Annotated in this window: 50 protein-coding genes and 1 other RNA gene (1 of these 51 running past the window's edge); 11 read left to right on the top strand and 40 right to left on the bottom strand. The window is 52.6% G+C overall.

Annotated elements, in window-relative coordinates; genetic code table 11:
• Positions 1-99, bottom strand: partial view of a helix-turn-helix transcriptional regulator gene (locus DAQ1742_RS03925; protein ID WP_145916154.1) — the beginning only. Its footprint begins 579 nt before the window's first position; the window shows 99 of its 678 coding nt (coding positions 1-99); the start codon lies at positions 97-99; its stop codon lies beyond the left edge, outside the window.
• 276 nt (positions 100-375) lie between these two features.
• Between DAQ1742_RS03925 and DAQ1742_RS03920 the strand changes: the two genes are divergently transcribed.
• Positions 376-702 (top strand): helix-turn-helix domain-containing protein, encoded by a 327-nt coding sequence (locus DAQ1742_RS03920; RefSeq protein ID WP_071604057.1) that lies wholly within the window; start codon positions 376-378, stop codon positions 700-702.
• 49 nt (positions 703-751) lie between these two features.
• Here DAQ1742_RS03920 and DAQ1742_RS03915 read toward each other — a convergent pair whose 3' ends face one another.
• The 7 genes from DAQ1742_RS03915 to DAQ1742_RS03885 form a co-directional block, all read right to left on the bottom strand.
• Positions 752-2026 (bottom strand): glycosyltransferase, encoded by a 1275-nt coding sequence (locus tag DAQ1742_RS03915; protein ID WP_180706234.1) that lies wholly within the window; start codon positions 2024-2026, stop codon positions 752-754.
• Between the two features lie 432 nt (positions 2027-2458).
• Complete coding sequence (locus tag DAQ1742_RS03910; RefSeq protein ID WP_035340042.1) at positions 2459-3049, bottom strand: RpoE-regulated lipoprotein; 591 nt, start codon at positions 3047-3049, stop codon at positions 2459-2461.
• A gap of 189 nt (positions 3050-3238) precedes the next feature.
• Positions 3239-4900, bottom strand: coding sequence for an ABC transporter ATP-binding protein/permease (locus DAQ1742_RS03905; protein ID WP_035340040.1), 1662 nt, complete (start codon positions 4898-4900; stop codon positions 3239-3241).
• A complete protein-coding gene (locus DAQ1742_RS03900; RefSeq protein ID WP_035340038.1) occupies positions 4897-7677 on the bottom strand; it encodes a M16 family metallopeptidase in 2781 nt (926 codons plus the stop codon). The genes DAQ1742_RS03905 and DAQ1742_RS03900 overlap by 4 nt, the downstream gene beginning before the upstream one ends.
• 101 nt (positions 7678-7778) lie before the next feature.
• The gene (locus DAQ1742_RS03895; protein WP_035340035.1) at positions 7779-10340 is read right to left on the bottom strand and encodes a TonB-dependent receptor plug domain-containing protein; all 2562 of its coding nucleotides are present in this window, start codon (positions 10338-10340) and stop codon (positions 7779-7781) included.
• Positions 10341-10379: 39 nt separating this feature from the next.
• The gene (locus DAQ1742_RS03890) at positions 10380-11225 is read right to left on the bottom strand and encodes a TonB family protein (RefSeq protein WP_035340033.1); all 846 of its coding nucleotides are present in this window, start codon (positions 11223-11225) and stop codon (positions 10380-10382) included.
• A 312-nt stretch (positions 11226-11537) separates the two neighbouring features.
• Positions 11538-11963, bottom strand: coding sequence for a GNAT family acetyltransferase (locus DAQ1742_RS03885; protein WP_035340031.1), 426 nt, complete (start codon positions 11961-11963; stop codon positions 11538-11540).
• Between the two features lie 199 nt (positions 11964-12162).
• Here DAQ1742_RS03885 and hemF point away from each other — a divergent pair, with 199 nt between their 5' ends.
• Both hemF and DAQ1742_RS03875 read left to right on the top strand, forming a co-directional pair.
• Positions 12163-13095, top strand: a complete 933-nt coding sequence (gene hemF, locus DAQ1742_RS03880; protein WP_035340029.1) for an oxygen-dependent coproporphyrinogen oxidase — start codon at positions 12163-12165, stop codon at positions 13093-13095.
• On the top strand, positions 13095-13544 hold the full coding sequence (locus DAQ1742_RS03875) for a YaiI/YqxD family protein (protein WP_035340027.1): 450 nt from the start codon (positions 13095-13097) through the stop codon (positions 13542-13544). The genes hemF and DAQ1742_RS03875 overlap by 1 nt, the downstream gene beginning before the upstream one ends.
• A 54-nt stretch (positions 13545-13598) precedes the next feature.
• Here DAQ1742_RS03875 and maeB read toward each other — a convergent pair whose 3' ends face one another.
• The 4 genes from maeB to grpE form a co-directional block, all read right to left on the bottom strand.
• On the bottom strand, positions 13599-15878 hold the full coding sequence (maeB, locus tag DAQ1742_RS03870) for an NADP-dependent oxaloacetate-decarboxylating malate dehydrogenase (protein ID WP_067486596.1): 2280 nt from the start codon (positions 15876-15878) through the stop codon (positions 13599-13601).
• A gap of 421 nt (positions 15879-16299) precedes the next feature.
• Positions 16300-16884: a GDP-mannose pyrophosphatase NudK gene (gene nudK, locus DAQ1742_RS03865; RefSeq protein WP_035340023.1), complete on the bottom strand. Its 585-nt coding sequence runs from the start codon at positions 16882-16884 to the stop codon at positions 16300-16302.
• A gap of 169 nt (positions 16885-17053) precedes the next feature.
• On the bottom strand, positions 17054-18292 hold the full coding sequence (locus tag DAQ1742_RS03860) for an Nramp family divalent metal transporter (RefSeq protein WP_035340021.1): 1239 nt from the start codon (positions 18290-18292) through the stop codon (positions 17054-17056).
• 424 nt (positions 18293-18716) lie between these two features.
• Positions 18717-19304, bottom strand: a complete 588-nt coding sequence (gene grpE, locus DAQ1742_RS03855; RefSeq protein WP_035340019.1) for a nucleotide exchange factor GrpE — start codon at positions 19302-19304, stop codon at positions 18717-18719.
• Positions 19305-19457: 153 nt separating this feature from the next.
• Here grpE and nadK point away from each other — a divergent pair, with 153 nt between their 5' ends.
• From nadK to bamE, 3 genes are all read left to right on the top strand, one after another.
• Positions 19458-20336, top strand: coding sequence for an NAD(+) kinase (gene nadK / locus DAQ1742_RS03850; protein ID WP_035340017.1), 879 nt, complete (start codon positions 19458-19460; stop codon positions 20334-20336).
• A gap of 83 nt (positions 20337-20419) precedes the next feature.
• Positions 20420-22081: a DNA repair protein RecN gene (gene recN, locus DAQ1742_RS03845; RefSeq protein WP_035340015.1), complete on the top strand. Its 1662-nt coding sequence runs from the start codon at positions 20420-20422 to the stop codon at positions 22079-22081.
• 111 nt (positions 22082-22192) lie between these two features.
• A complete protein-coding gene (gene bamE / locus DAQ1742_RS03840; protein ID WP_035340013.1) occupies positions 22193-22537 on the top strand; it encodes an outer membrane protein assembly factor BamE in 345 nt (114 codons plus the stop codon).
• 54 nt (positions 22538-22591) lie between these two features.
• On the opposite strand, the gene DAQ1742_RS03835 is transcribed toward bamE, so the two are convergent.
• Both DAQ1742_RS03835 and DAQ1742_RS03830 read right to left on the bottom strand, forming a co-directional pair.
• Positions 22592-22885 carry an RnfH family protein gene (locus tag DAQ1742_RS03835; protein WP_035340010.1) on the bottom strand — a complete coding sequence of 98 codons (294 nt, stop codon included), beginning with the start codon at positions 22883-22885 and terminating at the stop codon, positions 22592-22594.
• On the bottom strand, positions 22878-23312 hold the full coding sequence (locus DAQ1742_RS03830) for a type II toxin-antitoxin system RatA family toxin (RefSeq protein WP_035340009.1): 435 nt from the start codon (positions 23310-23312) through the stop codon (positions 22878-22880). Before DAQ1742_RS03830 ends, DAQ1742_RS03835 begins: the two co-directional genes overlap by 8 nt.
• A 155-nt stretch (positions 23313-23467) precedes the next feature.
• On the opposite strand from DAQ1742_RS03830, the gene smpB reads away from it, so the two are divergent.
• The 3 genes from smpB (at position 23468) to DAQ1742_RS03815 (ending at position 25819) form a co-directional block, all read left to right on the top strand.
• Positions 23468-23950 (top strand): SsrA-binding protein SmpB, encoded by a 483-nt coding sequence (gene smpB, locus DAQ1742_RS03825; protein WP_035340007.1) that lies wholly within the window; start codon positions 23468-23470, stop codon positions 23948-23950.
• 50 nt (positions 23951-24000) lie between these two features.
• Positions 24001-24364, top strand: a transfer-messenger RNA (tmRNA) gene (ssrA, locus tag DAQ1742_RS03820).
• Positions 24365-24568: 204 nt separating this feature from the next.
• Positions 24569-25819, top strand: coding sequence for an integrase (locus tag DAQ1742_RS03815; protein ID WP_180706233.1), 1251 nt, complete (start codon positions 24569-24571; stop codon positions 25817-25819).
• Here DAQ1742_RS03815 and DAQ1742_RS03810 read toward each other — a convergent pair.
• The 17 genes from DAQ1742_RS03810 to DAQ1742_RS03730 form a co-directional block, all read right to left on the bottom strand.
• Positions 25816-26660, bottom strand: a protein-coding gene (locus DAQ1742_RS03810) for an IS5 family transposase (protein WP_180706232.1) whose coding sequence is annotated in 2 segments (ribosomal slippage) — positions 25816-26315 and positions 26315-26660 — 846 coding nt in all. Because the reading frame shifts where the segments join, the coding sequence is not laid out codon by codon here. The genes DAQ1742_RS03815 and DAQ1742_RS03810 overlap by 4 nt on opposite strands.
• Positions 26661-26901: 241 nt before the next feature.
• Positions 26902-27339: a GNAT family N-acetyltransferase gene (locus DAQ1742_RS03805; protein WP_035340003.1), complete on the bottom strand. Its 438-nt coding sequence runs from the start codon at positions 27337-27339 to the stop codon at positions 26902-26904.
• Between the two features lie 145 nt (positions 27340-27484).
• The gene (locus DAQ1742_RS03800) at positions 27485-28741 is read right to left on the bottom strand and encodes an ATP-grasp domain-containing protein (RefSeq protein WP_051124007.1); all 1257 of its coding nucleotides are present in this window, start codon (positions 28739-28741) and stop codon (positions 27485-27487) included.
• A gap of 62 nt (positions 28742-28803) precedes the next feature.
• Positions 28804-30051, bottom strand: a complete 1248-nt coding sequence (locus DAQ1742_RS03795) for an ATP-grasp domain-containing protein (RefSeq protein WP_035345742.1) — start codon at positions 30049-30051, stop codon at positions 28804-28806.
• Between the two features lie 59 nt (positions 30052-30110).
• Complete coding sequence (locus tag DAQ1742_RS03790; protein ID WP_035340001.1) at positions 30111-30905, bottom strand: type 1 periplasmic-binding domain-containing protein; 795 nt, start codon at positions 30903-30905, stop codon at positions 30111-30113.
• 42 nt (positions 30906-30947) lie between these two features.
• Positions 30948-32465, bottom strand: a complete 1518-nt coding sequence (locus DAQ1742_RS03785; RefSeq protein ID WP_035339999.1) for an FAD-binding oxidoreductase — start codon at positions 32463-32465, stop codon at positions 30948-30950.
• Positions 32466-32504: 39 nt separating this feature from the next.
• A complete protein-coding gene (locus tag DAQ1742_RS03780) occupies positions 32505-33692 on the bottom strand; it encodes an MFS transporter (RefSeq protein ID WP_035339997.1) in 1188 nt (395 codons plus the stop codon).
• Positions 33689-34270 (bottom strand): cupin domain-containing protein, encoded by a 582-nt coding sequence (locus tag DAQ1742_RS03775; protein WP_051124006.1) that lies wholly within the window; start codon positions 34268-34270, stop codon positions 33689-33691. Before DAQ1742_RS03775 ends, DAQ1742_RS03780 begins: the two co-directional genes overlap by 4 nt.
• Before the next feature lie 37 nt (positions 34271-34307).
• Positions 34308-36146: an asparagine synthase (glutamine-hydrolyzing) gene (asnB, locus tag DAQ1742_RS03770; protein ID WP_035339996.1), complete on the bottom strand. Its 1839-nt coding sequence runs from the start codon at positions 36144-36146 to the stop codon at positions 34308-34310.
• A gap of 56 nt (positions 36147-36202) precedes the next feature.
• The gene (locus DAQ1742_RS03765; protein WP_035339993.1) at positions 36203-36928 is read right to left on the bottom strand and encodes an SDR family oxidoreductase; all 726 of its coding nucleotides are present in this window, start codon (positions 36926-36928) and stop codon (positions 36203-36205) included.
• Between the two features lie 47 nt (positions 36929-36975).
• Positions 36976-38955, bottom strand: coding sequence for a class I tRNA ligase family protein (locus DAQ1742_RS03760; protein WP_035339991.1), 1980 nt, complete (start codon positions 38953-38955; stop codon positions 36976-36978).
• A complete protein-coding gene (locus DAQ1742_RS03755; protein ID WP_035339989.1) occupies positions 38952-39623 on the bottom strand; it encodes an HAD family hydrolase in 672 nt (223 codons plus the stop codon). The genes DAQ1742_RS03760 and DAQ1742_RS03755 overlap by 4 nt, the downstream gene beginning before the upstream one ends.
• Entirely contained in the window at positions 39613-40617 is a 1005-nt protein-coding gene (locus DAQ1742_RS03750; protein WP_035339987.1) for a beta/alpha barrel domain-containing protein, read from the bottom strand. The genes DAQ1742_RS03755 and DAQ1742_RS03750 overlap by 11 nt, the downstream gene beginning before the upstream one ends.
• Before the next feature lie 81 nt (positions 40618-40698).
• On the bottom strand, positions 40699-41070 hold the full coding sequence (locus DAQ1742_RS03745; protein WP_035339986.1) for an L-rhamnose mutarotase: 372 nt from the start codon (positions 41068-41070) through the stop codon (positions 40699-40701).
• 11 nt (positions 41071-41081) lie between these two features.
• On the bottom strand, positions 41082-41990 hold the full coding sequence (locus tag DAQ1742_RS03740; RefSeq protein ID WP_035339985.1) for a dihydrodipicolinate synthase family protein: 909 nt from the start codon (positions 41988-41990) through the stop codon (positions 41082-41084).
• 2 nt (positions 41991-41992) lie between these two features.
• Positions 41993-43054 (bottom strand): NAD(P)/FAD-dependent oxidoreductase, encoded by a 1062-nt coding sequence (locus tag DAQ1742_RS03735; RefSeq protein ID WP_035339984.1) that lies wholly within the window; start codon positions 43052-43054, stop codon positions 41993-41995.
• Positions 43044-44372: a lysine N(6)-hydroxylase/L-ornithine N(5)-oxygenase family protein gene (locus DAQ1742_RS03730; RefSeq protein ID WP_035339983.1), complete on the bottom strand. Its 1329-nt coding sequence runs from the start codon at positions 44370-44372 to the stop codon at positions 43044-43046. Before DAQ1742_RS03730 ends, DAQ1742_RS03735 begins: the two co-directional genes overlap by 11 nt.
• 554 nt (positions 44373-44926) lie before the next feature.
• Here DAQ1742_RS03730 and DAQ1742_RS03725 point away from each other — a divergent pair.
• Positions 44927-45076 (top strand): hypothetical protein, encoded by a 150-nt coding sequence (locus tag DAQ1742_RS03725; RefSeq protein ID WP_180706231.1) that lies wholly within the window; start codon positions 44927-44929, stop codon positions 45074-45076.
• 496 nt (positions 45077-45572) lie between these two features.
• On the opposite strand, the gene DAQ1742_RS03720 is transcribed toward DAQ1742_RS03725, so the two are convergent.
• Entirely contained in the window at positions 45573-46505 is a 933-nt protein-coding gene (locus DAQ1742_RS03720; RefSeq protein WP_035339981.1) for a nucleoside recognition domain-containing protein, read from the bottom strand.
• 292 nt (positions 46506-46797) lie between these two features.
• On the opposite strand from DAQ1742_RS03720, the gene mltB reads away from it, so the two are divergent.
• A complete protein-coding gene (gene mltB / locus DAQ1742_RS03715) occupies positions 46798-47949 on the top strand; it encodes a lytic murein transglycosylase B (RefSeq protein ID WP_035339980.1) in 1152 nt (383 codons plus the stop codon).
• 64 nt (positions 47950-48013) lie between these two features.
• Here mltB and iolB read toward each other — a convergent pair whose 3' ends face one another.
• The 8 genes from iolB to iolG all read right to left on the bottom strand — a co-directional run bounded on the left by iolB (position 48014) and on the right by iolG (position 57616).
• The gene (iolB, locus tag DAQ1742_RS03710; RefSeq protein WP_035339979.1) at positions 48014-48841 is read right to left on the bottom strand and encodes a 5-deoxy-glucuronate isomerase; all 828 of its coding nucleotides are present in this window, start codon (positions 48839-48841) and stop codon (positions 48014-48016) included.
• Between the two features lie 24 nt (positions 48842-48865).
• Positions 48866-49756: a myo-inosose-2 dehydratase gene (gene iolE / locus DAQ1742_RS03705; protein WP_035339977.1), complete on the bottom strand. Its 891-nt coding sequence runs from the start codon at positions 49754-49756 to the stop codon at positions 48866-48868.
• A 30-nt stretch (positions 49757-49786) separates the two neighbouring features.
• Complete coding sequence (locus DAQ1742_RS03700; protein ID WP_035339975.1) at positions 49787-51694, bottom strand: bifunctional 5-dehydro-2-deoxygluconokinase/5-dehydro-2-deoxyphosphogluconate aldolase; 1908 nt, start codon at positions 51692-51694, stop codon at positions 49787-49789.
• A 54-nt stretch (positions 51695-51748) separates the two neighbouring features.
• Positions 51749-52882 (bottom strand): Gfo/Idh/MocA family protein, encoded by a 1134-nt coding sequence (locus DAQ1742_RS03695; RefSeq protein ID WP_035339973.1) that lies wholly within the window; start codon positions 52880-52882, stop codon positions 51749-51751.
• A 17-nt stretch (positions 52883-52899) separates the two neighbouring features.
• Entirely contained in the window at positions 52900-53940 is a 1041-nt protein-coding gene (locus tag DAQ1742_RS03690) for an ABC transporter permease (RefSeq protein WP_125258349.1), read from the bottom strand.
• A gap of 13 nt (positions 53941-53953) precedes the next feature.
• Positions 53954-55501, bottom strand: coding sequence for a sugar ABC transporter ATP-binding protein (locus DAQ1742_RS03685; RefSeq protein ID WP_035339971.1), 1548 nt, complete (start codon positions 55499-55501; stop codon positions 53954-53956).
• Positions 55502-55583: 82 nt separating this feature from the next.
• Complete coding sequence (locus DAQ1742_RS03680; RefSeq protein ID WP_371327842.1) at positions 55584-56504, bottom strand: substrate-binding domain-containing protein; 921 nt, start codon at positions 56502-56504, stop codon at positions 55584-55586.
• Positions 56505-56629: 125 nt separating this feature from the next.
• A complete protein-coding gene (iolG, locus tag DAQ1742_RS03675; RefSeq protein ID WP_035339968.1) occupies positions 56630-57616 on the bottom strand; it encodes an inositol 2-dehydrogenase in 987 nt (328 codons plus the stop codon).
• Positions 57617-57671 lie beyond the last annotated feature (55 nt).

Raw genomic sequence — 57671 nt, 5'->3', positions numbered from 1 at the left:
ATAAACATGACGGGAATTGAGGTCTTTAATTCCCCACGGTTCATTTAACCCATTCAGAAAGGGAATAAACGAACGAAGATAAGTCTGCGAATCAGTCATGGCAAACGATACCCTGTGCATAAAGTATTTGGTGCAAGAAAAAACAAATCAAAATAATTATCAAGATAATTAATTCAAGTCGTAATTTAACACTTTAAATAAATCATAAAAAAACAGTCAACATAAAACACTACTGCTCACTCACTTCAAAAACATCATATCGCCAAAATCATCAAATGAAATTTAATTCAAGAGTATTTTTTACCTATAAAAGTGTGTAATAGTAAAAGCCTGTCACAAAAAATAGCAACCAGCCATAGCTACCGAGGATAGAATATGCGATCAAGGAGAACGGATTGGCATACTGCCGATATTATTGCTGCATTAAGGAAGAAAGGAACCTCGCTCTCTGCGGTATCACGACAAGCAGGTCTAAGCTCTACCACGCTGGCAAACGCCCTCTATCGCCCCTGGCCAAAAGGGGAATGGCTAATCGCCCATGCTCTGGGGGTAAAACCTGAAGAAATATGGCCAAGCCGTTATTACGATCCGCAAACCAATACACTCCTTGATCGCAAAAAGTTGATGCGCGGTACGCTTTATAAATCACAGGCTTTATCGTCAGATGAGTCACAATATCAACCCGATAGCTACCTGACGTAGCCGCCACCGTTATCACGGCGACGGCTTGCGCATACATCAGCCAATCACGTTAACCCAATGCCGCCACCTCTTGAGCAATGGCGGCCAGTGCATCATGGCGAGCGCAATCTTCCTGTATCCAGCGAGCCCGGTGAGTGTAGATAGGATGAGCGAGGATACGTTGCACAGCCTGTGCAATTTGCGACTCACTCGGGGTACTGGTCGCCAGATTAAGCCCACAGCCCGCCAACACAACCCGGGCCGCCGTCTCTGATTTATCTTCCCCGGTGCCTGCCACAATCAACGGTACCCCGTGAGATAACGCCGCATTTAGCGAACCGTATCCGCCATTGGTTATCAGTAACGCAGCCTGAGGAAGCCAATGCTCCAGGGAAACAAAACGGCATACCCGGGCATTTTCCGGCACGGAATCGGCCAGCGACGCAACCGACCGCCCCCCCGTTGTGGCGAGTACCCGCACCGGGAAATGGGCCAGCGCGCGTAGCGTTGGGCCTATCAATTGTTGTAAATCGACATTCGCCAGCGTGCCCTGTGACACGATAACCAGTGGCCGCGTATCTTGCCCAGGCCACATGGTGTTATCAGTCTCCACATCACTGACATTCAGTGGCAATGGGCCGACAAAACGCACGCTGGGTGGCAAATCATCACGCGGATACTCCAGCTCTGTCGTTGAGAGCTGCAAGAAACGATCGCACCCTCCGATTAGCGCATCGGTATGCGGTTTATCTAACGGCTGTTGTCCTGACGCCACCATCGCCTTATCAAACGCAGCCTTCACCCCATCAATCAGCTCTCGGGTTGGTGCATCAATCAGTTGTTCGCGGGTTAGCTCTGGCGGCAATAACGCTGGCGGAATGCGCGGGCCATAAAAAATGGCATCTCGGGTAGAAAAGGATAACGGCGTCACCCCAATACCAATAACCGGCGGGCGTGAACGTCGCGCCAGCAAGGGTAAAATGCCATAAAAACAGTTGCCGACCATCACCACATCAATCGCATTCTGGGCCAGAATCTGCTGTAGCTGTCTATCGAGCACCGGGATAGGGCCGGAAAAAAAACCACGCAGCGCCAGCGCCATCTGGGCGTGTCCCGGCGGCAGTATGGCGCGCTCGGGAAAATGACGCTCCAGAAAACGGTAATCAAAGTCTATCTCGGGTTCAAACGCCACGAACCCTAACCCGGCTGCCAGCGCCTGCTCACGGAACAGTACACCGCTAAACAGCGTCACCTGATGACCTTGCGTTACCAAATGACGCGCAATCGTTAACATGGGATAAACGTGCCCCGGTGTTGCCACCGAAGCGATTAAAACATGAGACATCTCAGCTCCTTATGAATGACTCCCGGTGAACGCTCTCAGCATTGCGCTCACCCACTTCCTGTAAACCTGCACAGTACACCCCAAAGAGCTGATGAAAACATCAGCCCCTGACACCAACATCCCAACAGCATGTTAATAAATGGTAAAAAATGGCGGTGAACCGCTATAGTAACGCCAGTTGCTCTCAGATGCAGCAGTCTGGAGAGACAGGGGATTATTCGAGATAATTAATCATTAAAGACGGGAAAGCAGCGACAATACCGGGATTTTCGACACAAACAGCGCGGTTAACTAAAGATTTTTTTGATAGTTCAGCCAGAAATTTTCTTCAAATACCTTCAACATATTTATCTGGAATATTGACTATCTGCCTGGCCCCCACAACAGTCACGCCGGGAGTCACTCCCGGCTGACGGCACCAAGAGCAGCCCCTTATTCCCGAGCCTGCGCATGCCAGATAATTTTGCTCACTTTCCAATGTGTGAGAATGTCGTCCGACGGCATCAGCCCTTCCGGGCCGTTCCAGTCACCGGAAAACAGGTAGCTGACATGTTTACCCTGTGGCGCGACACACTCTACCGCACGCGCATCGGCACCCTGTCCTGGCTGGCACACGCCAAACGCTTTGCTGTACAGCCCGCTGAACTCATCACCCAGTTTCACTCCCCATTCGCTGGCAATCGCAGGGTCTGTCACCACAACCTGGCTGACCTGGCCTTTTGGCGCGCCGGTCATTTCCAGCCTGACCTGCTCGTCTTTCAGCGCCTGATAAACCGACACCAGCTTGCCGTTGCGGCTTTCCATCCCACCACGCAGGCGGTAGTCGCCATTGAGCGCGTTATCCAGCGCTGACTCCAGCATCGGCGTTGACGCATTCAGCTCACCCACACCGGCCTCGGTAACGCTCAAGCGATGCCCAAACCAGTTAAAGGGCGACAGACTTGACCAGGAAAAGCTGGAAAGCGTACTGCACCCAGCCAATAAGAAAGGGAAAAACAGCAATAATGGACGCACTTTTGTCACACTCGACTCCTCAACAGAAAACGGCAGCGCATCACGACTCTTGCCATGACACTGGCTTATTGGAGTCTGTGACACACAGAAAGTGCCGTAGAAATTTACGCCGGTCTCGCACCGCACGCTGTTCAGGGTGCCAAGGTTAACATTGATTGGGCTGGCCGGTGAAAACTTCCCCGGCCAGCCCTGGTGAGATTAGCGGAATGCGGCGAGATCGATGTGGTCGTGAAACAAATCCGCCAGTTCCTGCTGGTGAGTAACGGCAATCACCGTGCACGCAGGCAGCGCCTGACGAATAACCTCCAGCACCTGGCGGGCGGCCTGTTGGTCAAGCTGGCTGGTGGCTTCATCGAGGTACAGATGATCCGGTCGATTGACCAGCGCCCGCGCCAGCGCCAACCGCTGGCGTTCACCGCCGGAAAAGACGCGATCCCAGTTCATTTGCTGCTGCAAGCTCTCGCCCCACTCGCCAAGACCAACCTGTTCCAGCGCCTGACGTAATACCGCCTCGTCTTCTCGCGGCGCACTCGGGTAACACACCACTTCGGCTAATGTTCCCTGCCCCAGATAGCTGTGCTGCGGCAACAGTAAGTGGCTGCCGCGGCCGGTCTGCCAGGCTCCGTCGTAATACGGCCATAACCCCGCCAGAGTGCGCAGCAGGGTCGATTTGCCAAGCCCGCTCTGCCCGCACAGGCGGCTCCAGCTGGCAGGTGCACAGCTAAATGTCACATTACGCAATAGGGGCTGGCCCTGCGGCGTGGAGAAACTTAAGCGTTCTACCTGTAACTGCTTCCCTTGCACCACAGGCAGTGAGGCGTCCTGATGCGCGGCAATTTCCTGGCGAAATTGATCCAGACGCGTCAGGCTGGCTGACAACTCCACCAGTGAGTAATAGACGCGGATAAACCAGCTCAGCGCGCTGTGTACCTGGCCGAATGCGCTGCGAATTTGCATTAAGCCCCCCAGGGTGACGGTCTTGCTGAGAAAGGCAGGTAATGCCGCAAAGACCGGTACAATCAGGCTGATACGGGTATAACCGACGGTAAACAGGCCAAGGTTGCGCTCTGCGCCCATCAGCGCGCGCCAGTTACGCACTATCGATAAAAAATGGCCGCGCAGTTGCTGGCGCTCCTGACGTTCACCGCCATAGAGCGCTATCTGTTCCGCATGATCGTGCTTGCGCAACAATGCCGCACGAAAATCCGCCTCGGCCTGCTGTTTGTGGTAGTTGATGCCGTGTAAACGTTTACCCACCCATTGGGTGATCAGGCTGCCAAACAGGGTGTAGATAAGTGCCACCCAGACCAGATAGCCGCTTACCGAGATGCTGTACCCCCACAGCGAGAACTGCTGCACGCCGGAAAGATCCCACAAGATGAGCAGGAATGAGAACAACTGGGCAAAGGTGATAAGAAACGATACCGACAAGCGCACCGTCTGGGTGACAAACAAATCGACATCCTGCGCGATACGCTGATCCGGGTTATCAACCTGATTACTCAGTGACAGGCGGTAGAACGCACGCTTTGCCAGCCAGCTGTCGATAAGCTGCGCGGTCATCTGCTCACGCCAGCGAATAATCAGCAGTTTGGTCAGCCACTCCTGATACACGAACACGCCGATATAAATAAGAATATACAGGCAGTATTCCTTGATGAGCCGATAAAGCAGCGCGCTGTCAAAAGCGCCTAGCGCATCATAGAAGCTTTTGCTCCAGTCGTTGATACGGACGTTGAGATAGACAATGCTGCCGCCCATCGCCACGATAGCCGCCAGCAACAGCCAGTTTTGCCCGTAGCGCCAGTTCAGCCAGAACGGGCGGCACAGAGAGAGAAACGCGCGCGCGAAGGCTTTCACGATTTTTTCTCCTGCGGCAGCGTCACCAGCACCGCCTGATTATCCGGGTGCCATAATCTCGCGGCCGCCTCACGAATCGCCTCAACGGTAATCGACGGTGCCAGGCTATCAAGCTCGGTGAGATAACGAGGGTCATGATAGTGGCGGTAACTGAGGATGAGCCGTGACATCAGCGCGGTATTATCTTGCTGACGGGCCCGCTCGCTTTGAATGAACTGGCGGCGCTCTTGCTCGACGTCCTGCGGCGTGATGCGTGCCGCCGCCGTTTCCAGCACCTGTTGCGCGTTGCGCCTTAACTCCTGCGCCCGCTGTGGCGAGGTGGTAAAACGCAGCCCGGTTTCGATACGTTCATTTTTGTCATTTAACCGGCTTTCCAGCTTCAGGTTATAAATACCCTGTGCCTCATCACGCAAGCTGGCTTTGAGATAGCGCGCCGCCAGCCGGGCGGCGATATTCACCTGCACCGCTTGCTGCGGCGTCCAGCGCTGCGGGGTGAAGCTCCACAGATAAACATCCGCTCTGGGTTCCAGATTCATCGCCAGCACACGCTCGCGCTTACCCGGTAATGCCAGATAGGGTGTGCTGGCTTCACTCGCCTGACGCGGCAAAGAAGCCAGATAGCGTGTCACCAGCGGGCGCAGTTGCTCAGCCGGAATATCCGCCACCAGGTAATAGGTTACCGGTGCGGCGACAGTTTGCCGCCACTGATGTAACAGCGGTTCACGGCTCACTGCATCAAGCGCTGCCCGCGTCGGAAACGGGATGCCGGTTTTGCCAAACTGCAATTCGGCGATTGCCCGCTCGCGCTCGGTACTCACGCTCTGCTCGCGCGTGACCTGCTGGCGTTTGAGCGTCGCCAGGCTCTCGCGCAGGGCACCTTCTTCAATATCGCCCTGTCGATTCATCGCGTAATAGAGATGAAATAGCGACGCCAAATGGCTGATGCTGGCGCTGCCGCTCCAGCGCAACTCATCCGGCTGATAGTCAAGGCTGAGTGAAACCTGCTGCGCTTTTTTCCAGTCGGCCAGATCGTGGCCTTTCCAGTCCGCAGGCCCATTCTGGCTGACAAGCTGCCCGGCAAGCTGGGCCAGCCACGGGTCGCGGCCGGGTGCCATAAAACCGCTGGGCGATAACACCGTCAGCATCGCTGATTTTCCCGGCTGGGCCGGGCGCAACCACACCAGCCGGTCGCCATTGGCCAGTTGCCACTCTGCTACTTTTTGTGCCGGGAACGATCGTTCTTGTGTAATCGAGCCCTGCTCCTGTGCCTCAGGTAACGAAGGCACCGCCCGCTCGACCGGTGGCTGTAAGGGCGAAAGTTTCGAGTGCGCGACCTGCTGATAACGTTTTTCAACCTCATCCCCGGAAGGCAGCGTAAATGGCTGGCCACCCGGAATGCTGAATTGCACCAGTTGATCCGGCGAGGACAACCAGCGTTGCAGGCAGGCCTGAATATCCGCATCGCTGATGCCTTGCAGCAGGGTCAACACCTGCTGGCCAAGCTGCTGCTTGCCGATATAAGGCCGCTCCTGCTGCCAGGCGATGACCAACTGCTGAACCCAGTCAGAGAATTCACGCTGCTCGGGCGTTGCCACCATTTTTTCAGCCGACTGGCGTAACGTCGCTTTGACGGCGGCAATGTCGGCGGCCAGCAATGGGTAGCGCTGTAGCCGGGCCATTTCTTGCAGCAGCACATCCAGCCCTTGCAGATGGCTCTCCGGCAATACCGACGCAAACAGCCCCAGTGCAACCGTGGTGCGGCCGATGTCTGACTTACGCACCACCAGGCTGCTGACGGCACCGGAGGTCGGCAACGGCTGGCGCTGCACCTGACGGCTCAGCGCATCCAGCGTTATCTGGTTAATCAACCGCTGGCGCACACCGGCCTCTCCCGCCGCTTTGCCAACCGAATCATCAAAGCGCAACACGAATGACACCTGACTGACGCTGCTCTGGCTGTCTTGCAGGCGCACCAGATGGCGCTGCGGGCGCAACTGTGGCTCGGCGTCAGCGCGGACAGGCAACGCCACATCCGGCAGGTTGCCCATTGTCTGGGTAATCGCCTGTTTAACCTCCTCAACCGAGAGATCGCCAATCACCATCAGGCGCATATTACGCGGCTGATACCAGCGGGCATAAAAACCGCGCAGCACCGTTACCGGTGTTGATTGAATGGCGGCTTCAGAGCCGATAACCGGGCGGCTGGGGTAAAGCGAATCATGGCGGATCGCCGCCACGCGCTGCTGATTCATCCGTTCGGCCACGCCGAGTTTGCCGCGCCACTCCTCAAGAATAACCTGACGCTCACGCTGCCAGTCTTCCGGCTCAAAGCGTGCCTGAGCGGCGATTTGAGCCAGTGTATTGAGTGACAGCGCAAGCGAAGGTTTGCCATCCGGCGGGCTTAACATATAGACGGTGCGTTCATAGTTGGTCATGGCGTTATAGTGCTGACCGCGCACCCAGCCGCGCTGCCCCAGCATCTGCGCCAGCCCTTGCGGGTAATCACGCGTGGCGCGAAACACCATATGCTCGACCATATGCGCCACGCCGGACTCGTTATCCTGTTCATCAAGCGAACCGCTCTCGACGCTGAGACGGATATCCAGCCGTTGCTGCTGGCCTGCCAGCGGCACAATGGTATAGCGCAGGCCGTTCGCCAGTTGCCCTTCGGTTATCTGCGGCAACGGGCTGGTGACAGGCTGTGGCTGGGCTGCGGCCAGTGTACTTAACAGGCAAGCGCTCACCGCGCTTATCCAGCGCAAAATCATGTTTCTCATTCATCACTCATTATGGATTACATAAAACAGATGGCATCTCGCCAAAATGACGCGACGGGCGCAAAGCTCTCGCCCTGCGCCCTGTTATTCATTGCCACTGATTACCAGTTGTAGGCCACACCCAGCCAGAACTGGCGACCCAGTTTGTAGGTCACGGTATCCCCGGTGGTTTCCTGCGAGGTGGCTATCACGTTGTCAAACACGTTGATGACATCCACCGTCAGATCCAGCGACTGATTTTTGAACGTCGGCACCGAGTAGTTAAAACGCCAGTCATAGGAGACGTAATCGTGGTATTTGCGGTCGGTGTACTGCGTCGCCGCGCCGGTGTAATCGCCACAGCCGCTGATGCTGGCAGAGCAGGTGATACTACGGGTGCGATAACCGGTATACCCGGAGGTATAGGCCAGATGGTGATCCCAATTCAGGCGCAGGGCCGGGAAATAGGTATTCAGATTCAGCGCCACTTCCCATGGGGTGTTGTAATCCAGCGCATCCATATCACGGCGGTCGGTCAGCTGGCCTTTAAAAATGACTTTGCTGTCATCCTGATTGCTCTGGTCATAGTAAATCTGCGAGCTGCTTTTGTTATCGACTTTACTGGCGCTGAGTTTCCAGCCGATATCGGCATATTTGAGCTTATAAGGGCTGACAGGCTCCACTTCCAGCGAGAAGGTATTGCCTTGCGTGCGGGCATCGTTAGTCAGGTAGTAATAGCGCTGGCCGTCGGCGTCGGTTCGGTTGCTGCGGCCAAACTGCTCGCGCCCTTGCCGGTTCACCCATTTCAGCGTCCAAACCGTGTCATACACACGCTGTGACAGGCCGAGCGAGAGCTCATCGCTGTACGGGGTTTTCAGGTCAGAAATATCATAGTCATTGGAACCATAACCGGTCGCGCTACTACTCCAGGCTCCGCTGGCGCTGGTGCGCGATTGTACCACCGACTCACTGATGCCTGAACGCAGTTTGTAGGCCAGCATGTTCTGGGCGTAATAGCGGTTCACGCCGCCAAACAGCCGCGTTGAACGGTCGCCAAACACATCATAAGAGGCCGCCAGACGCGGGGCGATATTCAGGTTTTTCAGGTAATCGTCATATTGCAGACGCACGCCCGGCGTCACTTCAAGCCGCTTGTAGCTCACACTGTCTTGCAAATACATGGCGTAGTTGAGGTAATCACCCTGCACCTGACGGGCCGGATAGAGGTTACGGCTGCGGTAATACTGCTCGCCGCCAATACAGAAATCATCCCCGCTGCGGCAGGCCACGCCTTTGCTGATAGTGGGCGTACCTCGGTTGGAATAGACGTCATTAAAGCGGCGATAGCGCGCCTGATAGGAATCCACCTGCCAGCCCATATCAAGCTGATGACTGGTGCCCCACAGCGCCAGCGGGTTAAGCTCGTAATCCTGTTTTAGGGTGACGGTCTGTTTTTCTGTCGCATACTTGCCGTAGCCACCGATCCCGGCGAGCTGGGCGTTAGCCCCCGCCACACCGCTGCCCCAGTCAATGACATTAGAGATAAAGCGAGAGGAAAGGTTGTAGCGATACCAGGACTGATAACTGTCGGACTCATGCTCAATGCGGTTTTCCTCAAACTGGTATCCGGCAAGGCTGGTGACTTTCCCCCAGTCCGTGTTGTGTTCCCACTCAATATTGCCGCGATATCCGCCGCCGGTATTGGTAAAGCCGCCGTTTTTGATGTCTTTCTTGTAAAAACGGGACTCATGCGGCGCATACATCCCCGTCAGGCGAAGAATATCGCCATTATCCGCCAGATAGGTGCCTTTCAGTAAATAGGTTTCCGCCTGACGCGTCTGGCTGACCGTATCGCCCATCACCGTGTTATAAAAGGGAATGGTTGATTGCTGGCGATTATAGGCAAAAATAAACCCGGCTTTATCGCTTAACGGCTGGTTGATACTGACGGAATAAAAATTCTTGGTAAATTTCGGCTGATAATAAAGCTGGCTGGCAGAAAAGAAGTCCGATGAAATATCATCATCAATATGATAGCTCGCCCAGCTATCGCGGGTAGTACGATAAGCTATTCGCCCTGATGCACGATCCAACTTCGGGTCTTTTAATTTTGCATCAACCACGCCACCGGTAAAATCACCGTATTTAGCGGAAATATTACTGTCGAACACCTGTAATTGTTCGATCAGTTCTGAGTTAATCCAGAATGATTGTGCGCCACCTGCTGGTAAATCTGTCGGGCTATAACCATCGGGCGTATTACTCAGCTCACCGTTATTCGCCCCAGGGTTAATGACGTTATTATTCGATAACCCATCAATCATGTAGTTATTCTGGTAAAACTTTTCACCATGAAATGACACATTTTCCGGTTGTAATTCACCCGGCGTTTGACTGCTGTCAGATGAGTTTGAAAAACGTACATTGGGATTATTACGCAATAATTCCGTCACGCTGCCATTACGAGTGGGCGTGCGTTTAATTTGCTCACTGGTAATAATTTGCGTACCCATTGTCTGGCTGGTCGGTGTTGAACGCACCAGAATAGTATCTTCACTTGCAGGGTTATTTTCCGCTGCCAGCGGCTTACCATTATCACCCTTTTGTATTTTAGCTTGCTGTTCAGCAGCCAGCGCCGTTGACGATACGCCAAGTATCATCATCAAATAAAGATGCTTATTCATATAGTGAATTTCCTGTAACCCCTGGTGGTATTAAAAAAATTAACGTTGCAACTCAATATGCCCGTTTAACTGAAAAATAACGGATACCGTTTGGTTAGCTGCGGCAGTACCCGACTGATAACGCCAGCGCGCCATATCTTTGATGACGTCGTGGCTAAACATCCCGGCGGGATCTTCTGATAACACCCGAATCGCGGTCACCGTACCGCTGTCGGTAATATCAAACTGTAATCTGACGCGCCCCTCCACCCCCATCGCACGCGCCCGGGTTGGGTAATTCACCCGACGCTGTAACGCCTTAACCACCTGACTCTGACCGTCACCCGCGCCCTGTTCAGCTCGCCCCTCGGCGTGATTACCTTGTGGCGCGGATGGCGCATTGCCTGAAACCGGTGCACTTGCCTGAATACCGCTGGCAGGCTGAGCCGTGGCGTATCCCCGGTCTCGATTGAGCATCCCGGGCGAAGGTGTGCTAACAGCGACAGGCGGTTTACGCTCATCCGGCGGCTGTTTTACTTTACGTACCACCGCTGTTGACTCTTCACGCCGGTTCACAGGCGAGTCTTTTTGCGGGCGACGAGGAGCGGGTTTGCTCACCTCCAGCGTGACAACCGCCTGTGAATTAACCGGTAACGTGGCCTGACTGGACGATGCAGCCAAAACCGGTGGCACAGGCTCCTCCACCGCCGTATCGCTCGAGGAAGTGGCGGCCTGCCACTGCATTGCCGAAGATGACAGCAAGGCGACCTGTAACCCGGTCACACTTTCCCCGCTCCGCCCGGCGGATGATGTCAGCATTTCCCGCTGGGTATACCCCCAGAGCAGGACATAAACCACCGAGAGGTGGATAGCCAGCGATAGCAGCAAAGAATGGGTGACTCTCAACCTAACACCTTGTTTTTTCTTATCGGTATACCAATCACACACCGGGATGGCAGCATCGCTACAGGTCTTTCGGGGTAAGCCAAAAAGACAATGATTATCGAGATCAAAACGATACTCATTATCAACAAAATATTACAAATGACCAGAAAAATTCTGACCATTCTGATAGAAAACTGACGCAAGCAAAAAGATGAAAAAACAAGCAATCGGCGGCGCTGGCAAGCCAAACACCGCACAACGAGAGAACACTGAGGGTTACACAGACAGGAACTCATGGGGGACGGCATAACGCCCTCCCGAGGCAAAACGCGGTTAATACTCCTGATCTTCAATCAGGCGCTTACCCAGGGTAATACTATCTACCTGATCGTAGTTCATTTTTTCATACATACCGATCACCGCCGTATTACTCTGGCGCACCATCAGGTGAATTTTCGGGCAACCGCGGGCAATCAGTTTTTTCTCAAGGCGGCTTATCAAGGCATTGGCAATACCCCGGCCCCGGTAATCCGGGTGCACACCCAGATAGTAAGCCGAGCCACGATGCCCGTCGTAACCGCCCATCACCGAGCCCACCACTGCACCTCCGACCTCTGCCACCAAAAACAGATCCGGGTCATGATTAAGCTTACGCTCAATGTCCATTTCCGGGTCATTCCAGGGGCGCAGCAGATCGCAGCGATCCCAAAGGGTTATTACTTCTTCAAAGTCATCTTGCCGGAATACGCGAATTTCCATAGTGGCTGGCCGTATTGAGTCAATCGTTTCACCTGATTATGCTGTGATCCATCCCAGACGCAACCCTTAGATGACGGCACTGACCACACCAGTCACCAGACAGGGTGACACCAACATTTTCTCGCCATGCCACGTAGCCGATTTCGTTATACTCCCCAAACGGAACCGACCGCCTTTTACTCACACGATAAGGGACATTATGAGCGCACCTGACATCACGGCCATCAAACACTTTCTGCTCGCCTTGCAGGATACCCTGTGCCAGCAACTGGAACAGGCTGACGGTGTTGCCACATTTATTGAAGACGCCTGGCAACACACCTCCGGCAGCGGCGGCGGGCGCAGCCGCGTGTTGCGTCAGGGCCAGGTGTTCGAACAAGCGGGCGTCAACTTCTCTCACGTTTGCGGTGCCTCGCTGCCGCCTTCTGCCAGCGCTCATCGCCCGGAGCTTGCCGGACGCAGCTTTCAGGCGATGGGCGTATCGCTGGTTATCCATCCGCTGAACCCTTACATCCCGACCAGCCATGCCAACGTGCGTTTTTTTATCGCCGAGAAACCGGGTGAAGCGCCCGTCTGGTGGTTCGGCGGCGGCTTTGACCTCACGCCCTACTACGGCTTTCAAGAGGATGTCCGGCACTGGCACCAGACTGCTTTTGATTTATGCCAGCCTTTCGGCGATGAGGTGTACCCACGTTACAAAAAATGGTGTGACGATTACTTCTTCCTTAAACACCGCAACGAAGCGCGCGGCGTTGGCGGCCTGTTTTTTGATGACCTGAACACACCGGGTTTTGAGCGCAGCTTCGCGTTTATGCGCGCCGTCGGCGAAGGCTTCTTATCCGCCTATCTGCCTATCGTTATGCGCCGCAAAGACACGCCGTGGGGCGAGCGCGAGCGCGACTTCCAGCTTTATCGCCGTGGGCGCTATGTGGAGTTCAATCTGGTGTGGGACAGAGGCACCCTGTTTGGCCTGCAAAGCGGCGGGCGCACTGAGTCCATTTTGATGTCGATGCCGCCACTGGCGCGCTGGGAATATCAATATCAGCCCGAGCCCGATAGCCCCGAAGCGGCGTTGTACCGGGATTTTCTGCCGGTTCGAGACTGGCTTGGCCTCAATGAGGAGATGCGCTAATGGCTGCTATCTGGGTCGATGCCGATGCCTGCCCGAATGTCATCAAAGAAGTGTTGTTTCGCGCTGCCGAGCGCAGTGCAACCCACCTGACGCTGGTTGCCAACCAGCCTCTGCGCACCCCGCCCTCGCCCTATATTCATAGCCTGCGGGTCGCGGCCGGGTTTGACGTGGCCGATAACGAAATTGTGCGCCGCGCCGAACCGGGCGATCTGGTTATCACTGCCGATATTCCGCTGGCTGCCGAAGTGCTGGCGAAACACGCCGTGGCGCTCAACCCTCGCGGCGAGCGCTACAGCCCGGAGACGATCCGCGAGCGGCTGACGATGCGTGATTTTATGGATACCCTGCGCGCCAGCGGCGTACAAACCGGCGGGCCCGCCACCCTAAACCAGCGTGACCGCCAACAGTTCGCCAACGAGTTGGACAAGTGGCTACGCCAGCAGGCATAAAAAAACCGGCAGGAGAACCTGCCGGTTTGAATGTTACCTGCCGCTAATCATCTATCACAGCGGCGCGGTCTGTGCCTCAACGACCGCCAGCGCCACCATATTCACGATGCGACGTACCGAGGCGATCGGCGTCAGAATATGTACCGGTTTCGCCACACCCATCAGCACCGGGCCGACGGTCACACCTTCCGAGGATGACACACGCAGCAGGTTATAGCTGATGCGCGCGGCTTCCATGTTCGGCATGATAAGGATATTCGCCGCCCCTTTGAGCGGGCTGTCTGGCATCTGCTCACGACGAATAGCCTCGACCAGCGCCGCATCGCCGTGCATCTCGCCGTCGATTTGCAGATCCGGGGCCATCTTGTTCACCAGCTCCAGCGTGGCGCGCATTTTCTTCCCCGTCGGCGAATCGGAGGTGCCAAAGCTTGAATGCGACAACAGCGCCACTTTCGGCTCAATACCAAAACGGCGCACGGTGCTGGCCGCCATCAGGGCAATTTCCGCCAACTGCTCAGGCGTTGGGTCTGGGTTGACATAGGTATCGGCGATAAAGGTGTTACCGCTCGGCAACAACAGGGCATTCATCGCACCGGCAACATGTACGCCGTCACGATAGCCAAACACCTTTTCGACCACGCCGAAATGCTCTTCGTAATTGCCCACCGTACCGCAGATCATCGCATCGGCTTCACCACGGTGAACCATGATAGAGCCAATCAGCGTCGGGTTGGCTCGCATCTCGCGCTGGGCCTGCTCCTGTGAGACGCCACGGCGCTTCATCATCTCGAAGTATTCTGTCCAGTAGGCTTTAAAGCGCGGGTCGGACTCATTGTTGACGACTTCGAAATCCTTGCCGATGGTTATCTGCAAGCCCAGCTTCTGAATCCGTTTTTCGATAACCCCTGGGCGGCCAATCAGCACCGGGAACGCCAGCCCCAGCGACACCAGCTCTTGAGTGGCGTGCAGTACGCGCGGGTCTTCCCCTTCGGCCAATACCACACGTTTGGGCTGGGTACGCGCCTGGGCGAAAATCGGCTTCATGAACAGGTTGGTTTTGTAGACAAACTGCGTCAGTTTCTCGATGTACTCATCAAAATTCGCAATCGGGCGGGTGGCGACACCGGAGTCCATCGCCGCTCTGGCAACCGCCGGGGCAATCTTGATGATAAGGCGCGGATCAAACGGTTTCGGGATCAGGTATTCCGGGCCAAACGAGAGTTCCTGATCGCCATAGGCCGAGGCAACCACTTCGCTCTGCTCGGCCAGTGCCAGCTCGGCAATCGCATGCACACAGGCAAGCTTCATCTCTTCGTTGATGGTGGTCGCACCGACATCCAGCGCACCACGGAAGATGAACGGGAAGCACAGCACGTTGTTGACCTGATTCGGGTAGTCAGAACGGCCGGTACAGACAATCGCATCCGGGCGCACCGCTTTGACCAGCGGCGGCAGGATCTCCGGTTCCGGGTTCGCCAGCGCCATGATAAGCGGGCGCGGGGCCATGGTTTTAACCATGTCCTGCGTCAGCACACCAGGGCCTGAACAACCAAGGAAAATATCCGCATTCGGGATCACATCCGCCAGCGAACGGCTGCCGTTATCGTCAATGGCGTAAGCGGCCTTGGTTTGCGCCATGTTGGCTTCACGGCCTTTATAAATCACACCGCGGGAATCACACACCGTGATGTTTTCACGCTTAAGGCCCAGCGCCACCAGCAAATTCAGGCAGGCGATGGAAGCCGCCCCCGCCCCTGACACCACCAGACGCACATCGGCAATCTGTTTTTCCACCACGCGCAGGCCGTTTAACACCGCGGCGGTACAAATGATGGCAGTGCCATGCTGGTCGTCATGGAATACCGGAATTTTCATGCGCTCGCGCAGTTTCTGCTCAATGTAGAAACACTCCGGCGCTTTGATGTCTTCCAGGTTAATACCGCCAAATGTCGGCTCCAGCGCCGCAATCACGTCAATCAGTTTATCTGGATCTTGCTCATCGACTTCAATGTCAAACACATCCACACCGGAGAACTTCTTAAACAGAACGCCTTTACCTTCCATCACCGGTTTACCGGCCAGCGCGCCGATGTTGCCCAATCCCAGCACCGCCGTACCGTTGGAGATAACCGCCACCAGATTGCCTCGGGCGGTGTATTTGTACGCCGCGAGCGGATCTTCAGCGATTTCGAGACAGGGAGCCGCCACACCCGGAGAGTAGGCCAGCGCCAGATCGCGCTGGGTTGCCAGCGGCTTGGTAGGGGAAACCTGTATTTTCCCCGGCACCGGATATTGATGGAAATCCAGAGCGCTTTGCTTGAGTTGTTCGTCCATAGTTCATTACCTTGTCTTATTGCTTTCAGTAGGGTGGTAAGCCACCCAGTTTAGCGTGTCTGCGTTTTGCCAAACCATGAAGCATTACAAAATCTACGCCGGAATACTGCTTAATATAATTAATTAACAAGGCGGAAAATTCGCCAGCACATCGAGGGAATGAAACAAAGGATAGTGTTTAATATCAATCAACTAGAACTTGTCTGATGCTTATCCGCCCGCTATAACCATCAGCACAGGCTCACCGGGCATCCATCTGCCAGGGTCATCTCAGATACGGAAATAAAAAAGCGGGCCGTCAGAACCCACCGCCAAAGGCATGTGGGCAATCGTGGTAAGGCATCCGCCCGGCGGATGGCACAATCCGTGTTGATAAGGTCAACCGGATATCTGGCACGGAACCCGTGCCGAATGACCCGCATTAGCGCGTCGTGGTAAACCAGCCACTGATAAAAGCATGCTGCAATAACATGATGGTTTTACCATCGCGAATACGGCCATCTTTTATCATCGCCATCGCCTCGCTAAACGGTAATTCCAGCACCTCAATGTCTTCGTCATCCACCCCACCACCGTGGAAACGTTTTTGCGCATCGTCATATTCCGCGGCAAAGAAATGCACCAGTTCAGTCACGCCACCGGGTGACATATACGCTTCAAACAACTTCTCGACCTCACCTATCTCGTAGCCGGTTTCTTCTATTGCCTCATTACGAATGCACTGCTCCGGCGATAAATCATCCAGCAACCCGGCGCACGCTTCCAGCAGCATGCCAGTGTCATTGCCATTAAGGTAAGTCGGCATACGGAACTGGCGCGTCAGCACCACCGTCGCTTTTGCCCGGTTATACAGCAAGATGGTGGCTCCGTTACCACGATCATACACTTCGCGTACCTGCCGCACCGTTCCGCCATTTTTACGCTTTAAATCAAAAACATACTTATGAAGAACAAACCAGTGATCGGACAACAGTTTTTTTTCAAGCACAGTAATAGGTGCAGACATAGGGGTATCCCGGTAACAAAACTCAGCTTCAGATAATAGTCCCACCCCGGTGGGAATGCACTTTTCATCCAATGAAAAATCACAGCGCAAGAAACAATGCTCTGTACACGATAAAGACAAACGCCTTCGCATTTACAGCGAAGGCGTCATACAGATAAACCGCTCAGTATTACTTGCCCAGCAAGGTATCAACCACCAGATACAGATTCAGCGCGACAACCAGACAGACAATGACTTTACCGCTATTTTGCACCAGGCGGCTATTCACCAGATTCCCCATCAGCTCACGGTTGCCGGTAAACGCCAGCAAAGGGATCAGCGCCAGTGCGATACCAAAACTCAGCAATACCTGACTCAGTACCAGTACCCGGGTCGGGTCCATGCCAGAAAGAATAACAATAAAGGAAGGCAGCATAGTCACCACCCGACGTAACCATAACGGAATATGAAAACGCACAAACCCCTGCATCACCACCTGGCCTGCCAGCGTGCCGACTACCGTAGAAGACAGCCCTGCCACCACCAGACTTAAGCCAAAAATGGTGGCAGCCGCCTGCCCTAACAATGGTTTCAACGTCAAATAGGCTTGATCCAGCTCGGCAACCGAGGTGTTACCGCTGAAATGAAAAGCTGCCGCGGCCGTCGCCATCATGGCAAGGTTAACAAAACCGGCAATGGTCATCGCAACGGCTACGTCAACCTTGGTCGCAGAATAGCGTTCGGCGCGGGTCACGTTGCTTTGCTGTTGGGTCAGCGAAGAGTGCAGGTAAATGACATGTGGCATGATGGTCGCACCCAAAACACCGGCGGCCAGAAGCACTGCATCAGAATTCGGCAAGCTTGGCACCAGCATACCGGTTGTCAGCGCAGCCAATTCGGGGCGAGAGAAAATCAGCTCAACAATATAGGCCGCAGCAACAAATAACAGTAACCCGCCAATCACCATTTCCAGAGGCTTCTGGCCACGCTGTTGCAACATCAGGATCAGAAATGTAGCAATCCCCGTCAGGATCGCACCTTCAAGTAACGATACCCCCAGCAGCAGCTTAAAGCCTATCGCCGCACCGACAAACTCAGCCAGGTCGGTTGCCATCGCGATGATTTCAGCCTGCACCCAATAGGCAAAGACCGCCGGTTTAGGAAAGCGATCGCGAATATGCTCAGCCAGATTTTTTCCGGTGGCGATACCCAGTTTCGCTGATAACAGTTGAATCAGCATCGCCATCAGATTGGCCCACACCACGACCCACAGCAGTTGGTAGCCATACGCAGCCCCTGACTGGATATTGGTGGCGAAGTTACCCGGATCGATATAACCGATCGCCGCGATAAAGGCCGGCCCCATCAGGGAAAGCTTGAGCTTTCTTGACGTACGGCTGACTGATTCCACTACACGACTCCCCGGCATATGAGTAACCCTTCTAATGCTACTGTTGTTTTACTACTCTCGCAAAGTTGATAATGATTATCAAGTGCATTTAGAACGGAAGAGATGATTGCTCTGATAGGTAATGATAATGAGGCATCTGTGTCACGAACGATACCCGTTTTGATACGTAAACATTAACAAAATATAAACAAAAAAACGACCAATATGTGATTAGTTTAAAAAAACCTATCCACCGGCGCGTTAATCTCAATCCACCGTCATCGGCAGCCATGGAAAATCCATATAGCATTTTGATTTCATTAAAAAAAACAACAAGAATACTGATGTGTCATCAGCCAGAAACAGATAGGGGGACGAGGCAATAAAGAATGAGCCAGAGAAGGCTTCGGAAGAACTCCGGGGTCGTCACAAACGGGCAGCCCCGGAGAAAAGGGCGACGCGATTACTCTTTAGGTTTAGAAACCGCCACCATCGCCGGGCGCAGCAACCGGCCATTAAGGGTATAGCCTTTTTGCATCACCATCATGACATGATTCGGCTCATGCTCGGCAGATGGCAGCATCGTCATCGCCTGGTGAATCTCCGGGTTGAAGGGCACATTAACTTCAGCGACAACCTCAATGCTAAATTTTTGCACCGCAGACAGCATCGCTTTCAGCGTCAGTTCCACCCCTTCAATCATCGCCGACAATGCCTCGTTAGACTTATCAGCCATCTCAAGCGCACGCTCCAGATTGTCGATAACAGGCAGCATTTCACCGGCGAATTTCTCCAGCGCAAATTTATGTGCTTTTTCTACATCCAGTTCCGCACGGCGGCGCACGTTTTCCATCTCGGCACGAACACGTAATACACTTTCACGCTCACGCTGCTGCGTCTCGCTCAATTGCGCTTCCAGTTCGGCAATACGTTCATCACGCGGGTCAGCCACGTCGGTCGTCTCTGGCTGCGCATCCGCTTGCTGACCTTCCGCCGTGTCCTTTTTATCCAAGACTTGCTCGTCAGGCGACTTCTGTTCTTTACTACTCATGAAATTCTCCGCGTTTTTCGCATTCATCTCGCTAGTTCGCTTATTATGGGGATCAAAACCGGGGTTTCAAGGGAACCACTCATATATTGTTAGCCAACACCGTGGCCTAAAAATGTGAGTCTCCGGTGCTCTTATTGAGGACAACGCACCCAAATGAACAGATCGTTTAATTGCATCGGTATTGTCGGCCATCCACGGCACCCAAACGCACTGAGTACCCATGAAATGCTGTATCATTGGCTGCGCGAGCTAGGGTATCACGTCATAATAGAGCAACAGATTGCCCGCGAATTGCGCCTTGATGATGCCGATACCGGCAGCTTATCCGATATCGGCCAGCAAGCGGATCTGGCCGTCGTGGTCGGGGGGGATGGCAACATGCTGGGAGCCGCGAGGGTGCTGTCACGCTACGACATTGATGTCATCGGCGTTAACCGCGGCAATCTTGGCTTCCTGACCGATCTTGACCCCGACCATACTCAGCAACAACTCAGCGAAGTGCTGGCTGGCCGTTACCTGCGCGAACAGCGTTTTATGCTGGAAGCGCAGATACACCGCGCCAATCATCCCGGCAGCAGCAGTACGGCTATCAATGAAGTCGTGCTACATCCTGGGAAAGTGGCACACATGATTGAATTTGAAGTCTATATTGACGATCGTTTTGCGTTTTCCCAGCGTTCTGACGGCCTGATTATCTCTACGCCTACCGGTTCAACCGCTTACTCGCTTTCCGGGGGCGGCCCGATTTTGACCCCCTCGCTGGATGCAATTGCACTGGTGCCGATGTTCCCGCATACGCTCTCAGCCCGTCCACTGGTCATCAACAGCGGCAGCACCATCCGGTTGAAGTTTTCGCATATCACCCAGGATTTAGAAATCAGTTGTGACAGCCAAATTTCACTGCCAGTGCAAGAAGGTGCGGAGGTGTTAATCCAACGCAGCCAGTACCACCTCAATTTAATCCACCCGGAAAATTATAGTTACTTCAACACATTAAGTAGCAAACTTGGCTGGTCAAAAAAATTATTCTGAAAATAGCCACAGGCTATTTACTGTATAAAAAACCAGTTTATACTGTACGTAATCACAGTTGTTGTTACCTACAGGAAACGATCATGCTGGCGCAACTCACAATCAGTAATTTCGCCATTGTGCGCGAACTGGAAATTGATTTTCAGGCAGGGATGAGCGTCATTACCGGTGAAACCGGAGCGGGTAAATCCATTGCCATTGATGCTCTCGGGCTCTGCCTTGGCCACCGAACCGATGCCAGCATGGTGCGCCCCGGAGCCACCCGGGCCGATCTTTGTGCGCGTTTCTCGGTGTCAGATACACCGGCAGCGTTACGTTGGCTGGAACACAACCAGCTTGATGACAGCAACGAATGTCTGCTGCGGCGAGTGATCAGCGCTGATGGCCGTTCCCGCGCATTTATTAACGGCACAGCCGTTCCATTGTCGCAGTTACGTGAGCTGGGCCAGCATCTGATCCAGGTACATGGCCAGCATGCCCATCAACTGTTATTAAAATCAGACTATCAGCGCCACCTGCTTGATGCCTATGCCGATGAGCCGCAATTACTCACCGCTATGCGCCAGAGCTGGCAGCAGTGGCACCACAGTTGCCGGGTGCTGGCTCAACATCAACAAGCCAGTATTGAGCGGGAAGCCCGCCGGGAATTACTGCAATACCAGCTCAAGGAGCTCAACGAGTTTGCCCCTCAGGCCGGTGAGTACGAACAGATCGATGCGGAATACAAGCGGCTTGCCAATAGCGGGCAACGTCTATCGCTTAGCCAACAAGCGCTACAGCGTCTTAGTGAAGGCGAAGATCAAAACCTGCTCAGTATGCTGCATAGTGCAAAACATCAGCTTGCAGAATTGATAAGCCTGGATGACTCGCTTTCGGGCGTACTTACCATGCTCGAAGAAGCCAGTATCCAGATCAGTGAAGCCAGTGACGAGCTACGCCATTACTGCGACAGAATGGACCTCGACCCAGTTCGCCTTTACGAACTGGAACAGCGTTTATCACGCCAGTTGTCGCTATCACGTAAACACCATGTCGCCGCGCAGGAATTACCGGCTTTCTATCAACAATTGCTTAACGAACAGCAACAACTGGAACAACAGGAAAATGACCATGAAGCACTGAGCCTCGCGGTAGAGCAACATTACCAGCAAGCATTGCATATTGCCGCACAGCTACACCACCGCCGCTGCCAGCATGCCGGTGAGCTGGCACAGTTGATTACAGCCCATATGCACGATCTGGCGATGCCGCATGGTCATTTCACCATTGACGTCACGCTCACCCCAGAAACGCTGACCGCGCATGGCGCTAGCCACATCGAATTCCGGGTGACAACCAACCCCGGTCAGCCACATCAGCCACTGGCAAAAGTGGCATCGGGAGGCGAGCTGTCACGCATTGCACTCATTATTCAGGTTATCGCGGCAAGAAAAATGGAAACCCCGGCACTGATTTTTGATGAGGTCGATGTCGGCATCAGCGGCCCAACGGCTGCTATCGTTGGTAAAATGCTGCGCCAGTTGGGCCTCTCCACCCAGGTCATGTGCGTTACTCATTTGCCACAGGTGGCAGGGTGTGGGCATCACCACTATTTTGTCAGTAAACAAACCGATGGCGCAGTTACTGAAACACGGATGCAGTTACTCGGAAAACGTGAGCGACTACAGGAACTGGCCCGGTTACTTGGCGGGTCTGCCGTGACAAAAAATACGCTGGCAAATGCCAGAGAGCTGCTTGCAGCATAGAGAGAGTCAACTTTTTCGAATTCGCACTGTCTTACAGGCATCTTGCAGGTTTTCAAGTCAGGCAAGGTCTATTATCATCTGCCACCTATGCCCTTAAGGAATCTAATCACTATGCGCTGTAAAACGCTGACTGTCGTCGCCACGGTGGTTGTTGTCATGTTGACTGCCGGTTGTTCCACACTGGAGCGAGTTGTCTATCGGCCAGACATTAATCAGGGGAACTACCTGGCATCCGCTGATGTTGCCAAAATTCATAGCGGCATGACCAAACAGCAGGTCATCTACACGCTGGGCACTCCAATGATGCAAGATCCGTTTGGCTCCGACACCTGGTATTACGTATTCCGCCAGCAACCTGGACATGAAGCGGTTAAACAGCAAACACTGACCCTGACGTTCAACTCACAGGGCGTTCTCTCTCATATGGACAACAAACCCGCAATACAGGCTGAATAATAAAGACGCTGAACCTTATGCTCTGCCTGTATCATGGCAAAAAACAAGGCGCATTCACCGCGCCTTGTTTTTTGAACGCTCCGCTCGCTGGCGGCGCAGCTCTTTGGGGTCTGCCAATAACGGGCGGTAAATCTCAACCCGATCCCCATCACGAACCACATCGGTCAGTTTTACCGGGCGGCTAAAAACCCCTACTTTATTCACGCGCAAGTCAATATCAGGGCGCAACGCCAATAACCCAGACATCTGAATAGCCTGTTCGACACTGCATCCCTCTTCCACCGTCAGCGATTGCAAAAACTGGCGTTCAGGCAGCGCATAAACGACTTCTATACGGATTTCAGGCACTATAAACCTCTTTGGCTCGCTGAGTGAAAGCTTGCACCATGCTGTTAGCCAGCTCTTTGAATACGTTGCCAAATGCCATTTCAATCAAGGCATTTTTAAACTCAAAGTTCAAATTCAGCTCAACTTTACATGCCGCTTCACTTAACGGCGTAAAACGCCAGTCACCATTTAACTGACGAAACGGGCCATCCACCAGTTGCATCGCGATGCACTGATTACTGGTCAACGTATTACGCGTGGTGAACGTCTTACTGATCCCCGCTTTCGACACATCGACAGCCGCCGTCATTTCATTGTCACTGGCTGACAACACACGACTACCGGTGCAACCGGGTAAAAAAGCGGGGTAAGATGGCACGTCATTAACTAACTTATACATCTGTTCAGCGCTGAACGGCACCAACGCTGAACGACTGATTTTAGGCATACTCTTTTCCGTGATTCATAAAGCGCGCAAAATAATACCACTGATAATCAGTCAGACAAAAATTCTGCGAAGGACATCGCACTCGTTCACAAAGCGTGGCATGAATCCCGTCAAGGGATTTCATTCACAACGACAACCAGTATAATGATGGCACTATGACAAAGAAAAAAGCACACAAACCCGGTTCCGCCACCATTGCGCTCAACAAGCGCGCCCGCCACGAATACTTCATAGAAGAAGAGATTGAAGCGGGGCTGGCCCTTCAAGGGTGGGAAGTCAAATCACTGCGTGCGGGCAAAGCCAACATCAGCGACTGTTATGTCCTGATGCGTGACGGTGAAGCCTACCTGTTCGGTGCCACCTTCACACCACTGCACGGTGCTTCAAGCCATGTGGTGTGTGACCCAACGCGTACCCGCAAATTACTGTTGAATCAGCGTGAGCTGGATTCATTGTATGGTCGCGTCAACCGCGAGGGCTATACCGTTGTGGCGTTGTCACTGTACTGGAAAAATGCCTGGTGCAAAGTCAAGATTGGTGTGGCTAAAGGCAAGAAAGAGCACGACAAGCGTGACGACATCAAAGAGCGGGAATGGAAGCTCGATAAGGCACGCATTATGAAAAAGGCCTCGCGCTAACAGTTACTAGCATAGCGAACCCTCTTTCTGTTATAATAACAAGATATCTTGGGGCTGATTCTGGATTCGACGGGATTCGCGAAACCCAAGGTGCATGCCGAGGGGCGGTTGGCCTCGTAAAAAGCCGCAAAAAAATAGTCGCAAACGACGAAACTTACGCCGTAGCAGCTTAATAACCTGCTTGCAGCCCTCTCTCCCTAGCCTCCGCTCTTAGGACGGGGATCAAGAGAGGTCAAACCTAAAAGAGATCGCGTGGATGCCCTGCCTGGGGTTGAAGCGTTAAAACCAATCAGGCTAGTTTGTTAGTGGCGTGTCTGTCCGCAGCTGGCAAGCGAATGTAAAGACCAGACTAAGCATGTAGTACCGACGGTGTAGGAATTTCGGACGGGGGTTCAACTCCCCCCAGCTCCACCAAAATTCTCCATCGGTGATTACCAGAGTCATCCGATGAAGTCCTAATAGCCCGCACGGCGCAAGCTCTGCGGGCTTTTTTGTGCCTTCAATTTGTCCCGCGAAGTCTGATGCCAACTAATTAAATCCGATCCTTTTAGGCACCTTGTTAGGCACCTCATAAAGCATTATTGTTTTTGAGGTGCCTAAAACTATGGAAACACGGCAATGGCAAGACAAACTAAACCTCTATCCGTGAAGGAAATCGAATCAGCCAAACCCAAAGAAGCGGACTATGTTCTCTATGATGGTGATGGCCTTGAGCTACTCATCAAATCCAGCGGGAGTAAAATCTGGCAGTTTCGCTACATTCGCCCTGTTACCAAGAAACGTGCGAAAAAGAGCATAGGCCCCTACCCGTCAGTTACCCTTGCCGATGCCAGAAACTATCGCGCAGAGTCACGCTCTCTCCTGGCGAAACAAATCGATCCACAGGAACATCAGCAAGAACAACTTCGCAGTTCGCTGGAAGCCAAAACCAATACTTTCCAGCTCGTGGCTGAACGTTGGTGGAATGTGAAGAAAGCCAGTGTGACCGAAGACTACGCAGAGGATATCTGGCGCTCTCTTGAGAGAGATGTTTTTCCTGCGATTGGCGACGTTAGCGTTACAGATATTAAAGCTCACACACTGGTTCAGGCCGTCCAACCGGTTCAAGCCAGAGGAGCACTGGAAACCGTTCGTCGCCTTTGCCAACGTATCAATGAAGTCATGATCTATGCCCAAAACACAGGGCTGATTGATGCTGTTCCCAGCGTTAATATCGGTAAAGCCTTCGAGAAGCCTCAGAAAAAGAACATGCCCAGCATTCGTCCCGATCAGTTGCCTCAGTTAATGCAGACGATGCGAACGGCAAGCATTAGTCTTTCAACACGGTGCCTATTCATGTGGCAACTTCTTACTATCACCCGACCTGCCGAAGCGGCTGAAGCCCGTTGGGAGGAGGTAGACATGGAAGCACGAGAATGGAAGATCCCTGCATCACGCATGAAGATGAACCGTGACCATACCGTCCCATTGTCAGATGAAGCAATCGCTGTTCTAGAGATGATGAAACCGTTTAGTGGCAATAGGGAATTCATTTTTCCAAGTCGTTTGAAGCCTACTCAGTCAATGAATAGCCAAACAGTAAATGCTTCACTTAAAAGAGCGGGATTCAGCGGTATCCTTGTATCACATGGGTTGCGTTCAATTGCCAGCACCGCGCTCAATGAGCAAGGTTTCCCTCCTGATGTCATTGAGGCAGCACTTGCTCATGTGGATAAAAATGAGGTGCGTCAAGCCTATAACCGCAGTGATTACCTTGAGCAACGTCGCCCAATGATGCAATGGTGGGCGAACTTTGTTCAAGCGGCAGACCGAGGAAATATTATTGAAGGTGGGTATAACGGCATCAAATTACTAGGCTGTGTCCCTTAACTTAACAACCGCTTTAAAAATAACCTGATCGCCCCCAGCTTTAGCATACTCAGGTAGTTTCTGGCTGTTTTTTCCGAGCGTGTAGCGATACGACGATTTTCTTTGAGTATCGCAAAGCAGCGCTCCACGACATTGCGTTTTTTGTACAGGCCTCTGTCGAGGGGCCGACGTCTGTCCTGACTGGCTTTTTCATTCGATTTAAACGGAATTACCACTTTTATTCCCTTTATTTTCAAATGAATGCGGAGGCTGTTACTTGAGTAACCCTTATCCGCCAGTACCGCTTTCGGACGCGATTTCAGATGCCCACTTCTTCGGATAATCCCGACGCGGTTAAGCAACGTTTCCGCATACCGGCTTTCGTGGGCCTGTCCACCGCTCAGGCAAAAACTTAGCGGTAATCCTGTGCTATCCGTCGCCAGATGGATTTTGGTGCCAAAGCCGCCGCGTGAGCGACCCAGCCCATGGTCCTCGTGTTCATCGGGATGTTTTTTTTCGCACCAGCGGCCGCTTTCAGGGCGCGAACGTTACTGCCATCCAGCGCGATAACATCCCAGTCAATCAGTGCGCCCTCATCCAGAATCTGGAGTAATTTATTGAAAATACTGTTTATTACTCCGGCTTTAGACCACCGGTTAAAGCGGTTGTAAATCGTTTTCCATTGACCATAACGCTCAGGTAAATCCCGCCATGGCGCGCCGGAGCAAAGCACCCAAAATATGCCATTCATGACATGCCGGTGAGCAAAGTAAGGACGGCCGCCTCTGGAAGAGCCTCTTTCAGGCGGCAGCATGGGAGAAATCAGCGCCCATGCATCATCGGGAAAATCGTAACGAGCCAAATTGAAGTACTTTTTGTGGCAAAATCATGTCCCTGATTGTACAAAAAACAGTTACGGGACACAGCCTAACATCGTCGTGTGTTAATCAATGGGGAGCAGGTCAGTTATTTTTAAAGCGGCTGTTAAGTTAAGGGACACATCCTAAAGCGATGGCTGATGGTGAGAGGGTTTAATACTGACTGCCCGTCATACGTCAAGTTGCAGGTGCGTAGGCTTTCCTGCAACTCGAATTATTTAGGGTCTATATTTTTATGCTATAGCGGACAAAATCATCGAGTGTGGCTAATTTGTCATATAATAATCTGGCTGGATTATCTTCTCTGGTATGCCAATATACTTTTGACCACTCCTTCTCTCGAGCTTCATCACAAATAGCGTCTATCAGCGCTTTTCCTACTCCCGATCTGCGGGCCTCAATGTCAACAAACAGATCTTCGAGATAACAAATTGGCTGAGTAGACCATGTGCCCTCATGTAAAACGCATATTGCAAACCCAACAATGTGTTTATTTTTTTCGGCTACCCGGCATATTAATCCAGAGTCTGGCGAAAGCGTTCGCTGCCATGTCGATAAGGTAATCGCATCTGCCAGTTCGGAACCGTAAAAATGCAAATACCCTTTCCAGAGCGTTAACCACGCGTCATAATCGCTTGCTTCGGCTTTACGAATATTAATCATCGAATATCCCTTTGACTAACCAAACAGGCCAGGATGATAACAAGGTTAGCTTGCCTGTATTCATCCTGAACATCATTTTCAGTGGCAGAAAATAAATATCCGCCACCTTATCCCGTTATCTCACGCCAATAAACGTGTTTCACCATTAACTTATCGCGTATTCTGCATCCGTGATACTCGTAATTGATATATGACTAAACATATCAAGCACGAAATTGTGAGCATCCTGAAATGACGTTGCGCACAACATGCCTGCCAATGGCGCGACGTTCTCCAGATAAGTCAGTGTCGTGCTCATTTTTACTTGAGCTGGCAGTGGGTGCCATTCATAAACCCATGGAGACGCGCTGAACGCGCTGGCACCGTTAATACAGGCATAGCCTTCGGGTAAATGGTGGCCGGGAAAGACAAACCAGCCGAAGTAATATTCTTTTGCTGGTGTGTTTTTAATGACATCCGGCACCCAACCTAATTGTGCACTCAGATGTACCTGGTGCAGATTGACGCCCGTCCGTAACTCAAATGCACGCACTACGCTAGCCCCACCCGCCCGATGCCCTATTTCCAGAAAAACCCAGCCCGAAGCATGTTGAAAGACCTCCAGATGAAAGCAGCCCTGTTTGATACCCACGGCTGCAATTACCTGACGGGAGAACGTTAATAGCGTCGCAGGTAGCTCGCACTGTAAAGAACCGAGGGGACTTCCCTGGGCAAAACTCAGGCAATTACCGATATAACGGCTGCTCACACAGAGCTCAATTTCACCAGAACGGACATAGCCATCAATATGCCAGATATCCCCTTCAATAAATTCTTCCACTTGATACCGGGCGGTATTCTGTCGCCTATCAATATCATCGATATGGGTGCTGCGGTTATTCAACGCCAGACGTAATGCATGATGAGAGGGATAAATTTGTACATTCTCACTGGATGCCCCATCCAGCGGCTTAAGTACGATCTGAGTCGATTTGAATGCATCAAGAAGGGTCGGATTATCTAACACGGTATCCAGCGCATGGCATGTAGGTGTCGCCAGCCCCGCTGCCGCCACCGCCGCTTTCATCATCAATTTGTTCCTAAAAAGCTCAACCTCGGCAGCGCTTGGCCCTGGCATACCGAAATAATCTCGAATATGTGCAGCAATATCAATTTGATATTCAGATAGAGCAATAAAGTTTCGTGGTGAGGGTGTTTTTGTTCTCATCATGTCAATCAGAATATCGACACCATCTTGCTCTCGCCATATCCATTTCTCACAGTTCAGCCCGTCAGGAATATCCGCCAGAGCGCTCTGCGTACCAATATAAACGATAGGGTTATCTGTGTGATTAAGTATTTCATCATAACGAACGCAATAAAATGGAACTCTATGCCATATATAAATAACGTCATCCTGCATTTTATGCTTCCCTCCTAATGGCTCTATCACGTCTGGCGCGCTAAAAGGCTGTCACGAGCATTTTAATAAATGTGGTAAAATGCATGTCCGTCCAAATAACGCAGTGTTCCCCAATCACGCAAAACGACCTCTTCAGCGCGATGTTTTAACAGCACCAGCATCGGGTAGGTTGTATCGTCGATGGTTTTGCTAATTTTCTCACCGGGTTTCACGTATTCGCGGATTTCCAACAAACTTTCCAGCTGGTTTATCTGATCTTTATAAGGATAAGACTCAAGTATCCCATCAAAAGGGCTTATCATTGCGACCGAGGCAAAATAATGATGAAGAGGATAAGGAACATCACACATTTCATGGAATTTTGACGGATCGGTATAAGCCAGTCGAGTCCAGTTTATTTGTGATTGCCCCGTGGCAAGCTCGGCATAATAAGGCATATCGCCTCCCGCGATTCGCGCGCCGATTTCAACCAGACAAGGGCCATCATGACACATTTTTATTTCCATATGCCCTGGCCCATACTGAATATTCATCGCGTCAAGCACCTGTAGTGCATAGGAAACTAAAATATCCTGAATCTGCCCCTCGCGTGGCATAATCTGAATGGAATCCCCCATGTCCAAAAATGCATTCGCGCTGATACGGGTCGTTTTCCAAATGTCGGTTACACGGTGTTTCCCTTCACAAGATACGGTATTGACCACATATTCCGTACCCGAAAGATACTCCTGTGCCACCACCTCCTGATTGATTTCCGAAAAGATATTCTTTTTCCCGACAATCGCTTGCAGGGCTGCGTATGACTCATCGGGCGTATCACAGAAGTGTACCCCTTCACCGGCCGCGCTACGGGCAGGTTTTACCACAATCCGCCCCCCGGTCTTGGTATGCCATTCCCGTAGTGCCTCACCATTTGCCGGAAGATATTGCCGCGTTGCGCGAAGACCCACGCTGCGCAGGCGCTCTATCATGGTGTATTTATGACGCCGTGCCGCGCTCAATTGAGTTCCGTTTGACGCAAGCCCCAAACGCTCGCTCAATATGTCAGCCAATTCGACACCGATTTCACCACCAGCAATAATGGCGACAGGGTCAAGATTAGCAACGCGCTGGAGCGTAAGTGATAAATCGCCCTGGTGAATAATATTTTCACAATAATCATCAAGACTGAATGATCCTTTATAAATATCAGGAATATCAGGTGTGCTCTGTACGCGTGCGCAGCGATAGCCATGCTTAATAAATTCAGGTGCTAAACGGCGTGTTGGCGAATACGCATCAACGATAATGACGATACCTTTATTTTCCATATTAATCATCTCACTGTTTATTACGTTTCTCGTAAATAAGAATGGATTTATTACGGTATTTATTTAATACAATATCCCTTCCAGCCCGCTGGCAGATAACGGCCTCGTTCATCAAAATAATCCGCCCAGGTATTATGTTTCAGGCACATGACCTTCCAGGCCATTTCCACACTGCGCTTAAGTAAATCGCTATATCCTGGCATTGAAGAACATACCCAAACGCCTGGACGGGCACGTTGTGTAAATTCTGTAATATCGCAATCATCACAGCAGATAGCTGCGCCACGCCATGATGCCCCTTCATGACGCATACGTTCCAGAATGGAAAAATGCGCCCCCAGATAAAATGTCACGCCGCCTTCACCATCATCATTACTGGCATCAATCTCCGGTATTGCATATTCATACTGCTGTTGCAGTAAATTCAGTAACCGGCGGCTGTAATTCGAGCCATCCGCCCAGTAATAGCGCGTTGAATGAGGATAGTGGCTATCGGCAATCGCTTTCAGCTCGCTGACCTGCTCCACGTCAGTAGCACAAAGCTGAAATACCGACTCACCATCCCCCAAATGCGCGGCGGTTGATGCGGGTAACAATAAGGGAATTCCCGCTGCGCGGTAGGCGGGTATCGCCGCCTGCGCGCAATCACTGTTGAAATGGCCAATAACTACATCACTGTGCGCTATAATCTGCTCAAGATGACGTTTAACGGTATGCGGATCGGCTTTATCGTCAAAGAAATGAATAGACAACCCCTCTTTGGGTAAAACATCCGCCATTGCCTTACGTATCAGTTCGCCATAGCAAGCGCGTGGGCCCGTTAACGGGCCTGCAATACAGACTCTTAATTGCATTATTGATCCTGCCGGTAATATTTTATGACAGCGATTAACCGTTCAAATTTTGGCTGGCTCAACCGATTGACGGTGCCGGAATATATTTAAAGGATCTCTTTTTGCTTTAATTTCCTGTAGTCGTGGATAATTATCCTTGAAATAAAGTTCAGCCCACGTCACACCGGAAGTGTTTAATGCCAGATCATTCAGATCGGCGTCAGGATAATTAATAAAGCATCCATCGGTGATGTGATTACTTACCGGAACACCGCCGGTATCGGCATAGGTGCTGTGGTAAATTTGGCGAATCCAGTCAAGATTCTGCCGATCATCTTTTTCATCGGCCCAAAGACTCTGATACAGGACTTTCATCACCGAGTCACGTTGTGAGACGGCCGTTGCGTCCGGCGCAACCTCATTCACCGCACCGCCATAGGGTAAAACCATCACCATCGCATTTTTATTCGTAAAACTGTCCGTCGTCAGATAGCGATATAACGTTTCGGTCTGCTGCTCGGGAAAATTTTGCCTCATATACGCGGACTTATACGCGCCGCGCAATGTGGGATCCGATAGCGACGGGCTATTGCTGCCCAGTAGCCGTAACGATTTTAGCCATGGCAATCTGCGTGGCGCTTCCAGGTGTGAAAGTGCGGAAAAACCCGTAACACCTTCAATACCTTCGAAAATATCACGATGATATTGCGCTAAAATAGCCTCAGCATTCGCGACTGACGCATCCATCTGTGTCAATAGTGCGACAACCCCCTGCGCTTTTTGATACATGACAAGATAACCAGCCAGCGAGGATTCGGGGCTGTCAGCGCGCTGGTGTTTCATATACCACGCGCCGTAATTACGCATCAGGCGTGAGAAATCCCTTTTCCCGAGGCTTTCCCACGGAATCACTTTTACACTCAAATAGACTTCCGCAGGCGGGCCAGGCAGCATTTTTGCCGGATCGTTCCCCTGAGCGGTTGGCGAGCGAAACCAGAATTTCGTCACAATCCCCAGTTGCCCGCCGCCGCCGCCAGCATGTGCCCACCATAAATCGTGATTTGGGCAATCCCGATCGCGCCGGGCAATCAGGGCATGCGCCTTACCCGAGCTATCGACGGTAACAACTTCGATGGCGTAAAGATGATCGACGGTTAAACCATGACGGCGGGAGAGTAAGCCAAAGCCGCCGCCGCAAACATGACCGCCCATTCCTGCGTGACTGGCCGGGCCTCCAGGCAGGGTCACATTCCAGCGGCGGTAAAGCACTTCATAGGTTCTGGATAGCGTGGCACCGGCTCCAACGGCAATCGCCCCCATATCAGGATCAAAAGCGATCTCATCCAGATCAGAGACATCGATAAGAATATCGACATCGGCATGACAGGCGAAATCCTGATAACCGTAGCCCCCCGCTCGCACACTGATACGCAGCCCCTGCTCCACCGCCTTGTCGATGCACTGCACGGTTTCCTGCGTATTGCCCGGCAAGACGATTTTCGCCGGGCAAGCGCGCCAGCGCTGGTTCATACCGGTGATATAACTCAGATATCGGCTGTCATTGGGTTCGATAATGGTCACGTTATTACTCCCGATTCAGTCCTGATTGCGGCCAGCCCATTATTCCGAGGCGACGCTAGCCGGGGCAGAGATAAGCAGCGCATTGATGCCAAACGCGATAGCGGTCATCACCAATGCCAGACCGCCGACCAAGAAAAAGGCGACATTGAAGCCAAGTGTGTCAACCATCACGCCTGACAACGGAAAGCCAATGGCGTTGCCAATCGTGAGCGCAGAGCCATAAGTGCCCATTGCCAGTCCACGCTGATGTGGTGCGCTATAGCGGCTAATATCATTGGCTGTCGCCGAGAAAACCGGGGAGCACATCAGCGCGGCTGGAATAATCAGCACGCAAACAGCAAACGCATTTTGAGAAAAGCCGATCATGCCGGTGGCAAGTGCTAACAGCGCGCAAATTAAAATCGTCTCAGGCGGTTTATCAAAACCGCCATACAGTATTCCGCCAACCAATGAAGCGACGCCGCAGACGATATAAAACCCGGTAGCCCAGGTGATATGCCCGAAATGTTTTAATGCCGCCAGTCCGACAACCTCATAACTGGCAATCACAAATGTCGCCATCACGGTTAATAGCAAAGACGTGCTTAATCGGCTTTTTAACAAAGAACGCCAGTCGATGCGCTGATCCGGTGCCTGTTTTTTTTCCTGAGCAGACATACGGGGATTGGCGAAAGAATAGTAAATAATCAGCGCCAGAATAATCGCGCCGCACGCGATCACCGCAGCCTGAGGCGACAGGCTGGCGCTAATCACAACGGCCAACGGAGGGCCGCTCATATAAGCTAACTCTGTGGTCATGGCATCAAGGGCAAAAGCGCGATGCCGATTTTCAGGCTCGGACAGCTCCGCAATCGCCATTCGGCCAATCGTAAACGCAGCAAAACAGAAAATCCCACCGAAAAAAGCCATCACGACCAGCAGCGGCAGAGGTAAAAAAGCGGCGGAAGACCAGAAGATGAGTTGAATAACAAAAATAAAGCGCAACAGTTTCCTGACGCCATATTTCCCCATATAGCGCCCTTGCCACGGAGAGCCAATAGCCGCACCCGCCATCCAGGCTGCATTAATAATGCCAGCCCAGGTAAACCCGGCATCCAAACCTACCACAACTAATAATGTCAATGCAGCAGGGATCGCCACGACAGGTATTTTGGCAAATAACCCCAGCAGGATAATATTTCTTACCTGATGATTATTTAATAATACTGCGTATTTTTCCCACTTCATAAGACCGTTTCCAAAGTAATAAGTGAATACAAATGCTCTATTTGAGGATACCTGAGGGCAATGTCATCCCCAGAAATAACAGGGGCATTCATTGTTAAATAAAAGCGCAGCCCGCTAAAAGCGGGGATAGCCCCCGCATCAAACCAATGCCGGGTTTTTCCCGGAACACAGATAAAATCACCCGCAGTGCATATGATGGCATAGACATATTCCCGAAGGCGTAAGTAAAATGCAGCCTGCCCGTGCTGAAAAAACCAGGCTTCATTTTCATCGTGCGTATGTTCCTGGTAATACTGAGCACGGCTCTGGGCGGCAAGAGATAATGCAGTGGGATCATTCGCATTTACCTGCACCGCTGACGATTCAACAAAATACGTATTTAACTCAGGAATACGCTGTTTAATCCGCTCCGCCAGCGTACAACATGGCGATGATGCTTTATCGGCCACCAAAATATCTTCTTCATGAAAGAAAAGGACATGATAAGGCCGAAGCTCTTCAGCTATAATTTCATCATCTGTTGTTCTTAGATATATTCTTGAGCTATTTTCAACACTCATTTTTAATAAATAAGCCATATAATACGAATCCCTCTGCATCAAATTGAGTGAAAATTTACACGTTCAGTAATGGCTTACGCAGGTCTATCCAGGTGGCGAAATCTAGCGCGCGCTCTAAGCCGTGACGGACTTCGCGGCTCATGGCGGTAGGATCAATATGTAATGCTTTATTTAGCCAATCAATATTGAGTAAATCTCGGGCGGCGTGATGGGTGTTGGCAACCAGTTCCGCCGCCTGACGCTGTAATACCGCACTGTAGTGGGCATTCTGTATGGCCGGATAGGGCGCTTTCTTTCGTTGCAGAACGGCCTGCGGCAGTAAATCGCCGATTGCCGCCCGTAATAGGCTTTTTTCCCGTCCGTCAAACGTTTTCATTTTCCACGGCGTATTGAAAACGTATTCAACCAAGCGGTGATCGCAAAACGGCACTCTGACTTCCAGCCCTGCCGCCATACTCAGGCGATCTTTTCTATCCAACAAAATACGCATATAGCGGGTCAGATGAAGGTAAAGCACCTCGCGCATTCTGGCCTCCTGGCGCGCTTCTCCCTCCAGACGCGGGACTTCAGCCAGCGCCTCCTGATAACGGGAATGAACATAGTCGGGCAGCGCTAAGTTCGCGAGCAAATCGGGCGAGAATGCCTCTAACCCTGTATTAAAATTGGTCACAAACGTGTGTTCCGCCCAAGGGAACGTCTCCCCCTGCATGATTTCCGGCTGATGAAACCAGCGATAACCGCCAAAAACCTCATCAGCTGATTCGCCAGAAAGCGCTACCGTAGCCTCATTTCTGATAGCCTTAAAAAGCAGGTAGATTGAATTATCTGCATCGCCAAACCCGGTGGGCAAATCACGCGCCGCAATCACCGCCCGTCGGGTTTCTTCGCTGCCAATCTGCTGGTGGCCCAGCACCAGATTGGTGTGTAACGAGCCGATTTTCTCCGCCACCATACGGGCATAGGGCGCATCGGAATCGGTGCGAAAAGCATCGGGTACAAATTGTTCCGTATGCGCCTCAAAATCCACGGCAAAGGTTTGCAACTGCCGAGTGCCAGCGAGCTGCTGGCTGGCAATGGCGGCGACGGCGCTGGAGTCCAGCCCGCCGGACAGCAGGCTGCAAAGCGGTACGTCTGAAACCATTTGCCGGTTTACCGTATCGCTCAGGAGCGCATGAATATGCGCTATCGTGTCCTCCTGCGAATCAGTATGAGGTCGGGACTGAAGTTTCCAGTACGTTTCCTCCTGCACGCCAGAGCGACCAAACTGTACAAACGTTCCGGGTTTAACTTCCTTTATCCCATCCCAGGTGCCATGCCCCGGTGTTTTCGTCCACCCCAGCGCCTCACAGAGGCCATCGCGGGTCAGTCTGCCTGGCATTTGCGAGTGAGCGAGAATGGCTTTCTGTTCCGACCCAAACAGCATCGCTTGACCGATAACGCTGTAATACAGCGGTTTTACGCCAAATCGGTCGCGCACAAGAAGCAACACGTCACGCCGCGCATCCCAGATGGCGAAACCAAACATGCCATTTAATTTCTCACTGACCCCGGTCCCCCACTGTAAATAGCCTTTCAGCACCACTTCCGTGTCGCTTTGGGTCGAAAATGTCTGGCCGAGTTGGATCAGCTCCTGGCGTAATTCGGTGAAGTTGTAGACCTCGCCGCCGTAAGAAAGCGAAACACTCCCTTCGGGTAGAGTGGCCGTCATTGGCTGGACGCCCCCTTCAAGGTCAACAATGGCCAAACGGCGATGGCTCATACCGGCATGGCGATCCATCCAAAAGCCCGAGGCATCAGGCCCCCGTAACGCCATTGTTGCCGCCATTGCCTCCAGCTCGCTTCGGCTGGCGTGAAAATCACGGCTGAACGTTGCCCATCCTGCAATTCCGCACATAGCTGCTTCTCCCTACAAGAAATACGATGCCTGAGAAAATCCGTTGTTCCCCTCGTTCAGACCGATTCGAAATCGAAGCGGCGAATGAAGCAGTCTCTTGGCATGTTGACGGCAAACTGGATGCAATCGATTAATGACTCTGATGTCAGTTGATCCTGAGACGTGCGAGAAATCTGAGCGCCGTCCAGCAGCGGATCGCTGTTATTGAATTTGGGCGGGTAGAGGGAAATCACACGGATCCCCTCTTCACGCAGGCGCAAAGAGAGCGTTTCGGCCAGACGACCCTGCCCGGCTTTCGCCGCATAAAAAGCGGCATGGCCCTCACAGTCATGGGTGAGAGGATGAGCAGAAGAAGAAACGATATTGACGATGTCCGGCCGACTGGATTGTCGTAAAAGCGGGAGAAAATGTTTAATCATCAAAGCAGTACCCGCAGTGCAGGACAAGATTACATTGATCATGTCTTCATCGCTGGCCGCATCAAGCGCTTTGCCTTCCAGCCAGGGGCTGGCGTTATTAATCAACACATCCACACGACCAAACTTATTTTCAACGCTCTGTGCAAAGGCTCGAATCGTCGCAGGGTCTGATAAATCGCAGTGGAAGGCATTAACACGCGTGTAGCCCAATGACTGTAACTCATTACACACGTTTTGGGCCGCATCGAGATCGCGAGCAGAAAGCAATACTTCCGCGCCAGATTGTGCATAACGAATAGCCAGAGAACGCCCCATTTCACGACCGGCACCGGTAATAACTACACGTAAGTCAGCATTGGACATAATAGATTCCTTTCACGGTGAGTAATTTAATCAAAAAATAAATATTTTTAATTTACTTGGCAAATCTGCTCAATACTATCTTTATCCTTGAGAATGTTTTTAAAAAATTGCTCATCCCAATCATGAATTATATGAGTGCTATGAATAAAGTCGTTACGGTTTTTCCAACTCACCGTATCCTGACCAAGGAGCTTAAGAATATATTCACTGCTTTGCGGTATAATCGGTTGAGCAAGGCTGGCAAATTGCTTTAATGCCCAAAAATTCAGAGCAAACGTCGTGCGCCGATAATTATATAACGCCGGTAACGCTTCATGCTTTAACTGAGCATGAAAGAATTGACGTGTTAAACGCCCCATTTCCTCAAGCCGGGATGTGGCCGTTTGCGGTGAAAACGCATCAACACGATAGGAATGCTCGACACCGGCCGCTAACTGCTTAATACGTTCGTAGAAAGCGGTATGCTGCGCTGACCATGCCCCCGGCTCTGGCATTTCACCCTTAAACTGTAAATTCAGTTGCTGGCAACTGTCCGTTAAATGCTGTTGTAATGTACCAACGAAAAAATCATTAATCGCATCAATAAAAAGCTCAAGATCGAAATTCTCGTTCGTGGTTTCAGGACGCGAGCGAGCCAGCCCCCAGCGGACATAATCGGTCGAGACATTCGCCAATAGTTTTGCAGCCCAAATGAGATGGCGACGGCTGGTTGAAAATTTCTCGCCTCGTAAATAGAGCAACTCATTAATCACATGATTAACGGGTACATTGTATTCTTCATCCAATGCATAGTAGATGGCCGGGAATAATAATGTGTGATAGTAAGCATTATCAAACCCATAAAAATGAACAATGTCACATTGCTTATTTTTGAAAAAGGGTTGCTGTGGATGCAATGCTTCATCCGCCGCCAGATAACCTGCCGCCATTTCAAACCACACATACAGAACCTGATCTTCAAACCCAGCAATAGCAACAGGAATTCCCCAATCTGAACGATGGGAAATACAGATATCGGGTAAACCGTCAGCCAGCATTCCTTCCGTCAACGCGCGAGCGCGGGGTGACATATTACTTTGCGCCGTCAGTTCCGCGAGCGGGTGCGCTAATGCCGATAGCCGGAAATAGAGCTTTTTAATTGTCCGGCTACCCACGACCGTTTCCGGCAGCGTTCCCGTGGGATTAATCAGATCAACGCAATCATTTGGTCTGCCGCACTGTTCACAGGCATTACCATCTGAAGCGCTGTGACAGTGAGGGCAGGTTCCTTTGATATAACCTTCATGAAGACTGAACCCCGTATTAACATCATAGAGTTCATTCACTTCCTTGCTAAAAATAAAACCACGCTCATACAGACGATCAATAATGCTGTTAACACGAGCATAATAGTTTTTCGTCGTCTGTGGGCTGGAGAAAAAATCCAGTTCAATACCGGCGTCACTCCAGGTCTTACAGATTTTATCAGCGTAATCATCAGCCACATCTTCAGGCGAACGCTGTTCTTTGCTGGCAATACGTTTGGTATAAGTTTGGTTATCATCCCGGCCAGTCAAGTGATGGGCGGTCACACCATTAAGTGACAGATAACGCCGATAAATATCTGCGCCAAGATAAGGCCCGGACAAATGCCCAAGATGTAAATCACCGTTTGGCGTAGGCGGCGTTGAAATTAACAATGTCTCTTTAGGTAAATCAGTGCGCGATGGCTGGACATTATCAACCCAATACACGGTGGTAAAACGCAGATCTTCATTCTCAGAGATATTTTCAATCGTATGGCCACTAAGCGAATCGATATAAATAATATCTTCTGCCACGACATCCTCCGTCCCCCCTCCTTCAACGTAAACACGACCTTGACCGGAGGTTATCAAAAACACCTCGGTTTCATGATGACGGTGAAAGGTTGATCGCGCCTTTGGGGGCAGTGAACATGACATACCGCCAAGGGTGCTAATCGGAAAAATAAGACCGCGTGAGTTCAAACCATAACTTAATTTAGTGGTATGCTTGTTGATTTTCATTTATTGAGCCTATCAATCAGTAAATCAGATAATGTATCGATCACATAGCCGCCTGATGAAATAACTTTCTCAATCAAGGCTTGATTATCAAAAGGCATATATTGGGTAACTAAAATAAAAGATAAACCAAAGTGACTGGCGACTTCAAAATCATGTAAGGCATCTCCGATAAAGACCGATTCAGCCGGATTAATGCCATAGGTATGAATGACATTTTTAAGATTATCTGACTTATTTACCGGCCCACCCAGAATATCGACAAATTGGGTATTCAGTTGATGTCCGCCCAACAGCGCTCTGGCTTCATGCTGATCAGAGCCAGTCAGAACATAACAAGGGCGATGTAATTGCGACAGTAAAGAACGCGTGCCAGCAGTGACGTCACAACTCGCATAATTCTCTGCTATTAGCTTGCCATATTGTTCAATAAGAGTATCAACTATCTCTTCAGTAAACCCATGCCGAGCCAACACATTCTCATACGCCCAGGTAAAATGCGCTTTTCGGGTCTGACCAAAATTTTTACGAAAGTGTTCAGCAAATACCATCGCCGCTTCAGGTAATATCGACTGCATCACTCGCTTTGCGACGGAAATTTTAAACGGATTACTATCAATCAGTACGCCATCCATATCAAATACAATATGGGAGAATTGTTCAACTCTCATGTATCAATGCCTTCAGCAGAGTATTATTAAAAGTTGAACGAGAAGATTCAGGTATCTTCTCTAATAATGAGTAGACTCTTTCAACAGGTAAATCAGCATCTTTGAGAGACTGCACATACGTAGGGTGTATTTTCTTTTTACCTGCCCGACGATATAACACGTCGCCACCCCAGTTGTAGGTGGTTTTCAACACGTTCATGTGTCGGTTAAGCAATATATCTACCGCAGGTGTTTCATCACCCGTTTTCTTCAGTAATTCGGAGAGTTCTTCCGTCGCGGCATTGCCAGCCCCTCGCCCCATTCCTGCAAAGGTCGCATCAATCCAGTTTGCCCCAGCCTGAATAGCCGTTAAACTGTTCACAAGTGCCAGCCCCATATTATTATGGGCATGAAATCCAATATTTGCGGATGTGGATTTCTTTAAACGCGTAATCAGCTCCGTCACCCGATGGGGAATCATCGAACCAAAAGAGTCGGCCAGATATACCGTTTCCGCACAATTTATTTTTGATATTTTATCAAATACCGTAGCCAGTTCACTCTCGCTGGCCAAATCAATTTGCATTAAATTCAATACAACACGATAGCCTAAGGAAGAAATAATCTCACAGAGGCGGTCAACCTGCTCAAGCTGATTAAAATGACTGGCAATACGAATCACATCTATAACAGGGCGTGCTGGTTTTTTCAGAATATCACGAGTAATGTCTTGCCAGTTATCCCGACAGAGAAGCGCTTTGCTGTCGATCATCGCCGCCCAGGACTTACCAGGAATTACGGGCAAGAAGTTAAAATCGGAGACGTTTTGTATTTTAAAACGACCACAGCCCGTTGCATCTATTGAAATATACCCCGCCTCCATAATATCGACATTCGCTTCAACAATAGCAGGGGAATAAATATTGACGAGTTCTTCATCGAAATTCCAGTTGGTATAATACCCACCGTCACGGAAAGTGCAATCCAACAAAATTACATTATGTTCAGCTATCATTATTCATCTCTTCTGAATAGCAACATGTACGTAATACATGTTGCTGGATGCGACATTAACAGGCGAGAAACTAAACGTGTATTAATACTGAACCGGATCGGGTCTGGCGTCGAACTGATAGAATTTATCCATTACCGCCCATTCCGTAGGCCCGTCATTCATAAATACCCGTTGCAGCAGTTCCCCATGAACATAATCATCGAATTCCTTCACTTTGGGATTCAACGTCAGTGCATGAGTAAATTCCCGCGACGGTATAAAATCATCAATCGTCTCCATATACATAAATAACATATTGGGTTTCATGAAGAAGATTTGCATGGTTTTCACACCAATTTTAGCTAAAGCACCATCGCCAGCATGAATCTCTGGAATTTGATTAACGTGCATTTCACGATAGATATCTACAGCTTTTTGGTTACGTAATTCAATAGTAAGCGCCCAACTTTTCATGCTTTCCTCTTTTATTCGCAGATGTTATCCAACACAGAAATAATCCTATCAATCTCTTTATAGGTGATGGCATCAGGGACAGAATCCACAGGCTCCCTGACACGAGGATGCGTAATAAGACCTTTGCGATGTAGAATATGTTTTGAAAGGTGCTGATAGCAGTCAATGCTATTCATCATCTGACACATCATATAAGAGAGTGGGTAAGCAATTTTCTCTGCATATTGCATATCCCCAGCTTGCAGAGCCTGCCATATTTTAACCACATACTTAACGCAGTCAGTCGCCGGAATAGAGCCGTACAACCCCCGAAAGAAACTGTCAATAATCATCATGCCACCATCACCTTCAAAAATCCGCGCCTGGTTATTGGTAGCAAGCTGTAACTCAGTGTGTTTTGGCGGTAACGGTGACGACTCAGGTTTAAATAATATTCTGTCAGCGCCAAATTCGTGTAAAAGGTCGGCCTGCATTTTTATTGTCATTGGTGTTTTGGCATAGCTTTTAGCATGATGGATAATAACTGGAATACTCAACTGCTGTATCACATCACGATAATACTTATGCATTCTTGCTTCGGTTAATGGCGAAGTCGACGGATGCATCAATAGCACAGCATCAACACCGGCATTTTGTGCATATAAAGAATATTCAATGGCATTTTTGGTGCTTTCAGCCCCGGTACTCACCACGACAAAACCACCGGGCTTACCATATTTAACGGCTAAATCGGTAATTTGATGGCGCTCACGGCTATTCATTCGCATCAATTCAGAAACCTGACCGATAACAATGCCGTCAGCACCGACTTCATAGCAATAATTAACTTGCCCGGAGAAGTCTTCTTCATGTATATCGAAATTCTCATCCCAGGGAGTGAGTATGACAGGAAGAACACCTTTAATATTTTTGTACGACATGTTTATTCCTTAATAATGTGGTCAGTGAGGCGTTTGGCTAACTCTGGCGCTAATTTAAATCCGCCCCCCGAATAACCGGTTAACAGGCTTAATGACGCTATTCCATCAATGCTTTCAGCAGCCCCTGTCCCCTGCGGTGAATAACAGTCAAAACTCGACCAGGAGCCTCGTTGTTCAGAGCCGCTAACCCAATCGAACCTTTTCTGCCCCATCATATTGGTGACGTCGCTATATATAGTGCTGCCGGGCGTAACGCCATCGACAAATACACGATCATTTGTGGGGTAGCCCAATAGAAAATCACCGTTTTCACAGGGTCGGCCGTTCAAGTCATGCACATCATCAATCCATGCCGGATGACCGGTAATCGCCGACGAAGGTTTCCTGATATCAACCTGAATACGCTGTGACCATAAATGGTGAGGGATATTATTTTTGTCCAGAAACATGGGGGTATTAGGCCCCATGGCGACGACCACATGACCGGCAGTAAATACGCCTTGTGATGTCGCCACACCGACAATTCGGTTCCCGCTGCGAATAAGCCTGTAGACCTCGGTTCCAGGATAAACAGCCAGACCTTTCGCAGTCGCGGCATGAATAAATGCCCGAGTGACCTCAGCGGGTGCCATATAACCGGCTTTAGCTTCATAAACCGCCCCATCCTCACAACGGATAGAGGGAAATTTCTCAGCAACTTGCCGGTAATCCAGCCATTCAATGTCTATTTTTGCCTGAAGATGCTGAATTTTTTCCTGAACCCGGGCCTTATCCTGCACCGGAGGGAAATAGAGATACCCTGTGCGAATAAAGGTGGCAGGAACGCCCGTATTTCCCTCAAAATCCAGATAATATTTGAAGGCATTGGCAGCAAGCTCCGTCAGGTAATCACTGCTGTGATAAACCCGCACAATACCGCCAGAGTAAGACGTACAGCCTTGTGCAGGCACGCCACGCTCCAACAGCGCCGTTTTTAAACCTCTGCGGGTCAGTTCATGTGCTGTCGCAGCTCCCAGAATACCTGCGCCCAGCACCACAACATCGAAATTCTGCTTAATTGGCATTGACGACCTCAGCTGACACCGAAGCGGCTTTAACACTCAGGGTATTCGTGACATCACGAACAATTTCGTTGGCTCTTATCGGTAATAGCGATAGCAAGGTAGCGGATAGACCGTGATGCGCTTCTGACATGCCAGGTAAATAGATTTTCCCTGCCAAGGGACGATTAATACTCACGCTATAATTGCGATCGAGTGTAATACTATTATCTTCAGCCAGTGCTATCAGTTCAGATGCAGAAGGGAATAGTTCAGTAATGTCTGGAACCCGATATCCTGTCGCCATTATGATATAATCAAATTCTTCCGTATAAATTTCATCAGTTTTTAGATTATGTAATGTAGCGATAGGTTTACTCCCAACGTGCTTAACACTACTCAATCGAGTTAATTGCCTTAGCTGTATTCTTTTTTGATTGTTAACTTTTTCCTGATAAACCTTTTTGTAAATTTCCGCAATCAGATCACCGTCTACCACGGAATAGTTAGTATCAGCATGAGTATCCATGATTTTGCTTTTTAGCGATACCGATGCGCTAAAAAACATATCAACACTTTCTGCATCAAATATTCTATTTACGAAATGACTGTCATCCGCAGGTTTAAATCCGAACGTAGAAAAAACAGATGTAACCGTCGCGTTGTCAAATCGGTCATATAAATGATTAACAATTTCAGCCGCACTTTGCCCACCACCAACCACCAAAAATTTCTTTGTGTCAGATGAAGGGATATTCTGAATTGTCGGGAGAAATTGTGAACTATGAATAACGGACGCTGAGACCTGATGTATCTCGGGCATCTTAGGTACAATCCCTGTCGCGACAGCCAGATTTTTTGTCAAAAAGCGATGTTGAGTGCCGTTGGATAAATCCGTAACCCACACCTCAACAATCGTGCTGCCATCTGATAATCGCCGCGGTTTTATATCATCAACACGATGTGCATATCGCACACAATCCTGTTGCTGTTGTGCGGCCCAATTAAGATAGTCAAAATATTCCACCCGGGTTGGGTAGAAACTCTTTAAATTAATAAAATCTTCAAGCCTGTTTTTTTGATGTAAATAGTTCAGAAAGCTAAATGGGCTAGCAGGATTTCGCAGAGTCACTAAATCTTTTAGATATGATATTTGCATCGTGGCATCGTTGATTAACATGCCAGGGTGCCAGGAAAAAGATTCGTTCTTTTCAAAAAACAGGCTTTTCAACGGTGATGCGGGATATTTTAACTTTTCATTGTTCTCATCAATACATATGGACAGCGCTAAATTCGCAGGACCGAATCCGACACCAATAATGTCATAAATATTAGATAGCATAAAAATCCCTTTATACGTAGATAATACCCAGCATGATTTTCAGGAAACTATTTTCACGATTTAAATCAGAGTCATTCCTTAGAATTAAATCCTCTCTAAGTGTGGCTACGTTTATAACGTCGAGGATATAAACACATAAAAATTCTCATGTAAATAGATTGTTTATTTTATGTTAATTAAGCGATCATGAAAAATAGCGACCAATGTTAAATTTTAGTTAAAAAAAACCAAATGCAGCGATTTATACACTACTTTCTCATGCAAATGCTCTTTTTTCGATATAAAACATTAGAGCATTTAATGTTTAACCTCTCGTTGTCGGCCCTACTTTTGCATCCTTAAGCCAAATTTCAGCACGCCAGAAACCGCTCTGCGCCATGCGCTGTTGGCCGAATCAACGTGGGTTATCATGACACTACCCACCACAGAGCAAGTAGCCTTCATCTGACCGCAGATGAGCTCGGGTACCCCGCCGTTACAGGCTTTTTAGCGTACGCTATCGATTCATCACACCGCTTGCGGCGTGTGGGTGGCATGAGACGCATAATAAGATTTTGCTACCGCCAGATGCGTCTACATGGTGGCAAGAAAAACAGCGGTTGTTGGCCGCCGCAATCTTCTTCGGTAAGGCGATGTCACAGGATGCGCCAGCCAGCAAGAACATCGCGCCCTTCACAACGGCTTATTTTGATGGCCGCTTTTGATAGACGTCCCGATGATGGCCGCCTTCAACATTCAGTGGGTCGGGTAGCGCTCTATCCGGCAAGCCTCACCCTTCTTACCCTGCGCGATCGCAGCACTTGACTCTGTAGTAACGACAAGGTGTTGAATCAACCGAATAGCCATAACCGAAGCGTCGGCATGGCGTTATGGAGTGTTTCACCTGATATGGATAGTTTTTACCTGAAAAGAGAAGAATTTATGGGTATTTTTGATAAATTATTAAGTCACCACCATGACCGCCACCGTCATCACGAACAACATCACCGTCATCAACACCACCACTCTCATAATACGCCTTCCGTTATTAATCATAATGCAGGGCCTGTTTGCCCAAATTGCCAGTTTTCCGCAACGCCAGACTCACGTTTTGTCAGCAATGCGGTACCGCCCTCGGCTGATGCTACGCTCGTCGCTGTGCGACGCATTCAGCCATTCGTTTTCATTCAGCCATTCGTTTTCCCGGCATCAGCAGTGGCGCTAGAAAATGACCGCATGCAGTGCGGCTCGCAGCGCAATCCCCAGCAAGGCACCGGTCGCGGCATAGCGAAACAGCCGAATAAAACGCGCGCCAACGCCAAGGAAAATGCCGATGCCCGGTAAATCAAGCGTCTGAACCAGTAGCCCCGCTGATGCGTTGATTTGGCTGGCGGTCATTTTTCCTTGCGCCATCAGGTCGGAAACCACGCCAAAATAGGCCGTTCCACCGGCCAGGCATTTCACCAGCGCAGGCAGGACAAAAACCGGTGAAATACCTATCGCAGCCAGCAATGGCGACAACCCTCGCTCCAGCGCACGCACCGCACCGGCGGATTCCAGTACGCCCACCACGCTCAGTGACAAAATCAACATGGGCACCGACCCCCATGCCAGCCGGATGGCATCAGCGCCAGCGCTGTTAATAATCGCAATTATCCCTTTCGCGCCCGGCTCCTCTGCCGGGATATCGCGGCTATGCTGCCCTTCACGGGTGGATAAGCGGCGCGCCAACACATGATACGTGATGGCGGCCGCAGCCAGCCCGCCTGCCACCGAAATCAGAATCGACAGCGCCCAGTGCAGGCCAAATGGCGTTAACGGATAAAACACATTGCCCTGCCCCATCGCAAACACCATGGCAAGCGTTGCCGCCATATGGCGATCGGAGGTGGCGCGTTTTTCCATCATCGACAGTGTGGTCAGCGGTGCAGCAAAACTGACGAAATTGAGCTGAATTAACGCAAACGTGCTCATGCCGGTTAAACCGAACGGTTTGAGTACCGGAGCCATCACGCGTACCAGCGCATCAACGACCCCTTTGGCTTCAAGGAATTTCATCATGACCAGCATCACCACCATAATCGGCAGTAATGTGTAGAGCGCAACGTCAACCGAGGCTTTCCCCGCTGACATAATGATGCCAATAATATCCATTATCTGCTCCGCATTCCCCGTCGCCACGACACTCACCTCGGACGTATCGCTATCGGGCGTATGAATGCCGCCATTTTCGTGACAAACATCACAATATGCCAGTGATTACCCGCATTTTTTTGCACCCGGCTTTTGATGTCAGCCAATAAAAAAGCACATTGCCGGGAAAAGCCACCGGATAGCGGCGATAAGCCCGTCAACCCATTCAGTTTTTCCCCAGGATGATTGCGCTAAATTGCGGTTGCGCTAACATGGCCGCCACATTTTTATGGCTTGGTTATATGGATATCTGATGCGTCGCCTAATTGCTGTTATTCCTTTACTGATGGCGTTAACCGCCTGTAGCAATCACTCTGCCGAATCGTCGAATGACAACACCGTGACGGGTGTCGGGCCGTCATCCACCGTACCAACCGGCGGTTTTTTTAATCCTTCAGGTCAACGCGCGCAAACCCCAGCGTCCTCGGCGTTTAATGCATCGGCACAGGCAGGCCTGCTCGCCAACGGCGAGTTTGCCAACAGCCCGGAAGTCAACCAGTTTATAGACCGGATGGTGCAACAGCATGGCTTCGAGCGCCAGTCACTGCGCGGCATTCTGGCCCAGGCGCAGCGTCTGGATTGGGTAATTCGCCTGATGGATAAACAGGCACCTGCCCCCTCAACTGCCACGCCATCAAATACGCCGAATGGCTCATGGTTGCGTTATCGCCAGCAATTTATTACCCCAGAGACGGTGCAATACGGGGCCGCATTCTGGAGCCAGTATCAGGATGCGCTAAACCGCGCCCAGCAGGTTTACGGCGTACCGCCGGAGATCATCGTCGGCATTATCGGGGTGGAAACGCGCTGGGGCCGGGTGATGGGGAAAACGCGTATTCTTGATGCGCTGGCGACGCTGGCGTTCGCCTACCCGCGTCGCGCCGAGTATTTTCAAAGCGAGCTGGCGTATTTTTTGCTGATGGCGCGCGAAGATGGGTTTGACCCGCTCACACTGCGCGGCTCCTTTGCCGGGGCCATGGGCTATGGCCAGTTTATGCCGTCGGCCTTCAAAAAATACGCGGTAGATTTTAACGGCGACGGCATACCCAACCTGTGGGACCCGGTCGATGCGATTGGCAGCGTCGCTAACTACTTTAAATCCAATGGCTGGCAGTCTGGCGGCCAGGTCGCTGTTCCCGCCAGTGGCCAGACCTTCGCCCTGCAAACCGGCTTTAAAACCCGTTATCCACTCGCCACGCTTGCCGCCGCCGGGCTGCGCCCGAGCGCCTCATTAGGCGGTGCGCAGGAAGCCAGCCTGTTGCGCCTCGACATGGGCAGTTACTACCAGTTCTGGTACGGCCTGCCGAACTTCTACGCCATCACCCGCTACAACAGCAGCGTGCACTACGCTATGGCGGTGTGGCAGTTAGGCGAAGAAGTGAAAAAAGCGCGTCAGGGGTATTAGGCAAAGCCCCTGTCGGTTGACCTGCCGACAGGGGATTACTCAGCTGTATTTTTCGCCAATGGCCTCACCCGCCGTGCCGCGCGGCATAGTGTGCGCTGTTTATCCATTGGTGATCCTGCTCCCAGCTAAAACGCCACTGGCGCACCGGCCCGGCCATCACATTCAGGTAATAGCTGTCGTAGCCAGCAAGCGTTGCCACCGGGTGGTAGCCGCGCGGCACCATCACCACATCGCGGTCATAGACCGCCATACACTCATCCAGCGTTCTGTCTTCGGTGTAAACCCGTTGCAGGCAGAAGCCCTGCGGCGGGTTGAGCCGGTGATAGTAAGTCTCCTCCAGCCAGGTTTCCTGCGGCGGGTTATCGACATCATGTTTGTGGCTGGGGTAGGAGCTGGTACAGCCCTCGTCGGTGTACACCTCGACCACCAGCAGGCTGTCTGCCGCTTTATCTTCCGGCAAAATGTTATGCACAAAGCGGCGGTTGCGCCCGCTGCCGCGCGCCTCGGCAGCCACATCCGACGGCGCTATCAGCCGGGTCGGATAGGTGCCAAAGCCAGGGGCGGCACACACGGCAAGCTCCAGCGGCGTTTGCGCCTGTACGGTCACGCACTCTCCCGCCGTCACATACACCGACCACGGTTTCTTGCGCTCAAACGGATTCATGCGCTCGCCAATATCGGCGAAGTACGCCTGCGGCGTGCGCACGCTGGCAAGGCCGCCCACCAACACCAGGCAGCGTTCTTGCGCCACCGTCGGAAGCGTCAGCACCGCCCCGGTAGAGAGCTGATAGACCTCAAAACCGACGTGACGCCAGCCTGCGCGCTGCGGGGTAATATGTTGGATGCGGCCTTGCGCATCCGGTGCGTGATAACGCGACAATAATTCAGACATCACCGTCTCCCTGATAAGCGCAACTTAAATCAGCCCGGCGTCACGGGCAAAGCGTTGCAGGTTATTGAACCCCAGCGTCGCGTAAGTCAGCGGATGCGCGATGGCCGGGTCTTGCTCGGCCTCCACCACCAGCCAGCCCTGATAATCCTGCGCTTTCAGCAACTGGAACAGCGACGGGTAATCGACACAGCCATCGCCCGGTACGGTGAACACGCCGCTGAGTACCGCATCCAGAAAGCTGGTTTTGCGATTTTTAACGTCGTTTAATACGTCCGGGCGGATATCTTTGCAGTGTACGTGGTTGATGCGCGCGGCCCAGCGTTGCGCCACCGCCAGCGGGTCGGCACCGGCAAAGGTGAGGTGCCCGGTGTCCAGCAGCAACCCCACCGCATCACTGGTGTGGTTCATCAGGTGGTCGATGTCTTCTGCGCTTTCAATCACCGTGCCCATATGGTGGTGGTAAGAGAGCGCTACCCCGTGCTGGCGGGTGTAGTGCGCCAGTTCACTGAGCTTATCGCCGTATTCCTGCCAGCGCGCCGCCGGAAAGCGCGGCCGCAGGTGTACCGGCGTGTGTTGTTCGCCGTGGATCGCCCCCGTCACTTCGGCAAACACCATCACCTTCGCCCCCAGTTCGCGCAACAGCGCGAGGTGGTCTTGTATGGCGGCCATTTCCTCACTGACGCTGCGACTGAGCAGTTGGCCGGAATACCAGCCGGAAACCAGACTCAGCCCATGCCGCTCCAGTATCGGCCCGAGAACCCCTGACTGGCGCGGAAACTTATTGCCAAGCTCAAACCCGGCGAACCCCGCTTGCCGTCCTTCACTCAGGCAGGTTTCCAGCGGCGTGTCTGCCCCCAGCGATGGCAAATCGTCGTTAGTCCAGGTCAATGGATTAATACCCAGTTGTACGCTCATTGTCGCTTCCTTCTGATAACGGTAAACGGATCACCCGCGCTGACGCCAAAGCGCTATTAATTGCAGGTAGTTATGTTTGATGTCATCGATCAATTGCTCATCATCGATGTCCGTGCGCAACCACTGCTGCGCCGGTTGCGCAAACAGCGTGCGCCCGACGGCAAACCCCTTCACCACCGGCTGACCGGCGGCGGCGTTGAACCCCTCGCGTAATCTGTCCAGCGGGGCATCCAGCCCGAGGATCACCACGCCCCGGCAGTAAGGGTCACGCGCGTGCAATAGCTGCGATAAACGCTGCCAGCCATCACGACTGAGCGGCGGTAACTTCCACCAGTCAGGCCGGATACCCAGGTTGTAAAAACGGGTGATGGCGCGCAGATACAGCGCGTCGCTGCGCGGCATGTCGGCAGGCAAAATCACCTCCAGCAGCAGTTCATGGCCGGACTGACAGCAGGCGCGATAGACCTCGGCCACCTGCCGCTCCTGCGCCAGCCGCAATGGGCTGTCGTCTTCCGGGTGAAAAAACACCAGGCATTTCACCACCTGCTCCAGCGGCCAGCTCACCAGTTGCGAGCCGATGTTGCCGTGCTCCAGCGCCAGCGGGCGTGAACCGGGCAACTCAATCGGGCGGCCAATCCACCAGCCCTGCCCGGTGATGGCGTTAAGCGCCTCCTGGCCAAAGGTACCATCGCAGAGCAGTCCGGCATGGCCGGGCAGCAGACCCGCCTGTTCCGCCGCCTGTTGACCGGCCTGAAGGATCAGCTGTTTCAAACGCGTAATGCGGCAGAGCTCGGCCCCGCACGCCAGCGCCATCTCTTCAAGTTGAATGCGGTGATCAAAGGCGATGATGCACACATCGTCCCACTGCTGGCGGCGGGTGGTGACGCGATGCAGGTGGTTCAGCTCCGGGTCAAGATCCGGGCGCGGCACCGCATGGGCCCGCGCCAAATAATTATCCAGCTCGATACGGCTTGGCATCGCTGGCGCACAGCCGTGGCGGGAAACCACCAGCGCGCCACAGGCGTTGGCATACGCACAGGCTTTCTCCCAGCCTTCGCCGCTCAAATAGCCCCGCAGCAGCCCTGACATAAACGCATCGCCCGCGCCCAGCACGTTGAGCACCTCAACCTGAACGCCTTTTACCGTCAGGCCGTCATCGAGCGCGGCGGGAATCGCCGCCGTGAACACCGAGCACCCGAGCGCGCCGCGCTTACACACCAGCGTCGCGCCGGTATGTAAACGAACCTGTTGCAACGCCTGCACGGTGTCGGTGCTGCCCCCGGCAATATGAAATTCCTCTTCGGTGCCGACAATCACATCAAACAGCGACACCACCTGTTGCAGTTGCGCGGTCACAGTGGCCGAGGCAATAAATCGGGTTTCACCATCCCCCAGCGAGGTCAGCCCCCACAGCACGGGCCGGTAGTCGATATCCAGCACGGTTTTGACCCCGTTTCGGCGCGCATAGCCTAATGCCGTCAACACCGCCTCACGGGTATTCGGGTGTGACAAATGGGTGCCGGTCACGGCCAGGCAGCGCGATGAGGCAATGTAGTCTTCGCTGACGTCTTGCGGCGTTATCGCCATATCCGCGCAGTTATCGCGATAGAAAATAAGCGGAAAGGTTTCCCGGTCTTTAATGCCGAGCAGCACCAGCGCCGTCAGGCGATGGGGGTCGGTAATCAGGTGGCGGGTATCACAGCCGACGCGCTGTAACTCCTCACGCAGAAAACGCCCCATGTGCTCATCGCCCACCCGCGCCAGCATTGAGGAGCGCAGCCCCTGCCGGGCGGTGCCGTAAGCCACATTGCCCGAGGAGCCGCCCAGGTATTTGGCAAAACTGCCCATGTCTTCAAGACGCGCGCCAATCTGCTGCCCGTAAAGATCAACGGCGACGCGCCCCATGCAAATAACATCAAACTGCTTTTCCGTCGTCATAACGCCCATTCCTATCAGCCAAATAAGGAAATCGACCACCCGTTGGCACGGCGGTTATCCCTGCTCATGCACCGCAACCCAACGCGCCGCCTGATGCGACAGCACGATGGCATCCAGCACCCGGGAGACGCGCCAGCCCTCTTCAAAATCCGGCCACAGCGGTTTATCCGCCGCGATACCGTCAATCAGGTCACGCACTTCCACCGTCTTTTGGTCGTTAAAGCCGATACCGTGCCCGGCGCTGGCGCAAAAAGCGGCATATTCCGGGTGCTGCGGCCCTATCAGCAAGGTTTGAAAACCTTGCCGATTTACCGGGTCGTCATGCCGGTAGAGTTTCAGCTCCGCCATGCGCTCCTGCGTAAAACTGAGCGCGCCACGGGTGCCGGTGATGACATAACTCAGCCCCATTTTGCGCCCGCAGGCGACGCGGGAGGCTTCAATCACCCCGCGCGCGCCGCTGGCAAAGCGCACCATCGCATGGGCCTGATCCTCATTTTCCACCGTCACCCGCTCGTGACTGCCCGCACTCACTGGCCGCTCGGCCACCACCGTGTGCAGATCGCCGCACACCTCGGTGATGTCGCCGACCAGAAAGTGCGCCATATTGACGATGTGCGCGCCCACGTCGCCCAGCGCGCCGAGCCCGGCGGTATGGCGAAAGCAGTGCCAGTCTGCGGGTTTTAACGGGTCAGCCAGATAATCTTCATTGTGCGTGCCGTAGAAATGCGTCACCTCGCCGATTTCACCGCGCGCAATAATCTCTTTTGCTAATAGCGCCGCCGGGTTTTTCATGTAGTTAAAGCCGACCAGCGTTTTCACACCGGCCTGACGCGCGGCGTCCACCATGGCGCGCGCTTCAGCGGCATTGAGCGCCAGCGGCTTTTCTGAATAGACGTGTTTACCGTGGCGGATCGCCGCCATCGCCATCTCATGGTGCAGGAAATTCGGTGCGCAGATATCCACCACATCGATAGCCGGGTCAGCCACCAGCGCCTGCCAGTCGCCGGTTGAGCGGGCAAAGCCAAACGCCTGCGCGCGCTGTTTGGCCAACGCCGGCGACACGTCCGCCAGCATCTCACGCACCAGCTCGCCCTGGAGCGGGTACACCACCGGTGCCTGAGCATAGGCGATGGCGTGGGCACGCCCGATGTAGCCGCTGCCAATCAAGCCGATTCTTACCTGTTTCATCGGTGTTATTCCCCGTATCAGAGCGCGCCGCGCCGGTTTTTGGCATAGGTATCAAACGCCACAGCCAGCACGATGATGAGCCCGGTAATCACCTGCTGGTAATAGGCCGAGACATTCATCAGCACCAGCCCGTTAATCAAAATCCCCATGATGATGGAGCCTATCAGCGTGCCGCTGATGCGCCCGTAGCCGCCCATCAGCGAGGTGCCGCCAATCACCACCGAAGCAATGACGCGCAGTTCAAACGAAATCCCCGCCACCGCCTCGGCGCTGCCCAGCCGGGCGCTGAGAATGAAACCGGCCAGCCCCGCCAGTAACCCCATCACCACATAAACGCTCACCAGCACGCGCCGCACGTTGACACCGGCAAGTCTTGCCGCCTCGGTATTACCGCCGATGGCGTAGACAAAGCGCCCCCAGCGTGTTTTGTGCAACGCCAGCCAGCCAATCAGCGCCACCAGCGCAAAAATCCAGATAGGAACGGAGATACCGAGCATCTCGCCGCGCCCCCACCAGCGATAGCCGGGGTCGAAACCGGCAATCGGCGCACCGTCATTGATAACCAGCGTCAGGCCGCGCCAGATAGTCATGCCGCCGAGCGTGACGATAAACGGCGACAGCCGCAGCCGCGTGACCCCAAGGCCATGTAAAAACCCGATGAGCGTGCCTATCATCAGGCAAAGCCCCAGCCCGACCAGCCAGCTCATGCCGCCCCAGGCTTGCGCATCAACGGTGGTGAAATTATCCCCTTTGATGACCCAGGCCGCTGTCATCGCGCACACCGCCAGAATCGAACCGACGGACAAATCTATCCCGGCGGTGAGAATCACAAACGTCATGCCGACGGCCATGATGCCGTAGATGGACACTTCGGTCAGGATGTTGGTGATGTTGCGCTCAGTCAGGAAGTTGCTGTTCTGCGACTGAAAGAAGAAAATCAGCAAAATCATGAAAATAAACACGCCAAAGCGTTCAAAAAACGCGATCGGGTCAATGCGCCGACGGCCAGACGACGAGGTCGGCAGGGTGGTACGAAATAACGGTTGCTGCATACTCATACATTCATTCTCCTCAGGCGGCCTGTTGCGTGTCATGGCAGATGGCCATCAGGGTCATCAACCGCTCTTCACTGGCCTCATCGCCGTGTAATTCGCCCGTTACCCGCCCTTCACTCAGGGTGATAATGCGATCGGAAATCGCCATCACTTCCGGTAAATCAGACGAGATAACCACCACCGCCACGCCTTGTTTTGCCATATCAAACAGCACCTGATGCACTTCGGATTTGGTGCCGACGTCAATACCGCGCGTCGGCTCATCAACAATCAGCACCCGTGGTTTGAGCGCCATACAGCGCGCCAGAATCACCTTTTGCTGATTGCCGCCGGAGAGTTTGCGCACCTCCTGAGCGCTATCGACCATCTTGATGCGCAATGCCTGTCGATAGGACTCAATCAGCGCATCTTCGCGCCGGGTATCGACGAAATAGCGCCAGTGCAGCAACGATGACAGGCTAGAGAGCGACAGGTTATGGCGAATCGACAGCCCCAGCACCGCGCCCTCTTTTTTGCGATCTTCCGGCACCAGCGCAATGCCCTGCTCCAATGCATGCAGCGGATCGACCGGATGGTAGGGCTGGCCGTCCAGCCAGAATTCGCCGTGGGTGAACGGATCGGCACCAAACAGACAGCGCGCCACTTCGGTGCGCCCGGCTCCGACCAGCCCAGCGATACCGAGGATCTCACCGGCATGCACCTGAAAGCTGATGTTGTTCAGCGCGATGCCGTGCGAGTCGAGCGGCGGTTTCTCGCGGCATAGCCCGTTCACCGCCAGTCTGACCGGTTTGTCCTGATGGTGGGTTTGCGAGGCGGGGCGGCGGGTGAACACCACATCGCGCCCGACCATCATGCGGATGATGCCCGCCACATCGATGTCAGCCACCTTGCCGGAACCGGTATAGCGGCCATCCTGTAGTACGGTAAAGCGGTCACACAGCTGGAACACTTCATGCAAACGGTGCGTCACATAAATCACGCTGACACCGCGCGCCTTCAGCTCGCGCACCACCCGGTGCAGGCTCTCGACTTCGCTGTCGCTCAGGGCAGCCGAAGGCTCATCCATCACGATTAAGCGCGCATTCAGGGTCAGTGCCCGGGCTATCTCCACCATCTGCTGTTGCGCCACGCTCAGGCGGGCAACCAGGGTGGTCGGTTCGATGTGTAATTGCAGGTATTCCAGTACCGTGCGGGCTTCCTGATTGACCGCCTGCGCATCAACAAACAGGCGGTTGCGTTGCAGCTCGCGGCCAAGAAACATGTTTTCCGCTACCGTCATGTTAGGCAGCAGGTTGAATTCCTGATAAATCGTGATGATGCCGCGTTTTTGCCGCTCGACCGGTGAATCCTGCGGCGACAGCCGTTCGCCATTAAAATTGATATCGCCGCTGGTCTGCGGCTGAGCACCGGCCAGCGCTTTGAGCAGCGTCGATTTCCCGGCTCCGTTTTCACCCAGCAAGGCGTGAATTTCACCCGGCAGCACCGTCAGTTGCACCTGATTAAGCGCAAAGACACCGGAGAAATTTTTCGTCAGGTCACGAATGTTCAGTAAAGGTTCCGTCATGGCATGGCCCTCGTTATGCACCGGTCTGAATGACCGGTGCCTGCGTGGTGTCTTTGCTGAGTTGCCCATCGGGCGCTTCAGCTTACTTGCCCGCTTCGCCGATTCGCTCTGCGTCGTTAAGGTTGTCTTTGGTTATCATGGTCGGCGCATAATCCGCCCCGGTGATTGGCGCTTTGGTGCGAATATTGTTGGTCAATTGCGTCATCGCCTGCGTGACCGCATAACCGGGGCGCTGATCGGCTGTCGCCGCCAGCCAGCCATCACGCACGCGCGCCAGCGCTTCCGGTACGGCATCAAACCCTGTCACCAGCACCTCACCCGGTTTCAGCCCCTGGCTCTGTAACGCTTCAATCGCCCCCAGCGCCATGTCGTCGTTCGCCGATAAAATCACCTGCGGGCGCTTTGGCAGCGAAGGCAGTACGCTTTCGACAATGCGCATCCCTTCCGAGCGCATCCAGTTACCGGTTTGATCGACCACCAGGCGGTATTTCGCGCCCCCGGCTTTCAGGCTGTCGCGGATGCCCTGCGTGCGCTCAATATTGGATGACGACCCCGGCTGCCCGGTCAGCAGCACAATATCCGCGCCGTTGGGAAAACGCGCTTTGACAAAATCCGCCACTGCCTGCCCGCCTTTGTAGTTATTCGCACCAAAATGCGGCACTTTTCTGTCGGTTTTAACGGAGCGATCCAGCGTCACCACCGGCAATTTGGCATCCTGAATTTCCCCCACGGCACCGGACACCGCATTCACATCATTCGGGGAAACCACAAAGCCCTGTGCGCCACGGGTAATGGCATTTTCCAAATCGGCCACCTGCTTCGGCGAGCTGCCCTGGCTATCGAGCACTTGCAGGTTCACGCCCAGGTCTTTGGCCGCTTTGACCGCCGTGCGCTGCATATGCACTTCAAACGGCATGGCCAGATTGGGCGTACTAAAAACGATTTGCTCGTTCTGGGCCTGTACCAGAGCGGGTGACGTGACGAAAGCCAGTGCCACGGCCATGAGGGTGAGGTTTTTTTTCATGGTGTTGTCTCGGTATCCGTTGGTGTAGGGAGAGGTGCCGCGATGCCGCTGCTGCGGCATTGCAGCGTTATTACCGGGCCGGTACATGGCCAGCCCGGGTCATATCACAATGCCACCGCGCGCGCGCTTGCCAGCGACTCCAGCGCTTTATCCGCCAGATACAGCGCGCGCTCGCCATCCGCGCCGCTGCACTGCGGCTGCGTGCGCCCGTGCAGCACATCAACGAAGTGACGCCACTCGGCGGCGTAGGCCTCACGATAACGTTGCAAGAAGAAGTGTTCCGGTTTGGCCGCCAGACATCCGGCGTCGCCCCAGTGTTCAACCTGATGCTCATGGACGTTGCCGACGCGCAGCACGCCGCGCTCGCCGTGCAACTCTAAGCGCTGGTCATAGCCGTAACCGGAGCGACGGCTGTTGACGATGGTGGCCATCGCTCCGCTGGCGAAGCGGAACACCACCAGCGCGGTGTCGATATCCCCGGCCGCGCCAATCGCCGGGTCAACCAGATTGCTGCCTTGGGCAAACACCGATACCGGCTCTTCGCCCATGATGAAACGCACCATGTCGAAATCGTGAATGGTCATATCGCGGAACATGCCGCCGGAAACGCGCACATATTCCGCTGGCGGCGGGGACGGGTCGCGGGAAATCACCATCAGCGATTCGGTTTTGCCGATTGCGCCCTCACGCGCCAGCGTGTGTACCCGGCGAAATTGCGCGTCATAACGGCGGTTAAAGCCGACAAACAGCGGCACGCCCTGCTGCTCAACAACCTTCAGGCAGTCGCGTACCCGGGCGATATCCAGATGCACCGGCTTTTCACAAAAAATCGCTTTGCCATGCCGGGCGGCACGCTCAATCAAATCGGCATGGGTATCGGTGGCGGAAGCTATCAACACCGCGTGAATGGCCGGGTCGGCCATGGCCTCGTCCAGCGTTTGCACGCGCGCCTGATAACGTGCCGCCAATGCGCTGGCACTGGCCGGGTTCGGGTCAACCACCGAGTACAGACAGGTGTCCTGATGACTGGCGATGTTAACGGCATGTACCTGACCAATACGGCCAGCGCCCAGTAATGCAATGTTAAACATGGCTGCTCCTTCGATACCGCCGGGTATCTCTGGTTGAGTGTCGGGTTTCTGTGTG

It is taken from the genome of Dickeya aquatica (assembly GCF_900095885.1).
GTDB classification, from domain to species: domain Bacteria; phylum Pseudomonadota; class Gammaproteobacteria; order Enterobacterales; family Enterobacteriaceae; genus Dickeya; species Dickeya aquatica.
This window is presented reverse-complemented; position numbering and strand designations above follow the sequence as displayed.

Excerpts from the sequence above, each read along its gene's own strand:
- hemF (WP_035340029.1), top strand. The coding sequence starts at position 12,163 with ATGAGCGCACCTGACATCACGGCCATCAAACACTTTCTGCTCGCCTTG.
- smpB (WP_035340007.1), top strand. The coding sequence starts at position 23,468 with ATGACAAAGAAAAAAGCACACAAACCCGGTTCCGCCACCATTGCGCTC.
- DAQ1742_RS03860 (WP_035340021.1), bottom strand. The coding sequence starts at position 18,292 with ATGCCGGGGAGTCGTGTAGTGGAATCAGTCAGCCGTACGTCAAGAAAG.
- iolB (WP_035339979.1), bottom strand. The coding sequence starts at position 48,841 with ATGTCTGAATTATTGTCGCGTTATCACGCACCGGATGCGCAAGGCCGC.
- DAQ1742_RS03830 (WP_035340009.1), bottom strand. The coding sequence starts at position 23,312 with ATGCCTAAAATCAGTCGTTCAGCGTTGGTGCCGTTCAGCGCTGAACAG.
- DAQ1742_RS03885 (WP_035340031.1), bottom strand. The coding sequence starts at position 11,963 with ATGGAAATTCGCGTATTCCGGCAAGATGACTTTGAAGAAGTAATAACC.
- DAQ1742_RS03900 (WP_035340038.1), bottom strand. The coding sequence starts at position 7,677 with ATGAGAAACATGATTTTGCGCTGGATAAGCGCGGTGAGCGCTTGCCTG.
- DAQ1742_RS03765 (WP_035339993.1), bottom strand. The coding sequence starts at position 36,928 with ATGTCCAATGCTGACTTACGTGTAGTTATTACCGGTGCCGGTCGTGAA.
- DAQ1742_RS03920 (WP_071604057.1), top strand. The coding sequence starts at position 376 with ATGCGATCAAGGAGAACGGATTGGCATACTGCCGATATTATTGCTGCA.
- DAQ1742_RS03915 (WP_180706234.1), bottom strand. The coding sequence starts at position 2,026 with ATGTCTCATGTTTTAATCGCTTCGGTGGCAACACCGGGGCACGTTTAT.
- DAQ1742_RS03755 (WP_035339989.1), bottom strand. The coding sequence starts at position 39,623 with ATGAGAGTTGAACAATTCTCCCATATTGTATTTGATATGGATGGCGTA.
- DAQ1742_RS03805 (WP_035340003.1), bottom strand. The coding sequence starts at position 27,339 with ATGATTAATATTCGTAAAGCCGAAGCAAGCGATTATGACGCGTGGTTA.
- nudK (WP_035340023.1), bottom strand. The coding sequence starts at position 16,884 with ATGTCTGCACCTATTACTGTGCTTGAAAAAAAACTGTTGTCCGATCAC.
- DAQ1742_RS03735 (WP_035339984.1), bottom strand. The coding sequence starts at position 43,054 with ATGCCAATTAAGCAGAATTTCGATGTTGTGGTGCTGGGCGCAGGTATT.
- DAQ1742_RS03720 (WP_035339981.1), bottom strand. The coding sequence starts at position 46,505 with ATGGATATTATTGGCATCATTATGTCAGCGGGGAAAGCCTCGGTTGAC.
- DAQ1742_RS03745 (WP_035339986.1), bottom strand. The coding sequence starts at position 41,070 with ATGAAAAGTTGGGCGCTTACTATTGAATTACGTAACCAAAAAGCTGTA.
- DAQ1742_RS03790 (WP_035340001.1), bottom strand. The coding sequence starts at position 30,905 with ATGCAATTAAGAGTCTGTATTGCAGGCCCGTTAACGGGCCCACGCGCT.
- DAQ1742_RS03780 (WP_035339997.1), bottom strand. The coding sequence starts at position 33,692 with ATGAAGTGGGAAAAATACGCAGTATTATTAAATAATCATCAGGTAAGA.
- DAQ1742_RS03800 (WP_051124007.1), bottom strand. The coding sequence starts at position 28,741 with ATGCAGGATGACGTTATTTATATATGGCATAGAGTTCCATTTTATTGC.
- DAQ1742_RS03730 (WP_035339983.1), bottom strand. The coding sequence starts at position 44,372 with ATGCTATCTAATATTTATGACATTATTGGTGTCGGATTCGGTCCTGCG.
- DAQ1742_RS03685 (WP_035339971.1), bottom strand. The coding sequence starts at position 55,501 with ATGACGGAACCTTTACTGAACATTCGTGACCTGACGAAAAATTTCTCC.
- bamE (WP_035340013.1), top strand. The coding sequence starts at position 22,193 with ATGCGCTGTAAAACGCTGACTGTCGTCGCCACGGTGGTTGTTGTCATG.
- DAQ1742_RS03750 (WP_035339987.1), bottom strand. The coding sequence starts at position 40,617 with ATGATAGCTGAACATAATGTAATTTTGTTGGATTGCACTTTCCGTGAC.
- maeB (WP_067486596.1), bottom strand. The coding sequence starts at position 15,878 with ATGGACGAACAACTCAAGCAAAGCGCTCTGGATTTCCATCAATATCCG.
- iolE (WP_035339977.1), bottom strand. The coding sequence starts at position 49,756 with ATGAGCGTACAACTGGGTATTAATCCATTGACCTGGACTAACGACGAT.
- DAQ1742_RS03760 (WP_035339991.1), bottom strand. The coding sequence starts at position 38,955 with ATGAAAATCAACAAGCATACCACTAAATTAAGTTATGGTTTGAACTCA.
- iolG (WP_035339968.1), bottom strand. The coding sequence starts at position 57,616 with ATGTTTAACATTGCATTACTGGGCGCTGGCCGTATTGGTCAGGTACAT.
- asnB (WP_035339996.1), bottom strand. The coding sequence starts at position 36,146 with ATGTGCGGAATTGCAGGATGGGCAACGTTCAGCCGTGATTTTCACGCC.
- nadK (WP_035340017.1), top strand. The coding sequence starts at position 19,458 with ATGAACAGATCGTTTAATTGCATCGGTATTGTCGGCCATCCACGGCAC.
- DAQ1742_RS03815 (WP_180706233.1), top strand. The coding sequence starts at position 24,569 with ATGGCAAGACAAACTAAACCTCTATCCGTGAAGGAAATCGAATCAGCC.
- DAQ1742_RS03700 (WP_035339975.1), bottom strand. The coding sequence starts at position 51,694 with ATGACGACGGAAAAGCAGTTTGATGTTATTTGCATGGGGCGCGTCGCC.
- DAQ1742_RS03775 (WP_051124006.1), bottom strand. The coding sequence starts at position 34,270 with ATGGCTTATTTATTAAAAATGAGTGTTGAAAATAGCTCAAGAATATAT.
- DAQ1742_RS03740 (WP_035339985.1), bottom strand. The coding sequence starts at position 41,990 with ATGTCGTACAAAAATATTAAAGGTGTTCTTCCTGTCATACTCACTCCC.
- mltB (WP_035339980.1), top strand. The coding sequence starts at position 46,798 with ATGCGTCGCCTAATTGCTGTTATTCCTTTACTGATGGCGTTAACCGCC.
- grpE (WP_035340019.1), bottom strand. The coding sequence starts at position 19,304 with ATGAGTAGTAAAGAACAGAAGTCGCCTGACGAGCAAGTCTTGGATAAA.
- recN (WP_035340015.1), top strand. The coding sequence starts at position 20,420 with ATGCTGGCGCAACTCACAATCAGTAATTTCGCCATTGTGCGCGAACTG.
- DAQ1742_RS03795 (WP_035345742.1), bottom strand. The coding sequence starts at position 30,051 with ATGGAAAATAAAGGTATCGTCATTATCGTTGATGCGTATTCGCCAACA.
- DAQ1742_RS03895 (WP_035340035.1), bottom strand. The coding sequence starts at position 10,340 with ATGAATAAGCATCTTTATTTGATGATGATACTTGGCGTATCGTCAACG.
- DAQ1742_RS03680 (WP_371327842.1), bottom strand. The coding sequence starts at position 56,504 with ATGGCCGTGGCACTGGCTTTCGTCACGTCACCCGCTCTGGTACAGGCC.
- DAQ1742_RS03695 (WP_035339973.1), bottom strand. The coding sequence starts at position 52,882 with ATGAAACAGGTAAGAATCGGCTTGATTGGCAGCGGCTACATCGGGCGT.
- DAQ1742_RS03690 (WP_125258349.1), bottom strand. The coding sequence starts at position 53,940 with ATGAGTATGCAGCAACCGTTATTTCGTACCACCCTGCCGACCTCGTCG.
- DAQ1742_RS03875 (WP_035340027.1), top strand. The coding sequence starts at position 13,095 with ATGGCTGCTATCTGGGTCGATGCCGATGCCTGCCCGAATGTCATCAAA.